This window comes from Streptomyces sp. WG5 (genome assembly GCF_049974565.1).
Classification (GTDB): Bacteria; Actinomycetota; Actinomycetes; order Streptomycetales; family Streptomycetaceae; genus Streptomyces.
On sequence record NZ_JBNGGC010000009.1, the window covers coordinates 1 to 56,362 of the forward strand.

The window sequence follows — 56,362 nt, forward strand, 5'->3', positions numbered from 1 at the left end:
GGGGCCGGAGCGGCCGGAGCCGGAGCGGCCTGTGCCGGAGCCGGAGCCGCCGGGGCCGCCGGGGCCGGGGTGGGCTCGGGCTGCGCCGGGGCCGCGGGGGCGGCCGGAGCGGCGGCGGGCGCGGCACCGGCGGCACCGATGACGGCCAGCTTGGCGCCGACCTCCGCGGTCTCGTCCTCGCCGACCACGATCTCCAGCAGGGTGCCGGAGGCGGGGGCGGGGATCTCGGTGTCGACCTTGTCGGTGGACACCTCGAGCAGCGGCTCGTCGGCCTCGACACTGTCACCGACCGACTTCAGCCAGCGGGTGACGGTGCCCTCGGTGACGGACTCGCCGAGCGCGGGCAGGACCACGTCCGTGCCCTCGGCGGAGCCGCCGGCGCCCTGACCGGCAGCGGCCTCGGCGGTGGGAGCGGGCGCCGGGGCGGCCTGCTCGGTGGAGGGGGCGGCCGGCGCCGGCTCGGGGGCCGGCTCGGCGACCTGCTCGGCCTGCGGGGCCTGCTCGGCCGCCGGGGCGCCGGTGCCGTCGTCGATCAGCGCCAGCTCGGCGCCGACCTCGACGGTCTCGTCCTCGGCCACCTTGATGGAGGACAGCACGCCGGAAGCGGGCGCCGGGATCTCGGTGTCGACCTTGTCGGTCGAGACCTCGAGCAACGGCTCGTCGGCCTCGACGCGCTCACCCTCGGCCTTCAGCCAACGGGTGACGGTGCCCTCGGTGACGCTCTCGCCGAGCGCCGGAAGGGTTACGGAAACCGCCATGGTTTCGGTTGCTCCTTACGAAATTGCGGAAGTCTGTGTCGTCGCGCCCAGTGACCGAGGGAGGTCAGTCGTGGGAGTGCAGGGGCTTGCCGGCCAGCGCCAGGTGGGCCTCACCGAGCGCCTCGTTCTGCGTCGGGTGGGCGTGGACGAGCTGGGCCACCTCGGCCGGCAGCGCCTCCCAGTTGTAGATCAGCTGGGCCTCGCCGACCTGCTCGCCCATGCGGTCGCCGACCATGTGGACGCCGACCACGGCACCGTCCTTGACCTGGACGAGCTTGATCTCGCCCGCGGTCTTCAGGATCTTGCTCTTGCCGTTGCCCGCCAGGTTGTACTTCAGGGCGACGACCTTGTCCGCACCGTAGATCTCCTTGGCCTTGGCCTCGGTGATACCGACGGAGGCGACCTCCGGGTGGCAGTACGTCACCCGCGGCACGCCGTCGTAGTCGACCGGGACGGTCTTCAGGCCGGCGAGCCGCTCCGCCACCAGCATGCCCTCGGCGAAGCCGACGTGCGCGAGCTGGAGGGTCGGGACGAGGTCACCGACGGCCGAGACGGTCGGGACGTTGGTCCGCATGTACTCGTCGACCAGGACGTAGCCGCGGTCCATCGCGACCCCGGCCTCCTCGTAGCCCAGGCCCTGCGAGACCGGGCCGCGGCCGATGGCGACGAGCAGGACCTCGGCCTCGAACTCCTTGCCGTCGGCGAGGGTGACCTTGACGCCGTCCTGGGTGTACTCGGCCTTCTGGAAGAAGGTGCCCAGGTTGAACTTGATGCCCCGCTTGCGGAAGGCGCGCTCCAGCAGCTTGGAGCTGTTCTCGTCCTCGACCGGCACGAGGTGCTTGAGGCCCTCGACGATCGTGACGTCGGTTCCGAAGGACTTCCACGCGGAGGCGAACTCGACGCCGATGACACCGCCGCCCAGGACGATCGCGGACTTCGGCACGCGGTCCAGGACGAGGGCGTGGTCGGAGGAGATGATCCGGTTGCCGTCGATCTCCAGACCCGGCAGCGACTTCGGCACGGAGCCGGTCGCCAGCAGGACGTGGCGGCCCTGTACCCGCCGGCCGTTCACGTCGACGGAGGTGGGGGAGGACAGCCGGCCCTCACCCTCGATGTAGGTCACCTTGCGCGAGGCGATCAGGCCCTGCAGGCCCTTGTACAGGCCCGCGATCACGTCGTCCTTGTACTTGTGGACGGCCGCCATGTCGATGCCCTCGAAGGTGGCCTTCACGCCGAACTGCTCGCTCTCGCGGGCCTGGTCGGCGATCTCGCCCGCGTGCAGCAGGGCCTTGGTGGGGATGCAGCCGTTGTGCAGGCAGGTACCGCCGACCTTGCCCTTCTCGATCAGGGCGACGTCCAGGCCCAGCTGTGCCCCGCGCAGCGCCGCGGCGTAACCACCGCTGCCACCGCCGAGGATCACTAGGTCGAAAACGGTGCTGGCGTCGTTCGCCACGTCACGTCCTCCATGCATGTGCGCCACGCCGGTCTCCAGTGACCGGTCGGCGGCTGGTGTCCGGCCGCTCATTGTTCTCGGCCCTTGGGTGGGCCCTGTCCTGCCGAGCCCCATCTTCGCACTTGTAGGGGGCCGACGAGACGCGGGGCCGGTGTGTGAGACGTCCCACGTTCGCTTGCGGCGAAGGAGGCGGAGACGTCCGCGGGGGCGCGGGAAACCGCGCGACAGGCCACGACGGACCTGTGGCCGCGCACGTCACCCGCACCCCCGAGCCGGTGGGCGCCCTAGCCGAGCTCGCCCGCAGCCGTCAGCTCGGCGACCCGCACCAGCGTCCGCACAGCCGTCCCGGTGCCGCCCTTCGGCGTGTACCCGAACGGTCCGCCCTCGTTGAAGGCCGGGCCCGCGATGTCCAGGTGCGCCCAGGTGATGCCCTCACCGACGAACTCGCGCAGGAACAGGCCGGCCACCAGCCCGCCGCCCATCCGCTCACCCATGTTCGCGATGTCGGCGGTCGCCGACTCCATCCCCTTGCGCAGGTGCTCCGGCAGCGGCATCGGCCACGCCGGCTCGCCGACCTCCTCCGCCGCCTCGTGCACTGCGGCGCGGAACGCGTCGTCGTTCGCCATGACCCCGTACGTCCGGTTGCCCAGCGCCAGCATCATCGCGCCGGTCAGCGTCGCCACGTCGATGATCGCGTCCGGCTTCTCCTGCGAGGCCGCCCACAGCGCGTCGGCGAGCACGAGCCGGCCCTCGGCGTCGGTGTTGAGCACCTCCACCGTCTTGCCGCTGTACATGCGCAGCACGTCACCCGGGCGGGTGGCGGAGCCCGACGGCATGTTCTCGGCCAGCGCCAGCCAGCCGGTCACGTTGACCTCCAGGCCGAGGCGCGCGGCGGCGACGACCGCGGCGAACACGGCGGCGGCACCGGCCATGTCGCACTTCATCGTCTCGTTGTGGCCGGCCGGCTTCAGCGAGATGCCGCCCGAGTCGTAGGTGATGCCCTTGCCGACGAAGGCGAGGGACTTCGTCGCCTTCGACGAGGTGTACGACAGCTTCACCAGGCGCGGACCGGCCGCCGAACCGGCGCCGACGCCGAGGATGCCGCCGTAGCCGCCCTTGGTGAGCGCCTTCTCGTCGAGCACCTGCACCTTGATGCCGTGCTCCTTGGCCGCGGCCTGCGCGACGGCCGCGAACGCCTCGGGGTCGAGGTCGTTCGGCGGGGTGTTGACCAGGTCGCGGGCGCGGTTCAGCTCCTCGGAGACGGCCGCGGCACGCTCGAGCGCCGCCTTGTACGCCTTGTCGCGGGGCTTGCCGCCGAGCAGCGCGGCCTCGGCCAGCGGGGCCTTGCCGTTCTTCGCCTTGCCGTTCTTGGCCTTGGCGTCCTTGGCGTTGTCCTTGTAGGCGTCGAAGGAGTACGCGCCGAGCAGCACGCCCTCACCGACGGCGCCGGCGTCGGCGGCCTCGGTGAGCGGGAGGGCGAAGGCGGCCTTCTTGACGCCGGCCAGGGCACGGGCGGCCACGCCGGCGGCCCTGCGCAGCGCCTCGGCGTCGAACCCGGCGTCCTTCTCGGGCTGGGAGCCGAGGCCCACCGCCACCACGAGGGGCGCCTTGAAGCCGGACGGCGCGGGCAGCTTCGTCACCTCGCCCTCGGCGCCGGTGGCACCGAGGGTCTCCAGGACGCCGGCGAGCCGGCCGTCGTACGCCTCGTCCACGGCCTCGGCACCCGGCGCGACGACCAGGCCCCCGGACTTGGCTGCCGCGTTCTTGGCGACACCGATCACGATCGCGTCGGCCCGCAGGCCGGGCGCCGCTGCGGTGGAGAGAGTGAGAGCAGTCACGGTGGTGAATTCTCGCTTCCGTATGAAGTCTTGGATGGCCGAATGCGGGTGGGTCGACCGGGCCCGACAACCGACCCTAGATCCCTCCTGCGATGCGGTCTTCGCCTGGGCGGGCGAACACCCGGCACGAGCCTACGCTCGCGCCCGCGTCCGCTCTCTCCCGCGGGGTCGCGGTTTCCCGCGCGCCACCCGCGATGGGAGATCATTCCTGGGGTACGCCACCGCGCCCCGCACCCCCTGGAGCACGCCCCGTGAGACGCCCGGTCCTGTCGATATCCCTTCTCCTGCTGCTCACGGGATGCACCTCGTCCCCCGGCGACGGTCCGGAAGCCCGCGGCCACTGGCAGCCCCGGCCCGGCACCGCCTGGCAGTGGCAGCTCAGCGGAAAGCTCGACACCTCCGTGGACGTGCCGGTCTACGACATCGACGGCTTCGACCACACCGCGTCCACGGTGGCCGCCCTGCACGACGACGGCCGCAAGGTCATCTGCTACCTGTCCACCGGCGCCTGGGAGGACTTCCGCCCCGACGCCGGGAAGTTCCCGAAGTCGGTGCTGGGCAAGGGCAACGGCTGGGAGGGCGAGCGCTGGCTGGACATCCGGGAGGCGGACGTCCTGAAGCCGCTGATGGCCGAGCGCATCGACATGTGCCGCGAGAAGGGCTTCGACGCCGTCGAGCCGGACAACATGGACGGCTACAAGAACGAGACGGGCTTCCCGCTCACCGCCGACGACCAGCTCCGCTACAACCGGCTGATCGCGGAACTCGCCCACGACCGGGGCCTGGCCGTCGGCCTGAAGAACGATCTGGACCAGATCCCCGAGCTGGTGGACGACTTCGACTTCGCGGTCAACGAGCAGTGCGCCCAGTACGGCGAGTGCGCCGACAACAAGCCGTTCATCGACGCGGACAAGGCGGTCTTCCACGTCGAGTACGAGCTGCCGGCCGACCGTTTCTGCGCCGGCTCCCGTGAGCTGCGGCTGAGTTCGATGCTGAAGAAGTACGAACTGGGAGCGTGGCGCGAGGCCTGCTGACCCCGGGACTCAGCCGAGGACCAGAACCACGAGGGCGGTGGTGGCCGCCGTCTCCGCGACCCCGCCGAAGACGTCACCGGTGACCCCGCCGAAGCGGCGGACGCAGTGCCGCAGCAGCAGTTCGGCGACGGCGACGGCGCACAGCACGGCGAGCGCCGCACGGGCCGCGTCGTACGGCCCGGAGCCCGCCGCCGCTCCGGCCGCGGTGGCGGCGGCGGTGACGACGGCGGTGACGGCCAGTGCGCCCCCCGCCGGTACCACTCCGGCGACCGCCGCGCCCAGTCCCTCCGGGCGGGCCGCGGGCACCCCGGCCCGGGCGGCGAGCGTGAGTGCCAGCCGGGCGGCGGTCGCCGAGACCACGGCGGCGAGCGCGCCCCGCGCCCAGGAACCGTCGTAGGCCTGGGCCAGCGCGGCCACCTGGGCGAGCAGCACGAACACGAGGGCGAGCACGCCGAACGGCCCGATGTCCGACTGCTTCATGATCCGCAGCGCGTCCTCGGCGGGCCTGCCGCTGCCGAGTCCGTCCGCCGTGTCGGCCAGCCCGTCCAGATGCAGCCCGCGGGTGAGGACGGCGGGTACGGCGGCCGTGGCGACCGCGGCGAGCAGGCTCCCCGCGCCCAGGGACAGCAGCAGGAGCCCGGCGGCCGCGGCGGCGGCGCCGACGGCCAGCCCGGCCAGCGGCGCGCACAGCATGCCGCCGCGCGCGGCATCACGGTCCCAGCGGGTCACCCCGACCGGGAACACGGTGAGGGTGCCGAACGCGAAACGGAGGCCGTCGGGGAAGGGGGTCCTGAGCACCGGCGCAGACTACCCGGCGGTCACCGGGGCACCCACGGGCGGCCGGGACAACGTGCGCCGGGCGACGTCGGTGGCAGCGTGCCACCGGACACCGGACACCGGAGGACCAGGGGACCGGAGGACGGGACACGGCGCCGGCGCCGTGTCACCCACCCGCCCCGCACGTCCGCCGGACGAACGGACGGCGCCGGTTCACCGGTCGTCGGCCGGGGCCTCGTCGGCGGTCTCGTCGGCGGTCTTGTCGGTGGCCTCCTCGGCGGGGACCTCCGGCAACTCCGCCGCCAGCGCCGCCGCCGCCTGCACCAGGGGAAGCGCCAGCAGGCCCCCCACGCCCTCGCCCACCGTCACGTCCTGGGAGAGCAGCGGCTCCAGGGCCATCCGGTCCAGCGCCTTGGCCTGGCCCGGCTCCCCGCTGTCGTGGGAGGCCAGCCACCAGTCCGGCGCGCGGAAGGCGACCCGCTGCCCGACCAGCGCGCACGCGGCCGTCACGACCCCGTCCAGGAGCACCGGCACCTTCCGCGCCGCGCTCTGCAGCAGGAAACCCGTCATCGCGGCGAGGTCGGCACCGCCCACCGTCGCGAGCAGCTGCAACTGGTCCCCGAGCACCGGCCGGGCCCGACGCAGCGCGTCGCGGATCGCCGCGCACTTGCGCATCCAGGCCAGGTCGTCGATCGCCAGCCCGCCCCGCCCGGTGACGACCGACGCGTCCGTCCCGCACAGCGCGGCGACCAGCACGCCCGCCGCCGTGGTGCCGCCCACGCTCACGTCGCCCAGCACCACGAGATCCGTACCGGAGTCGGCCTCCTCGTCGGCCACCGCCATCCCGGCCCGGAAGGCGGCCTCCGCCTCCTGAAGGGTCAGCGCGTCCTCGATGTCGATGCGCCCGCCGCCGCGCCGCACCCGGTACCCCGCGACCTCGGCCGGCAGCGTCTTCGGATCGCAGTCCAGGGCCATGTCGACGACCCGCACCGGCACGCCGAGGCGCCGGGCGAGCACGGACACCGGCCGGCCGCCCTCCAGCACCTCGCGCACCAGCTCGCCGGCGCCGCCCGCGGGCCGCGCCGAGACGCCCAGCTCGGCGACCTTGTGGTCACCCGCGAAGAGCACCACCCGGGGCCGTTCGACCGGCCGCACCGGTACCGCGGACTGCGCCGCGGCCAGCCATTCGCCCAGGTCGTCCAGGCGGCCCAGCGATCCGGGCGGGACGACCTGACGTTCCCGGCGCGCCTCGGCGTCGCGGCGCACTCCGCCGTCGGGGCGCTCGATCAGATCGGTGAAGTCGTCGAGATTCAGCGAGCTCATTCGCCGAACAGTACCGGCCCCGGCCGGACACGACGGAGGACCGGTGCGCACCGCGCCCACGCTGCGTCGTTGCGCCCCGGATCGCGATCACCTACGTAACGTTTTGGGTGGAATGCCGTATGCCGCCCTCCTGCTCCGCCCTCCTCCTCTCGTGCCGGGAGCCGCCCATGTCCGTACCCCCCGCACCCTCCGCCGCATCGGCGCGGCCCCCCGTACCCCCGGTGCCTCCCGTGCCCCGGTACGGGCCGTACCGCGACGACTGCCCCTGGTGCGGCTCGCGGCGGCTGCGCACCCGCCCGCGCCGCGAGGACCGGCGCCGGTCCGTCCCCGCCCGTTCCGTCCTCGAACGCTGCCTGGACTGCCGGCACGCCTTCCGCAACCCGCCGCTCACCCCCGGCCCGCAGCACCCGATGGTCCGGGCCGGAGTCCGCCTGAGACACGGCCTGGCCGCCCGCGCGATGCTCCGCCGCTGCCCCGAGCCGGAGAGCTGGCTGGACGTCGGCACCGGCGACGCCGACTTCCCCCGTACCGCGCGCGCCCTCTTCCCGTACACCTCCTTCGACGGCCTGGACCCCCACCACCGCGTCCTTCGCGCCCGTGCGGTCGAACGCGTCGAGGAGGCGTTCGTCGGCCGGCTGACGGACCCGCACATCGCGGCCCGCCTGCGCGCCCGTTACGACGTCGTCAGCCTCTTCCACCACCTGGAACGCGTCCCGGACCCGCGCGCCGAGCTGCGCGCCGCCCTCCACGCGCTCCGCCCCGGCGGCCACCTGCTCGTGGACGTGGCGGACCCGCGCCGCCTGCTCGCCCTCCCGCCCGGCGCCTCGCACCCGGTGGACCTGCGTGCCGAACTGGGGGCGCAGGGCTGCGCGGTGCTCACCGGTGCGCGGAGCCACCGCGTCATCGCCCGCAAGGACGCGTCGGCCCCGTGGTACCCGTCAGCCCCGTAGCACCAGCGCCTGCCCCGCCACCACCAGCAGGACCTGCTCGCACTCGGCCGCGAACGCCGCGTTCAGCCGCCCGAGTTCGTCGCGGTAGCGGCGGCCCGACGCCGTGGCCGGCACGATCCCCGACCCCACCTCGTTCGACACCGCGACGACGGTGCGCCGGGTGGCGCGCACCGCCTCCGTCAGCTCCCGCACCCGGTCCCGCAGGGCCCGCTCACCGCCGTCGGCCCACTCCGCGTCGTCCCACGCCCCGACGGCGTCCATCGCGTCCGTCAGCCACAGCGACAGACAGTCGACGAGCAGGGCCGGCCCGTCGTCCTTCAGCAGCGGCACCAGATCACACGTCTCCGCGGTGCGCCACGACCCCGGCCGCCGCTCCCGGTGCGCGCAGACCCGCGCCGCCCACTCGGTGTCCCCGTTGCGGGAGCCGCCCGTCGCGACGTACAGCACCTCGGGAAAGGCCTCCAGACGCCGCTCGGCCTCCACCGACTTGCCCGACCGGGCGCCGCCCAGGACCAGCGTGCGCCGCGGTACGTCGGGCACGTCCTCGTAGGAGCCCACCACCAGCGTCGTCCCGTCCGGCACCGCCCGTGCCCCCGCCGACGCGAGCCGCCGCGCCAGCTCCCGCCCCGGCGGCGCGTCGTGGCCGAGGTGGACGGCGACGACGTCCGTCGTCGGGCCCGCCGCGCGCACCGCCCGCAGCCTCGCCAGCGCGTCCGGCCGCCCCACGACGTCCGCGAGGACCAGGTCGTACGACTCGGCGGGCTCCTCCAGACCGGCCGGCGCGCCGCCCGGCGGCAGGTACAGCAGCCGCTGCCCGTCCGGACCGGTCACGGCGTACCCGGTGCCCGGCGCGTCCATCGCCACCGCCCGCACCCGGTGCCCGGTCAGCAGCGCCAGTTCCCGCCCGTCCGGCACCCGCCCCGGCTGCGGCAGCCCGGCCGGCACCTCCACCGCGGGCCCGTCGTGCGGGTGCGACAGCAGCACCTGCCGTACGCCGGTCAGGGAGCGCCCGGCGCGCGCGGCGGCGAACGCGGCGCCGGGCGTCAGGTCGAGCAGCAGCGCCCCGTCCACCAGCAGCGCGGTCGCCGCGCGCGCGTGCTCGCCCTGCGCCGCGGCACAGGCCGCGCAGGGACAGTCGGGGCGGGGGAGTCCCGCGGGGGCACCGGTGCCGAGCAGAGTCACGTCCACGCCCCGATTTTCCCCGGTCGCCCGGCGACGTGCGCGCCCGAGGCCCCCCGAGAGGGCCGTGGGTGGCTCCCTGTTGCGCCGGCCCTCCACGGCGCACCCGGCTCAGCGCATAGGCTGCGGTCGGAGGCCGGACCGGGGTCCGGCTTCCGCTCTGCACGTGCTGACATCTTGGAGGCGTACATGGCGGCATGGACGTGGCGGTTCGAGACGGCCGGCGGGACGGAGGTCCAGCCCGCGGTGGAGCCCGAGGAGTTCACCACGCAAGGGGACGCCGAGTCCTGGATCGGTGAGTACTGGAAGGACCTCAAGGAGGGCGGCACCGACCAGGTGCGGCTGTTCGAGGACGCCACCGAGATCTACGGTCCGATGAGCCTGCACGCCGAGGAGGCCGAGGCGGCCCGGGAGTCGGAGGCCTGACCGGCGGGCGGGGGCGGCCCCACCGGGCCGGCCCCGCCCCTCACTGTTCCCCGAGCGTCACCTCGGCGGTGCGCTCGTCGCCGTTGCGGGTGTACGTCACCTTCGTCCGGTCGCCCGGCTCCATCGACGCCAGCGCCTCGGCCAGTGCGGTGATCGTGGTGATGCCGGTGTCGCCCAGCCGTACGATGACGTCCCCGGGCCGCAGCCCCGCCCTGTCGGCCGCCCCGCCGTCACGGGCCTCGACGACGGCGACGCCCGCGGGCCGGTAGCCGTGGTCGACGACCGTACGGGCGGTGATGTCGAGCGCCGCCCGCCCCGAGTCGGTGACCCGGCCGTCCTCGACGATCTGGCCGGCGACCGTCCTCACCATCGACGCCGGGATCGCGAACCCGATACCGGGCGCCGCGCTGTCGCTCATGCCCGGGTCGGTCGCCGCCAGCGTCGGGATGCCGATCACCTCGCCGTCGAGGTTGACGAGGGCGCCACCGCTGTTGCCGGGGTTGATGGCCGCCGACGTCTGCACCATGTTGCCGATGGTCGCGCCCGTACCGCCCCCGCTGCTGCCCTCGGTGACGGTCCGTCCGGTCGCCGACACGATGCCCTGCGTCACGCTGGAGGACAGCCCCAGCGGCGAGCCCATGGCGAGCACGATCTGCCCGACCGCGACCTTCGAGGAGTCCGCGAAGCGGGCCGCCCTCATGCCGTCGGGCACCTTCTCCAGCTTGATGACGGCGAGGTCCTGCTCGGGGTAGGAGGAGACGAGTCCGGCGGCGAGGGCGTCCTCGTTTCGGGCGGTCGTGATCCGGAACGACTCGCTGTCCCCGACGACGTGCGCGTTGGTGACGACGTGCCCCTTGTCGTCGAACACCACCCCCGAGCCCAGGGAGTCGCCCGCCTGGATCTGTACGACCGACGGGAGTACGTCCTTGATCACCCGCTCGTAGTCGGCCTGCAGGTCATTGGCCGCGCGGGGCGCCGCGGCCCGTACCGTGCCGGCCTCCGGCTCGCTCCGGGCCCGTGTGCCGGACCCGGCGCCGGCGTCGGAGCAGCCGGCGACGAGCAGCAGGGAGCAGGCCAGCGCGGCGACCGGGCCGAGCAGCCGGCGCACACGGGTACGGCGGGCACGGGAAGCATCCATGCCCCGAGTCTCACCGCGCACCGGAACCCCGGCCCCCGGTGAGCACCCGAACGGGCGCCGCGGTACTACCCGCGCACCCCGCACAGGTGCAGCAGCGCCGCGACCCCGCGGTACGGGTCGGTCCGGCCGGCCCGCACCTCGGCGGCCAGCAGGGCTTCGAGGTCGTCCGGGACCGGGGCGCCGTCGGGCGCCGCGTCCGTGAAGACCCGGACGCCGTACCAGGTGTTCAGCGGGGCGCCGATGCCCGCGAGCTTCGCCGTCAGCGTCGCCAGCCGGTCCGCGCGGACGTCGGCGCCGAGACGGTCGCGGCAGGCGGTGGTGTCGAAGGCCGCCAGCGCGCCGGCCCACTCGCCGCACAGGGCCGGGCGCATCGCGAGCGCGTCGCCGTTGCGCACCAGGAGCGACAGCAGCCCACCCGGCGCGAGCATCCGGGCCAGCCCCGCGAGCAGCGGGTCGGGCTCCTCGACGTACATGAGCACGCCGTGGCACAGCACCACGTCGAAGCTGCCCGGCAGGAAGTGCACGCCGGTGTCCCGGCCGTCGCCCTCGATGATCCGCATCCGTTCCCGGATGCCCTCCGGCTGGCCGGCCAGGGCGTCGCGCGCGGCGGCGATCATGGCGACGTCCCGCTCCAGGCCGGTCACCTGGTGCCCGGCCCGTGCCAGCCGCAGCGCCTGGGTGCCCCGGCCCATGCCGACGTCGAGCACCCGCAGCCGCTTGCCGACCGGGAAGCGCCCGGCTATCTGCTCGTCCAGTTGCCGGGCCACCAGCTCCTGCCGGACGACGTCCCGCAGATCGCCCGGCCCGGCCGGCCGGTCCTCGGCCGCTTTCTGGGCGAACGGCGTGGTGCTCAGGGCCGCTCCCCGCGCTTGACCTGGGGCTTGGGCAGCCGGAGCCGGCGCATCTGCAGGGAGCGCATCAGCGCGTACGCGACCGCGCCCCGCCTGCGCTCGTCCGGGAAGCGCTCGGCGAGGCGCTTCTTCAGCCGGAAGCCGCTGACGACCGAGTCCAGCACGATCAGCACGATCACGAACAGCCACAGCAGCAGCGCGACGTTCTGCAGCACGGGCACCTGGATCATGCTCAGCACGAGGATGATCACGGCCATCGGCAGGAAGTACTCCGCGATGTTGAACCGGGAGTCGATGAAGTCGCGCGCGAACTTGCGGACCGGGCCCTTGTCGCGGGCCGGCAGGTACCGCTCGTCGCCCTTCGCCAGCGCCTCGCGCTGCCGCGCCATCGCGGTCCGGCGCTCCTCACGCTGGCGCTTGGCGGCGTCCTTGCGCGTCAGGGGCGTGTTGGCGACGCTGCGGCGCTGGGACTGGGCCGCACTGCGCTTGGGCGTCGGCCTTCCCTTCGGGGCCTGCGGATCACGGGGCTGCTTGGAGTCGGTCACCGGCGTCTTGACGAGGCTCGGTGCCTTCTCTTCCTTGGCACGGCTACGGAACACAAAACCCAAGGGTACGGGGTACCGGGGTGTGGACCCCAGTCCGGTGGGGAACGATCCGGCAACGCCGGTCGTCTGTAAGTGGACAGAGCGGACGTTGTGTACACCTCCGGGCGCCGGGCCATTACCGGACAACCCGGGAAGCACCTACTCCCTACGCCGGACCGGGGGCGTACGCAGTCGTCCTTGGGGATGAGCGCATCCGTCCCCGAACAGTGCGGTAATGGATGCAGGGCCCGTACTGTGGGTTCTGTCGCAGGTGCTGGAGCTGGAGTCGGTCAGAAGGGGGCGCGCGAAGCCCATGAGCGGTGTCATGAAGCGTATGGGGATGATCTTCCGCGCGAAGGCCAACAAGGCCCTTGACCGGGCCGAGGACCCGCGCGAGACCCTCGATTACTCGTACCAGAAACAGCTGGAACTGCTGCAGAAGGTGCGCCGCGGCGTCGCCGACGTGGCGACCAGCCGCAAGCGACTGGAGCTCCAGCTCAACCAGCTCCAGTCCCAGTCGTCCAAGCTGGAGGACCAGGGCCGCAAGGCGCTCGCGCTGGGCCGCGAGGACCTGGCCCGCGAGGCGCTCTCCCGCCGCGCCGCGCTCCAGCAGCAGGTCACCGACCTGGAGACGCAGCACGCCACGCTCCAGGGCGAGGAGGAGAAGCTCACCCTGGCGGCCCAGCGCCTCCAGGCCAAGGTGGACGCCTTCCGTACGAAGAAGGAGACCATCAAGGCCACCTACACGGCCGCCCAGGCGCAGACCCGCATCGGCGAGGCGTTCTCCGGCATCTCCGAGGAGATGGGCGACGTGGGCCTGGCCATCCAGCGGGCCGAGGACAAGACCGCCCAGCTCCAGGCCCGGGCCGGCGCCATCGACGAACTGCTCGCCTCCGGCGCCCTGGACGACCAGTCCGGCATGCACAAGGACGACATCCAGGCCGAGCTGGACCGGCTCTCCGGTGGTACGGATGTAGAGCTGGAACTGCAGCGCATGAAGGCCGAGCTGGCCGGGGGCAGCACCTCCGACCGGCAGGCCATCGAGGGCGGCCAGGGCCAGGGCCAGGCGCAGTCCCAGCAGCAGCCGCAGGACACCCCGCGCTTCGACAAGCAGTAAGCCCACGCCTAGGAGGGCGACGTGATCGTACGGATCATGGGGGAAGGCCAGCTGACGCTGGCCGACGGCCGTCTGGCCGAGCTGAACAAGCTGGACGACGAGCTCCAGGCCGAAATGGAGAACGGCGACGGCCCCGGTTTCCGCGCGACCCTCCAGGCCCTCCTGGCCAAGGTCCGCGAACTGGGCGAGCCGCTGCCCGACGACGCCCTGGAGCCGTCCGACCTCATCCTCCCGTCCCCGGACGCCACTCTGGAAGAGGTCCGGGAACTGCTGAGCGACGACGGCCTGATCCCGGGCAGTGCGTGAAGCGTTCGGCCCGTCGTGGGGGGCCTCCGCCCGAGCCGAGCCGGGAGCGGGGGGAGTGCGCGGACGAGGCCGTCGGGCCGGAGCGGGGGCCGGGAGGCGCAGCCCCCGGGCCGGCGGCCGCTGGACGCGGTCCGGCGAGAGGACGCGTCCACCGCGGCTACGGTGATCCGCCGTGAACACCATCGCCCGCGCGCGCTGCACCATCGGCGCCCACCCGCTGGCCCTGGACGCGGCCATCGCGGGATTCGTCCTGACGAGCATGGTCGTCGGCTCCTTCATGGACTCGCACGGTCCCGAGGGCGTCAACTGGACCGTGAGCACCCCCGATGCGCTCAGCCTGGCCCTCATGGCGGTCGGCGCCGCGGCGCTCGTCTTCCGCCGCCGCGCCCCACTGGTGGTCCTCGCGGTCACCGGCGGCGTCTCCGTCGTCGAATGCGTCACCGGCGACCCCCGCGCGCCCGTCGTCATGTCCGCCGTCATCGCCCTCTACACCGTCGCCGCCTCCACCGACCGCCCCACCACCTGGCGGGTCGGCCTGCTCACCATGACGGTGCTGACCGGTGCCGCCATGCTGGCCGGACCCCTGCCCTGGTACGCGCAGGAGAACCTCGCGGTCTTCGCCTGGACCGGCATCGGCGCCAGCGCCGGGGACGCCGTCCGCAGCCGGCGCGCCTTCGTCCAGGCCATCCGTGACCGGGCCGAGAAGGCCGAACGCACCCGCGAGGAGGAGGCCCGCCGCCGCGTCGCCGAGGAGCGGCTGCGCATCGCCCGCGACCTGCACGACGTGGTCGCCCACCACATCGCCCTGGTCAACGTCCAGGCCGGGGTCGCCGCCCACGTCATGGACAAGCAGCCGGACCAGGCCAAGGAGGCCCTCGCCCACGTACGGGAGGCCAGCCGTTCCGCGCTGGGCGAGCTGCGCGCCACCGTCGGTCTGCTCCGCCAGTCCGACGACCCGGAGGCCCCGACCGAACCCGCCCCCGGCCTGGATCGCCTCGATGAACTCGTCGCCGCCTTCCACCGCGCGGGACTGCACGTCGAGGTGGCCCGGGCCTACCAGGACACGGCCCTGCCCACCGCCGTCGACCTGGCCGCCTACCGCATCATCCAGGAGGCGCTGACCAATGTGCACAAGCACGCGGGGACCCGGGCGAAGGCCGAGGTCAGCGTCGTGAGGGTGGGCCCGGACATCGAGGTCACCGTGCTCGACGACGGCGGTGGCGAGGGCGACGCCGGCGTCGGGGTCCCCGGAGCCGGCAGCAGTGGCGGTCACGGACTGCTCGGCATGCGGGAGCGCGTCACCGCCGTCCGCGGCACCCTCACCACCGGTCCCCGCTACGGAGGCGGGTTCCGGGTCCATGCGATCCTTCCGGTCAGGAACCGCACCAACGCCGCGGAGGGCCCCGTATGACGATCCGTGTCCTGCTCGCCGACGATCAGGCGTTGCTGCGCAGCGCCTTCCGGGTGCTGGTCGACTCCGAGCCCGACATGGAGGTGGTGGGGGAGGCGTCCGACGGCGCGGAGGCGGTCCGGCTCGCCGCCGGACAGCGGGCCGACGTGGTGCTGATGGACATTCGGATGCCCGGCACCGACGGCCTCGCCGCCACCCGCCTGATCAGCGCGGACCCTGCCCTCGCCCATGTCCGCGTGGTCATCCTGACCACCTTCGAGGTCGACGACTACGTGGTGCAGTCGCTGCGCGCGGGTGCCTCCGGCTTCCTCGGCAAGGGCTCCGAACCCGAGGAACTGCTCAGCGCGATCCGGGTCGCGGCCGGCGGCGAGGCACTGCTGTCCCCGGCCGCCACCAAAGGGCTGATCGCCCGCTTCCTCGCGCAGGAGGGCACGGCCGGCAAGGACCGGGACCCGGCCCGCGCCGAGCGGCTGGAGACGCTCACCGTGCGCGAGCGCGAGGTGCTGGGCCAGGTCGCCGGCGGGTACTCCAACGACGAGATCGCCGAGCGGCTGGAGGTCAGCCCGCTCACCGTGAAGACACATGTCAACCGGGCCATGGCCAAGCTGGGTGCCCGCGACCGGGCCCAGCTGGTCGTCATCGCGTACGAGTCCGGACTGGTACGTCCAAGGGTGGAGTGACCTCGCTGCGGGTGTACTGCGGCGGGAGTATGCGCGGGATGAGGAACACCGCCGGCCGGTGCCACGGCCGAGACCGGCGGCGTCACCACCGACCGGGACGAGGCGTTCGTCAACCTGGGCCTGGCCATGCTCGCGGCGATCGCGATCGTGTTCATGCTGCTGGTCGGCACCTTCCGGTCGCCGGCCCAGCCGCTGATCCTGCTGGTCTCGATCCCGTTCGCGGCGACCGGCGCGATCGGCCTGCTGCCGGCGACGGGCACCCCGATGGGCGTCCCGGCGATGATCGGCATGCTGATGCTGATGCTGATGCTGATCGGCATCGTGGTCACCAACGCGATCGTGCTGACCGACCTGATCAACCAGTACCGCAAGCAGGGCTACGGCGTCGTCGAAGCGGTGATCGAGGGCGGCCGGCACCGACTGCGGCCCATCCTGATGGCGGCCCTGGCGACGATCTTCGCCCTGCCCCCGACCGTCCTCAGTGCTCACACGTCCTAGTGCTCACACAGGGAGAACTCCCGTTCGTAGAGCTGCTCGTTGTGTTCGTCGACGAAGAACTTGCGTTCCCGCATGAGTTCCTCGCGGTAGGTCCTGGCCTGTTCGAGCGTCATGGTCGAGGTGTCGGACCAGGGCTGCTGCGGTGGCACGTCGGACGTCGAGACGATCCTCTCCGACGGGTCGACCAGGAAGAACGCGAGGATCTTGCGGTGTCCCGGGCGGGTGGGGTCCGCGAGGCGGAACGAGCCGACGCGGTGCTGCAGGACGTTCGGGAACGCCAGGCAGCGGCCCGCCGGGGTCGACGCCGTTCCCAGCACCTGGTTCAGGGCGCCCTCGTTCTCCAAGCCGTAGACCTCGCGCATGCCCTTGTCGTCGTTCTGCTCGTAGCGCGGGTCGTCGAGCGCCGTCCGGAAGCTCAGTCCGCTCTCGGTGATGTTCTCGCTGTCCCAGTAGTAGATGCCGGTCGAGACGATCCGCTCGTTCAGCATGCCCTCGACATGCCAGGAGCCGCCGGCGTACTCGGGCTTGTCCGGGGTGAGGTGGATGGTGGCGAGCTTGACGACGACCTGGAGACGGCGGCCGCGCAGGTCGACGCGCGCCGTTTCGCCGGGCGTCTCGGGCGGGGTGAAGACCGGGGCGTCCGGGACGGCCGGACGGCGGTTCTCCCACCACTCGTCGCTGGCCTCTTCCCAGGCCTGCACGGCCTCTTCGTAGGCCTCTTCGTCGCTGAAGGAGGACTCGTCCGGTTCCTCCGGCTCCTGCGACTCGTCGTACCACCCGAAGGGGTCGGCCTCGATCCGCAGGGGCCGCGGATGACGCAGGTCGGTGAGCACGTTCTCCAGCAGCGGGCGCATGCGCGCGAACAGGTCCGGCAGGACGGAGGCCAGTGCGCGATGGTCCTCGGGGTGGACGTTGTTGACGTACGAACGGAAGGTGACGTCGCCGTCGTCACTGACGTCGACGTCCGTGGGAAGCCACTGGAACCGCTCCGAGAACTCGTAGCGCGAGTAGTGGGTCGTCGGGTTCTGCCAGGCCCGCTCGGGTGCGCCGCTCACCTCCCGCACCAGGCAGAAGAGGGAGGGGTGGACCAGGTCCAGTACCTGGGCGTCGGAGCCGGGATGCCAGTCCCGTTCCGCTTCGGGGACCTCTTCCAGGACCCGGACCGCCTCGCGCAGCCGGGAGCGGAGCTCGTCGTCGACCAGTGTGTCCGACTGCCACACCCCGTCGACGGCGGACACCTCGGCGCCGCTGTGCGCGTCCCGCAGCGCGGCGTAGTGCGGGAGTTCGGCGAGCACGTAACGGATCTGCGCCTCGGTGAGCCCCTGGGCGACCGCTTCCCGCGTCCACCTGGCGAGGATGCCGGGGTCGTGCATCTTGTCGGACCACCCCGGTTTCGACCGGATGTGGGCGCTGCACCGCATCATCTGGAGTTCCCGCAGTGTTCGGGGTTTCGCGGACGATATGGAGCGGGACGCGTTGAAGGGCAGCGGGAAAGCGGACAGGCCGGTCAATGCTCTGGATCCTCCCAGTCGGAGTGGCGGCGGGAAGCCTACGGCAGCGGACTGACACCGCGGCCGTGGGCTTCCGCCCGCCTCGGCCGGCCGGGTTACGGCAGCGCCAGCATCCGCTCCAGCGCCAGCTTCGCGAACGCCTCCGTCTCCTTGTCCACCTCGATCCGGTTGACCAGGGTGCCCTCGGCGAGCGACTCCAGCGCCCAGACGAGGTGCGGCAGGTCGATGCGGTTCATCGTCGAGCAGAAGCAGACCGTCTTGTCGAGGAAGACGATCTCCTTGTCCTCGGGAGCGAAACGGTTCGCCAGCCGCCGGACCAGGTTCAGCTCGGTCCCGATGGCCCACTTGGAACCGGCCGGGGCCGCCTCCAGGGTCTTGATGATGTACTCGGTCGAGCCGACCTGGTCCGCCGCCGCGACGACCTCGTGCCGGCACTCGGGGTGCACCAGGACGTTCACGCCCGGGATGCGTTCACGGACGTCGTTCACCGAGTCCAGACTGAAGCGGCCGTGCACCGAGCAGTGCCCCCGCCACAGGATCATCTTGGCGGCGCGCAGCTCCTCGGCGGTCAGTCCGCCGTTCGGCTTGTGCGGGTTGTAGAGGACGCAGTCCTCCAGGGACATGCCCATGTCCCGCACCGCGGTGTTGCGGCCCAGGTGCTGGTCGGGCAGGAACAGCACCTTCTCGCCCTGCTCGAAGGCCCAGTCCAGGGCGCGCTCGGCGTTGGACGAGGTGCAGATGGTGCCGCCGTGCCTGCCGGTGAACGCCTTGATGTCGGCGGAGGAGTTCATGTACGAGACGGGCACGACCTGCTCGGCGATCCCGGCCTCGGTCAGCACGTCCCAGCACTCGGCGACCTGCTCGGCCGTCGCCATGTCCGCCATGGAGCAGCCGGCGGCCAGGTCGGGCAGGACCACCTTCTGCTGGTCGGAGGTCAGGATGTCGGCCGACTCCGCCATGAAGTGCACACCGCAGAAGACGATGTACTCGGCCTCCGGGCGCGCGGCCGCGTCCCTCGCCAGCTTGAAGGAGTCGCCCGTGACGTCGGCGAACTGGATGACCTCGTCGCGCTGGTAGTGGTGACCGAGCACGAAGACCTTGTCCCCGAGCTTCTCCTTGGCCGCGCGGGCGCGCGCGACCAGGTCCGGGTCGGAGGGGGAGGGCAGGTCGCCGGGGCACTCCACACCACGCTCGCTCCTCGGGTCGGCCTCGCGGCCGAGGAGGAGCAGGGCGAGGGGCGTCGGCTGTACGTCGAGCTCCTGGGTTTGGGCGGTGGTCACGACACGCACCCTTTCTACTTTTCGTCGAACTGACGCTATATATCATAACCGGTTCACGTCAGTTTGACGATGCCCGACGTGTCGGTGTGACGTGGATCCCGGTGCCCGAGCCGCTGTCCGCTCCCCGGGGCGTGTGCGAGCATGAAGGGAAGGCCGAGGGACACGACACGGGTCCGACCCGGAATGAATCCGCGGCCCCGCCGGTTGGAACCGTCGGCAAGCAGTCTCCGTACAACCCGGGAGAGATGTAGATGTCCGTATCGGACGAGACCACCACCGTCACCGACGGCATCATCGTGACCGACGCCGCCGCGGCCAAGGTCAAGGCCCTGCTCGACCAGGAAGGCCGGGACGACCTGGCGCTGCGCGTCGCCGTCCAGCCCGGCGGCTGCTCCGGCCTGCGCTACCAGCTCTTCTTCGACGAGCGCTCGCTCGACGGCGACGTGGTGAAGGACTTCGACGGCGTCAAGGTCACCACCGACCGCATGAGCGCCCCGTACCTGGGCGGCGCCACCATCGACTTCGTGGACACGATCGAGAAGCAGGGCTTCACCATCGACAATCCGAACGCGACGGGCTCCTGCGCCTGCGGCGACTCCTTCAGCTGAGCCGCGCGGCACACGCACCGGTCGTACAGAGGGCGGGGGGGCCCGGGGGAACCCCCACCTCCCCCCCCCCGCCCCCCCCCCCCCTCCCCTTCTCCCTTTCTTCTCTATCCTCCCCCCCCCCCCCCCCCCCCGCCCGGGGGGGCCCCCCCCCCCCGGGGGGGGGGGGGGCCGGGCCCCGCGCCCCCCCCCCCCCCCCCCCCCCCCTCTCGCCTGCCTGACCGCGCGATCGCCGTCACCGGCTCCCGGACGGCGCCGGCAGCCGCGCGCCCGGCTTGTGCACCGGGATCTCCTTGCCGTCCGAGCCCACGACCTTCCGGTCGCCGAGCGGCTCGTCCAGCGGCACCGTCCGCTCGTACTCCTTGGCGACGAGGATGCAGACCTTCTCCGGATGCGGGGTCTCGGTCACCGTGACCGTCACCTTCCCCGCGCTCTCCTTCGCCGTCGCCCCGTAGTCGGAGCACACTCCGCCCGTGAAGTGCACGGTCAGCTCCCCGCCGGCGGCCGTGTAGCCGTTCACCCGCACGTCCCGCGGGTCCCCCGGCGCCGAGGACGGCTCGTCGGACGCGGACGCGGACGGGTGCGGTGCGGCGGGGCCGGTGGTGGTCACGTACTTCGGGTCGACCGCCGGATACGTGACGGTGGCGGCGTCCTCCGCGCCCGGCGCCCGCACCTCGAACAGCCAGGACGGCACCAGTGCCTGCCGGCCCCGCACCGGATGCGCGGCCAGCCCGAACACCGCGTCCTCGACCGTGGCCGTCTGCTTCCCGGGCTGCTCCGACGCGCCCGTCGGCGGCGCGCAGGGCATGTCCACGCGGTCCCGGTGCGGTACCGGGCTCGCGCAGCCGCCGATGCCGGCGCCCGAGGTGCCGCCCGGCGCGTTCAGCAGCGCCAGCGTCTCCTCGGCGCCCAGGACGGGGTACGTGTCCCCCTCGACCGGTGCCTTCACCTGACCGCTGCCGCCGACCACCTCGCCCCGCGCGCCGACGACGACACCGGTCGTCCAGCCGTACGTGGGCAGCCCGCCGACCTCGGGGTCGGCGTTCACGGCCCGCCGGGCGCCCATGACCTGGCTCGCGTCCAGCTTGGCGTCGTCCTGGCCCAGCGCCTTCAGCACCGGCGCCGCCGCCTTCTTCGCGACGGCCTCGCTCACCGGGCTCCCGTCGGCGGACGGGGCCTTGCACACGGCGCCCTTCTTGCAGTTGTCGGTGCCGGGTGTGTAGCGGTGGAAGGTCCACGTGCCGGGTGCCTGCCGGTTCACCGTGAGCAGCGGCCCGGAACCGTCCCCGGCGGTGCCCGCCTTCCACGCCCCGCCCTGCACGCGGGGGGCTCCGTCCACCCCGAGCGCCTTGGCCAGCCGGGCCACCTCCGCCTCGGTGACCTCGCCCTCCGCCCGGTAGACGGGCGCCGAGCCGGGCCCCTCGGGGAGGGCGCCGTCGGCGCGGTAGGTGACGCCGTAGGGGTTGGGCTCGCCGGGGGCGATGCCGTGCGTACCGCCCTGGCCGTTCTGGGACCCGTGGTCGTCCAGGACGAGCGGCGGGGGAGTGCCGTCGCCCGACGCCCCGGCCGCCGTACCGCCGTCCGGGCCGCCGCCCGAGGCGGACGCGGCCAGCCAGGCCCCGCCGGTCCCGACCAGCAGCACGGCGGTGGCGACGGAGGCGACGGCGACCGCCCGGGGACGCCGCCGCGCGGGACGCCCGGTGCCGGCCTCGTCGGCCGCGCCGGCGTCGTCGTTGTCGGGTCGCTCGGTGTTCACCGCATCGCTCCTTCGGCTGTTACTGGGGACAGCGGTGGGACGCGGTGGGGGAGGATCCGGTTCCCGGCGACGTCACACGTCGCCCGAACGGCCGCGGAGCGGCCGGCGGCGTCCCTCAGTCGCCGTAGTCCGACATCGCGTCCAGCAGCCGGGCCGACGTCCGCGGCACCCGCACGCCGTGGAGGAGCGAGACGGGGACGGGACGGGTGGAGACCCGCACCGGAGCCTCCCAGCGCGGGGCCATCCGGGCGCAGTCGCCACGCAGCGACGCCAGGTCGCCGTCGAGATCGGCCGGGGCGGGGTCGGCGGTCCTCAGGTTCGTCATAACAGAACCGTAGGCACGTCCCCGACCGCGAAGAAAGTTGTACTACCGGGTAGTTTTGCCTGCTTCGGACCAGGGGCACTCCCGGGTAGCGTGAACTGTCAACCCGCCTCCCCCCAGGAGAGAGTCCACGCCGTGCGCATCGCAGTCACCGGCTCCATCGCCACCGACCACCTCATGACCTTCCCCGGCCGCTTCTCCGACCAGCTCGTCGCGGACCAGCTGCACACGGTCTCGCTCTCCTTCCTGGTCGACCAGCTCGACGTACGCCGGGGCGGCGTCGCCGCGAACATCGCCTTCGGCATGGGCCAGCTCGGCACCCGGCCGATCCTGGTCGGCGCCGCCGGCTCCGACTTCGACGAGTACCGGGCCTGGCTGGACCGGCACGGCGTCGACACCGGCTCGGTGCGCATCTCCGAGACCCTGCACACCGCCCGCTTCGTCTGCACCACCGACGCCGACCACAACCAGATCGGCTCCTTCTACACCGGTGCGATGAGCGAGGCCCGCCTCATCGAGCTGAAGACCGTCGCCGACCGGGTGGGCGGCCTCGACCTGGTCTCCATCGGTGCCGACGACCCGGAGGCGATGCTCCGGCACACCGAGGAGTGCCGCACGCGGTCCATCCCGTTCGCCGCCGACTTCTCCCAGCAGATCGCCCGGATGAACGGCGACGAGATCCGGATACTGCTGGACGGGGCGACCTACCTCTTCTCCAACGAGTACGAGAAGGGGCTCATCGAGACCAAGACCGGCTGGACGGACGAGGAGATCCTCGGCCGCGTCGGCCACCGCGTCACCACCCTCGGCGCGCGCGGCGTGCGCATCGAGCGGGCCGGCGAGGAGACCATCGAGGTCGGTGTCCCGGACGAGGAGCGCAAGGCCGACCCCACGGGTGTCGGCGACGCCTTCCGCGCGGGGTTCCTGTCGGGACTGGCGTGGGGTGTGTCGCTGGAGCGGGCGGCGCAGGTCGGGTGCATGCTGGCGACCCTCGTCATCGAGACGGTGGGCACGCAGGAGTACCAGCTGAGGCGGGCGCACTTCATGGAGCGGTTCACCAAGGCGTACGGCGACGAGGCGGCCGCCGAGGTCCAGGGGCACCTGGGCTGAATCCGCCGCCGGGCGCGGGCGCGCGGGGCCTGCCGTGCTCACGCGCGCATCCGTGTACGGGCACGGTCCCGCGCCCCCGGCCGGCGTCGGCGTACGGGCCGGTCCCGCGCCCCGGCCGGCGTCAGCTCACCCGGCGGACCACGTAGGCCGCACCCGTCTCCGCCGGTTCCTCGCCCACGTACTCCTGCCCCCGCATCTCGCACCAGGCGGGGATGTCCAGACGGGCCGCCTCGTCGTCGGACAGGACGCGGACCGTGCCCCCCACGGGCACGTCGCCGATGACCTTGGCCAGCTCGATCACCGGGACGGGGCAGCGCCGGCCGGTCGCGTCCACGACGAGGTCGCCGCCGCCCTCCCGGACGGTGCCGGAGGCGGACGGCGCTCCCAGCTTCTCCCGCACGGCGGCCACCGTGCCCGGCAGTACCTCCAGGAACCGCTCGACGTCCCCGGCCGGTGTCCCCGGCGGCAGCGACACCCGGACGTTGCCCTCGCTGAGCACCCCCATCGCCTTCAGGACGTGGCTCGGCATCAGGGTGCTGCTCGTGCACGACGACCCGGACGAGACCGAGAAGCCCGCACGGTCCAGCTCGTGCAGCAGGGTCTCCCCGTCGACATAGAGACACGAGAAGGTGACGACGCCGGGCAGCCGGCGCACCGGGTCGCCGACCACCTCCACGTCCGGCACCAGAGCCGGCACCCGCGCCCGGATCCGCTCCGTCAGTTCCCGCAGCCGGGCCGCCTCCTCGGCAGCCTCGGCCCGCACCGCCCGGAGCGAGGCCGCCGCGGCCACGACGGCCGGGAGGTTCTCGAAACCGGGCGCCCGGCCCGACTCCCGCTCGTCCCCGGGCCCTTGCGGCGCGAACCGCACGCCCTTGCGCACGACGAGCAGTCCGACGCCCGACGGTCCGCCCCACTTGTGCGCGCTGCCCGCGAGCAACGACCAGTCGCCCGCCACCTTTCCCCAGCCCAGCGACTGGGCCGCGTCCACCAGCAGCGGCACGCCCGCCGCCCGGCAGACCTCGGCCACCTCCGCCACCGGCTGCTCGGTGCCCACCTCGTGGTTGGCCGACTGGAGACAGGCCAGCGCGGTGTCGCCCCGCAGGGCGGCCGCGTACGCCGCCGGGTCCACCGCCCCCGCCCGGTCCACGGCGACCCGCGTGAGCGTCCCACCGCCGGCCTCGTGCGCTTCGGCCGCGTGCAGTACGGAGGAATGTTCGACGGATGACACGATCAGGTGGGGTCCCACGCGGCGCCGCCCGGCCAGCGCCCCCGCGATCCCCGCGTGCACCGCCCGTGTCCCCGAAGGGGTGAACACCAGCTCGTCCGCCCGGCACCCCACCGCCTCGGCCGCCGCCTCCCGGGCCGCGTCGAGCAGCAACCGCGCCCGGCGGCCTTCCCGGTAGAGCCGCGCGGGATCGGCCCACCCTTCGTCGAGCGAGGCCTGAAGAGCCTGCCGGGCTACGGGGTGGAGAGGAACGGCGGAGGCGGCATCGAAGTAGGACACACCGCAACGCTATGACGTCCGGCGGGGGAGCGCCCCGGAGGGGCGGGCCGCGCCGGCGTGCGGCTCGGCCGCGTCGGTGCGAACGAGCACAACGGACCGTCAGCCGCCCGGCGACCTGCGGAACCGGCCCCCGTGAGGGCCCCGTCCCACCCTTCGGAGTGACCGACGGCGCGTATGCCACCCTCCCCGCGACCCCCCGGAGGACGTCGGCTAGGGTTTGGTCCGCATAAACATCAAACCCCTGCCCGACGCAGGGCGGCGACCGACCAGCGAGAAGGCCGCAGCCGAACAGCGCGGGCGAGACTCTCGGGAAGGCGCTACGTGAGTCCCAACGGCTCCGACCGCTCGCCGCGGCGCCCGATGCGGCGGAAGCTGCTGCAGGCACTGACCGCGGGCCTGGTCCTGGCGACCGCCACCGGTTGCACATACGAGGACTTCCCCCGCCTCGGCATGCCCACCCCAACCACGGAAGAGGCTCCGCGGATCCTCTCCCTGTGGCAGGGATCGTGGGCTGCCGCGCTGGCCACCGGCGTGCTGGTGTGGGGCCTGATCCTGTGGAGTGTCTTCTTCCACCGGCGCAGCCGGACCAAGGTCGAGGTTCCTCCGCAGAACAGGTACAACCTGCCCATCGAGGCGCTGTACACCATCGTTCCGCTCGTCATCGTCTCGGTGCTGTTCTACTTCACCGCCCGTGACGAGTCCGAACTCATGAGCCTGGAGAAGAAGCCCGACGTCACGGTCAACGTGGTCGGCTTCCAGTGGAGCTGGTGCTTCAACCACGTCGAGAACGTCGAAGGTTCCACCGGCGACGCCAAGACCTCCAAGGAACTGGCCGCCATCCCGGACCGGTTCAAGGACGACTTCCCGGCGAACGCCGGCGGCGTCTACGACTGCGGTGTCCCGGGCACGCGGAACCCGCAGAACAACAACCCGGGTCCGACCCTCTGGCTCCCCAAGGGCAAGAAGGTCCGCTTCGTCCTGACCTCGCGTGACGTCATCCACTCCTTCTGGGTGGTGCCGTTCCTCATGAAGCAGGACGTCATTCCGGGCCACACCAACGCCTTCGAGGTGACCCCCAACCGGGAGGGCACCTTCATGGGCAAGTGCGCCGAGCTGTGCGGCGTGGACCACTCCCGGATGCTGTTCAACGTGAAGGTCGTCTCCCCGGAGCGCTACGAGCAGCACCTCCAGGACCTCGCGAAGAAGGGGCAGACCGGTTACGTTCCCGCGGGCATCGCGCAGACGAGCCACGAGAAGAACCGGGAGACGAACAACCTGTGAGCATCCTCAACGAACCCCAGGGTGCCGCGGCAGCAGGGTCCCACTACCAGGACGAGCTGCCGGTCCGGCGCCAGAGGCGTGGCGAGATCGTGGTCAAGTGGCTGACGACCACCGACCACAAGACGATCGGCACGCTGTATCTGGTGACGTCGTTCGCGTTCTTCGTGATCGGCGGCGTGATGGCGCTGCTCATGCGCGCCGAGCTGGCCCGTCCGGGCCTGCAGATCATGTCGAACGAGCAGTTCAACCAGTCGTTCACGATGCACGGCACGATCATGCTGCTGATGTTCGCGACGCCGCTGTTCTCGGGCTTCGCGAACTGGATCATGCCGCTGCAGATCGGCGCGCCGGACGTGGCCTTCCCCCGGCTGAACATGTTCGCCTACTGGCTGTACCTGTTCGGCTCGCTCATCGCGGTGGGCGGCTTCCTGACCCCGCAGGGCGCGGCCGACTTCGGCTGGTTCGCCTACTCCCCGCTGTCCGACGCGGTGCACTCGCCGGGCATCGGCGGTGACCTGTGGATCATGGGTCTGGCCTTCTCCGGCTTCGGCACGATCCTCGGCTCGGTCAACTTCATCACCACGATCATCTGCATGCGCGCGCCCGGCATGACCATGTTCCGCATGCCGATCTTCACCTGGAACGTGCTGCTGACCGGTGTGCTGGTCCTGCTCGCCTTCCCGGTGCTGGCCGCGGCCCTGTTCGCCCTGGAGGCGGACCGCAAGTTCGGTGCGCACATCTTCGACTCGGCCAACGGCGGAGCGCTGCTGTGGCAACACCTGTTCTGGTTCTTCGGGCATCCAGAGGTGTACATCATCGCGTTGCCGTTCTTCGGCATCGTCAGTGAGATCATCCCGGTCTTCTCCCGCAAGCCGATCTTCGGCTACATGGGTCTGATCGCCGCGACGATCGCGATCGCCGGTCTGTCGGTGACGGTGTGGGCCCACCACATGTACGTCACGGGCGGCGTGCTGTTGCCGTTCTTCTCCTTCATGACCTTCCTGATCGCGGTCCCGACCGGTGTGAAGTTCTTCAACTGGATCGGCACCATGTGGAAGGGCTCGTTGTCCTTCGAGACACCGATGCTCTGGTCCACCGGCTTCCTGATCACCTTCCTCTTCGGTGGTCTGACCGGTGTCATCCTGGCCTCGCCGCCGCTGGACTTCCACGTCTCGGACTCGTACTTCGTGGTGGCGCACTTCCACTACGTGGTGTTCGGCACCGTGGTGTTCGCGATGTTCGCCGGCTTCCACTTCTGGTGGCCGAAGTTCACCGGCAAGCTGCTGGACGAGCGGCTGGGCAAGATCACCTTCTGGACGCTGTTCGTCGGCTTCCACGGCACCTTCCTGGTCCAGCACTGGCTGGGCGCCGAGGGCATGCCGCGCCGGTACGCCGACTACCTGGCGGCCGACGGCTTCACCGCCCTGAACACGATCTCGACGATCAGCTCGTTCCTGCTCGGCATGTCCCTGCTGCCGTTCTTCTACAACATCTGGAAGACGGCCAAGTACGGCAAGCCGGTCAACGTGGACGACCCGTGGGGCTACGGCCGTTCGCTGGAGTGGGCGACCTCCTGCCCGCCGCCGCGGCACAACTTCCTCACGCTGCCGCGCATCCGCAGTGAATCCCCCGCCTTCGACCTGCACCACCCCGAGGTCGCCGCGCTCGACCAGCTCGAGAACGTCGGTCACGGGGAGAAGGCCCTCGCCGGCGGCAAGGAGGCCGGGAAGTGAAGATCCAGGGCAAGCTCTTCATCTGGCTGAGCGTCTTCATCCTGGCCGTCGCGATCGTCTACGGCTACTGGTCGAAGGAGCCGGCCGGCACCACGGCCCTCTTCCTGGCCTTCGGCCTGGCCATCATGATCGGCTTCTACCTGGCCTTCACGGCCAGGCGGGTCGACGCCGGTGCCCAGGACAACAAGGAAGCGGACGTCGCGGACGACGCCGGCGAGGTCGGGTTCTTCAGCCCGCACAGCTGGCAGCCGCTGGCGCTCGGGATCGGCGGAGCGTTCGCCTTCCTGGGCATCGCGGTCGGCTGGTGGCTCGTGTACTTCTCCGCACCGATCCTCCTGATCGGCCTGTTCGGCTGGGTCTTCGAGTACTACCGCGGTGAGAACCGCACCCAGTAGCACGCGCCGAGCGCCGAGGGGCCCGGACACTCCGAAAGGAGCGTCCGGGCCCCTTCGTCTGCCGCACCGTCCTCACTCGTCCGGCTTACCCGCCGTGCCGCCGTTGACGTTGCTCCCTAGCGTGAGGACATGAGCAACACGGTTCACTTCCAGGCGCGGGGGCGTACGGTCGTCGGCTGCACCCTGCTGGTGATGGCCCTCGGCGCGGGCGTCACCGCCTGCACCGGCGGCGACGACAACCCGTTGTCCGCCGCGCCGTACGACGCGGCGGGCCAGATCTCCTTCAACGGCCCCACGGAGGCCGGGAAGAAGGCCGACCCGGACCAGCCCCTGGAGGTCGTCGCCGAGGGCGCCGACGGGCGCATCACGGACGTCACGGCCATGGACGCGGCGGGCCGCCACGTCGCGGGCGAACTCTCCGCCGACGGGGCCCGCTGGCACAGCACCTCACCGCTGGCCGCGGGCGCCCGCTACACGGTGCGGGTCAGCACCGAGGACGGCGACGGCGCGCCCGGCCGCAAGGTCCTCACCTTCGAGACCGGCCGGCCCAGCACCAAGAAGACCCTGGACATCTCCTTCGGGCCCGAGGCGGGCTCGTACGGCGTCGGCCAGCCCGTCACCGCGGAACTGAGCCGGCCGGTCGCGGACCCGGCCCAGCGGGCCATAGTGGAACGCGCCCTGAAGGTGCGGTCCACCCCCGCCGTGGAGGGCGCCTGGCACTGGGTGGACGACAAGAAGCTCCACTACCGGCCCGAGGAGTACTGGCCCGCCCACGCCACCGTCCAGGTCAGCAGCACCCTCGACGGCATCAAGGTCGGCGACCGGATGTGGGGCGGCACCGCCAAGCCCCTCACCATCACCACGGACGACCACGTCGTGGCCGTCACCGACGCCGCCGCGCACACGCTGACCGTCTACCGGGACGGCGAGGAGATCAGGCAGATCCCCGTCACCGCCGGCAAGCCCGGCTTCGAGACCCGCAACGGCGTCAAGGTGGTCCTGGGCAAGGAACCCTTCGTACGCATGCGCAGCAGCACCGTCGGCATCGCCGAGGGCTCCTCGGAGTCGTACGACCTGCCCGTGTACTTCGCCACCCGGGTCACCTGGAGCGGCGAGTACGTGCACGCCGCCCCCTGGTCCGTCGGCTCCCAGGGCTCCGCCAACGTCAGCCACGGCTGCGTGGGCATGAGCACCGCCAGCGCGGAGTGGTTCTTCGACACCGTCCAGAAGGGCGACCTCGTCGAGGTCGTCAACTCCGCCGGCGAGACGATGGAACCCTTCGGCAACGGCTTCGGCGACTGGAACCTGGACTGGACCGAATGGCGTACGGGCAGCGCCCTCACGGGTGGCAACCCGAACGCCACGGACGCCCAGGAGGCGGCGAGGCTGCGACCGACGGCGGTGTGACGCCCCGAGGGGCGCCCCAGGTGCCCTCAGACGCCCTGCAGCCTCTTCTGCCGCAGCAGCGAGGCCAGCGCGCCCGCGAACTCCACCGGCTCCACCGGAAGCGTCACAGCCGCCTCCGCGCGGCTCCACGTCGCCAGCCACGCGTCCTGCGGCCGCGCGATGAGCAGCAGCACCGGCGGACACCGGAAGATCTCGTCCTTGATCTGACGGCACAGGCCCATGCCCCCCATGGGCACCGCCTCGCCGTCGAAGACGCAGACGTCGATCCCGCCCTTGTCCAGCTCCTTGATCGCGGCGGCCGGGGTGGCGCACTCCACGAACTCGACGACGGGCACGTCCGGGGCGGGCCGGCGACCGGTCGCCAGCCGCACCTGTTCGCGGGTGTTGGAGTCGTCGCTGTAGACCAGCACCGTGGCGGTCGGCTGCATGCTTCCTCCGATACGCAGTGAAACAGTCGTAGCCCGTCGCGCCGGATGCTACTCCCTCGGACACGTCGTCAACACTGGTTCGGACACGGCTTCGAGGGGCCCTTCGATGGGCCATACGGGCAGTACAGACGGTGCGGACACTCCGAACGGCACCCCCCGGGGTGAGGGCGGGATAAGCGACCGACATAATGTCGGTCGTGGCGACAGCAACGACAGTAGAAACCGGGCACGCGCACCCGTCGGTCAACCGGCCGAACCTCACCAGCGTCGGAACCATCATCTGGTTGAGCTCCGAGCTGATGTTCTTCGCGGCCCTCTTCGCGATGTACTTCACCCTGCGATCGGTGACCGGCCCGGACTTCTGGTCCGAGAAGGCCGACGCGTTGAACTTCCCGTTCTCCGCGACGAACACCACGATCCTGGTGCTCTCCTCCCTCACCTGCCAGCTCGGCGTGTTCGCGGCCGAGCGCGGTGACGTGAAGAAGCTCCGGATGTGGTTCATCGTCACCTTCGTGATGGGTGCGATCTTCATCGGCGGTCAGGTGTTCGAGTACACCGAACTGGTCAAGCACGAGGGTCTCTCGCTCTCGTCGGACCCGTACGGCTCGGTGTTCTACCTGACCACCGGCTTCCACGGACTGCACGTGACGGGCGGACTCATCGCCTTCCTGCTGGTCCTCGGCCGCACCTACGCGGCCCGGAGGTTCACCCACGAGCAGGCGACCGCCGCCATCGTCGTGTCCTACTACTGGCACTTCGTCGATGTCGTCTGGATCGGCCTCTTCGCCACGATCTACATGATCAAGTAGTCGCGGCACGCACCCGCGCAATACCCGAAGCATCGACGCAGAAAATCCTGACACCGGGGTAATCCGTGAAAAAGCTCTCCGCACGACGACGCCATCCGCTGGCGGCGCTCGTCGTCCTACTCCTCGCGCTGGCATGCACAGGGGGGCTGTACGCCGCGTTCGCACCCGCGAGCAAGGCGCAGGCCGATGAAACCGCCCAGTCCCTCGCCATCGACGAGGGCAAGAAGCTCTACGCCGTCGGCTGTGCCAGTTGCCACGGCACCGGAGGTCAGGGCACCACCGACGGTCCGAGCCTGGTCGGAGTCGGCGCCGCCGCCGTCGACTTCCAGGTGGGCACCGGCCGTATGCCGGCCCAGCAGCCCGGCGCCCAGGTTCCGCGCAAGAAGGTGATCTACTCCCAGGCGGAGATCGACCAGCTGGCGGCCTACGTCGCCTCGCTGGGTGCCGGTCCGGCGGTCCCGTCGCAGGAGAAGTACGGCCCGGAGGGCGCGGACAGCGCCAAGGGCGGTGAGCTGTTCCGCAACAACTGCGCGCAGTGCCACAACTTCACCGGCAAGGGCGGCGCGCTGACGCACGGCAAGTACGCGCCGACCCTCGAGGACGTCGACCCGAAGCACATCTACGAGGCCATGCAGACCGGCCCGCAGAACATGCCTTCCTTCCCGGACAGCACGCTGACCGAGCAGAACAAGAAGGACATCATCGCCTACCTGCACGCGGTCAACTCGGACGAGACCGTGGACCCCGGCGGCCTCTCGCTGGGCGGCCTCGGGCCCGTCAGTGAGGGACTCTTCGGCTGGATCTTCGGCCTCGGCGGCTGCATCGCCGTCGCCGTGTGGGTCGCCGCCCGGACCGCAAAGGCCAAGAAGTCATGAGTAGCCAAGACATCCCAGAAGAGAACCTGCCGGCCGAGCAGGGCGGCGCGCACGGCGCGCCGAAGCCCGCGGACGAGAAGCACCCGTTCGCGGACCCGGGGCTGCCGCCCCACGAGCACCGGATCCAGGACATCGACGAGCGGGCCGCCAAGCGGTCCGAGCGCACGGTCGCCCTGCTGTTCACGCTGTCGATGCTGGCCACCATCGGCTTCATCGCCTCGTTCGTGGCGATCCCGCACGACAAGTCGATCTACGTCTGGCCGCTCGGGCACATCAACGCGATGAACCTCGCGCTGGGCCTGACCCTGGGCGTGGCGCTGTTCGCCATCGGCGCGGGCGCCGTCCACTGGGCGCGCACCCTGATGTCCGACGAGGAGGTCGCCGACGAGCGGCACCCGATCGAGGCCTCGCCCGAGGTCCGCGCGAAGGTCCACGCGGACTTCAAGCAGGGTGCCAAGGAGTCGGTGATCGGCCGGCGCAAGCTGATCCGCAACACGATGTTCGGGGCACTGACGCTGGTGCCGCTCTCCGGCGTCGTCCTGCTGCGCGACCTCGGCCCGCTGCCCGGGACGAAGCTCCGCCACACGCTGTGGTCCAAGGGCAAGCTGCTCGTCAACATGAACACGAACGAGCCGATGCGCCCGTCGGACATCGCGGTCGGTTCCCTCACCTTCGCCAAGCCCGAGGGCCTGGAGGAGCACGACCACGGTTTCCAGAACGAGATCGCCAAGGCCGCCCTGATGATCATCCGGCTGGAGCCGGAGGCCATCAAGGACAAGCGCGAGCTCGAGTGGTCGCACGAGGGCGTCGTGGCGTACTCGAAGATCTGCACCCACGTCGGGTGCCCGATCTCCCTGTACGAGCAGCAGACGCACCACGCGCTGTGCCCGTGCCACCAGTCCACCTTCGACCTTGCCGACGGTGCCCGGGTGATCTTCGGTCCCGCCGGCCACCCCCTGCCGCAGCTGCGGATCGGCGTGAACGACGAGGGCTATCTCGAAGCGCTCAGCGACTTCGAGGAGCCCGTCGGTCCTGCATTCTGGGAGCGCGGATGAGTACTGCAGCGAGCAACCCGAACCCGTCCGCCGGCGCCACGGCGGGCCGATCGCGCGGAAAGGCCCCGGCCGGCGAACGCGTCGCCGACTGGGCCGACGGCCGGCTCGGGATCTACTCCCTGGCCAAGGCCAACATGCGCAAGATCTTCCCGGACCACTGGTCCTTCATGCTCGGTGAGATCTGCCTCTACAGCTTCATCATCATCATCCTCACGGGTGTGTACCTGACGCTGTTCTTCCACCCGTCGATGAACGAGGTGGAGTACCACGGCGCGTACGTCCCGATGCAGGGACAGCTGATGAGCGAGGCGTACAAGTCGACGCTCGACATCAGCTTCGAGGTGCGCGGCGGTCTGCTGATCCGGCAGATCCACCACTGGGCGGCGATCATCTTCCTCGCCGGCATGTTCGTGCACATGATGCGCGTCTTCTTCACCGGCGCGTTCCGCAAGCCGCGCGAGATCAACTGGCTGTTCGGCTTCCTGCTGTTCGTCCTGGGCATGTTCACCGGTTTCACCGGCTACTCGCTCCCGGACGACCTGCTCTCCGGCACCGGTGTCCGCTTCACGCAGGGCGCGATCCTGTCCGTGCCGATCGTCGGCACGTACATCTCGATGTTCCTGTTCGGCGGGGAGTTCCCCGGGACCGACTTCGTCGCCCGGTTCTACTCGATCCACATCCTGCTGCTGCCGGGCATCATGCTCGGGCTCGTGGTCGGCCACCTGATCCTGGTCTTCTACCACAAGCACACGCAGTTCGCGGGTCCCGGCAAGACCAACAAGAACGTCGTCGGCATGCCGCTGCTGCCGGTGTACATGGCCAAGGCCGGAGGCTTCTTCTTCCTGGTCTTCGGTGTCATCGCGGCCATCGCGGGCATCGCGTCGGTCAACCCGATCTGGTCCATCGGCCCCTACCGGCCGGACATGGTCTCCACCGGCGCCCAGCCCGACTGGTACATGGGCTTCGCCGAGGGCCTGGTCCGCGCCATGCCGGGCTGGGAGATCAACTTCTGGGGTCACACGCTGGTCCTGGGCGTCTTCATCCCGCTCGTGATCTTCGGGATCTTCCTCGCGTTGATCGCGGTGTACCCGTTCATCGAGTCCTGGGTGACCGGGGACAAGCGCGAGCACCACATCCTGGACCGGCCGCGCAACGCCCCGACCCGGACGGCGTTCGGCGTGGCCTGGGTCACCGCCTACATGATCATGCTGATCGGCGGTGGCAACGACATCGTCGCCACCCACTTCCACCTGTCGATCAACGCGGTCACGTGGTTCGTGCGGATCGGGTTCTTCGTCGGACCGGTCATCGCGTTCGTCGTCACCAAGCGGATCTGCCTCGGCCTCCAGCGCCGGGACAAGGAGAAGGTGCTGCACGGCCGCGAGTCCGGCATCATCAAGCGCCTGCCGCACGGTGAGTTCATCGAGGTGCACGAGCCGCTCAGCCAGGAGCAGCTGCACACGCTCACGGCGCACGAGCAGTACAAGCCGGCCGAGATCGGCCCGACGGTCGACGAGAACGGTGTCGAGCGCAAGGTGAAGACCACCGAGAAGCTCCGCGCCAAGCTCAGCGAGGCCTACTACGGCGAGGAGTCGCAGATTCCGAAGCCGACCGTCGAGGAGTACAAGGAGATCACGAGCGGCCACGGCCACCACTGACCCTCCAGCGTCGCCACACCACCGCGAAGGGCCCCGTCCGTTCCTCGGACGGGGCCCTTCGCGGCGCCCGGGGCTGGATAGGGTGGGACCACACTCCCATTCCACGACACACACGATTCAGGAGCGGCTCATGAGCGCTGTGACTCCCGCTGGAGGCGACACCGCGGCGGGCCGCTCCTGGCCCGCCCTGCTGAACGGACTGCTGGACGGCCGCGACCTGTCCGCGGACGACACGGCCTGGGCGCTGGACGTGATCATGCGCGGCGAGGCGACCGACGCCCAGATCGCCGGCTTCGCGGTGGGCCTCAGGTTCAAGGGCGAGACCGTCGAGGAGATCTCCGGCCTGGTCCGCACCATGTACGCCCACGCCAACGTGATCGAGGTGCCGGGGGAGACCGTCGACATCGTCGGCACCGGCGGCGACGGCGCCAAGACCGTCAACATCTCCACCATGTCGGCGATCGTCGTGGCCGGCACGGGCGCCAAGGTCGTCAAGCACGGCAACCGGGCCGCCTCCTCGGCGTCCGGGGCCTCCGACGTCCTGGAGAAGCTCGGGGTCAACCTGGAGCTCACGCCGCAACGCGTCGCGGAGGTCGCCGAGGAGGCCGGCATCACCTTCTGCTTCGCCGTGAAGTTCCACCCGTCGCTGCGCCACGTGGCGTCGGCGCGCGGCCAGCTGGGCATCCGCACGGTGTTCAACTTCCTGGGCCCGCTGACCAACCCGGCCAGGGTGAAGTCCCAGGCGGTCGGGGTCGCCCACGCTCGGATGGCACCGATCATCGCCGGTGTCTTCGCCGAGCGCGGCCACTCGTCCCTGGTGTTCCGCGGCGACGACGGCCTCGACGAGCTGACCACGACCGCCACCTCCCGGGTCTGGGTCGTGCGGGACGGCCGGGTCACCGAGGAGGCCTTCGACCCGCGGGACGTCGGCCTCGAACTGGTGCCGGTCGAGGCGCTGCGCGGCGCCGACGCCTCCTACAACGCCGACGTCGCCCGCCGCCTGCTGGCCGGCGAGACGGGCCCGGTACGGGACGCGGTGCTGCTGAACTCGGCGGCGGCCCTGGTCGCCCTGGAGCCCGGCGAGGCGCCGCTCGCCGAGCAGCTCCGGGCCGGCATGGACCGGGCCGCCGAGGCGATCGACTCGGGTGCCGCCAAGCGCGCCCTGGACCGCTGGGTGGCCGCGAGCAACGCGTAACGGCCCTCCCGTGCGACGAGCGTCCCGCGATCCGGACCCGGGTTGCGGGACGCCGATCTTTTCCCGTACGTTCCTTGGCAGGTCATGAGTGACAGTCATCAGGCCCCGGCCGACTGTCCGGCAACCCTCCGTCCGTGGCGGGGTGCCCCGGGTGAAGACCAGGCCGTGGACAGCAGGGTTCACGGCAAGCGCGGACCCCTCGCACGCTCTCGGAAGTGTGGGGCCAGGGGTCCTGGGCCACTCGAGGGAGTCTCCCGTGAACCAGCGAATGCGATAGGGCCTGTCCTTCGGACCGGCCCGACACCCTGACGCGGTGCCTCGCCTCCGCACCCTCCTTTCCCCGCCTTCTCGGCTGCACCCACGCCCGGCCCCGCCCGGTCCGCGTGGTGACGCCGCCTGCCTTCACGCCACGGGAGTGCGCCCATGTCCGTCCCCACCCTTGCCGCCGACCAGTCCGTTTGTCCTCCGCTGCCCGTCCTGGGCGCAGATGTCACCGTCCCGCTCGTCACCGGCGGCGAGGTCACCTACGCCGCGCTCGACTACGCCGCCAGCGCGCCCGCGCTCCAGCGGGTCTGGGACGACGTGGCGGCCTACGCCCCCTACTACGGCAGCGTGCACCGGGGCGCCGGGTACCTGTCGCAGCTGTCGACCGACCTGTTCGAGAACGCCCGGAAGGCCGTCGCGGAGTTCCTCGGCTGCCGGGAGGGGGACCAGGTCGTGTTCACCCGGTCCACCACCGACTCGCTCAACCTGCTCGCCGCGGCGCTGCCCGCCGACTGCCGGGTCTTCGTCTTCGAGACCGAGCACCACGCCTCGCTGCTGCCCTGGAGGGACGCCGACGTGACCTTCCTCGACGCCCCGCGCACCCCCGCGCAGGCCGTCGAGACCCTGGAGCGCGCCCTCGTCGCCCGCGAGCCCTACGGGCCGGCCCTGGTCTGCGTCACCGGCGCCTCCAACGTCACCGGCGAGCTGTGGCCGGTGCGTGAACTGGCCGCCGCCGCGCACGCGCACGGCGCGCGGATCGTGCTCGACGCCGCCCAGCTCGCCCCGCACCGTCCCGTGTCCGTCGCCGACCTGGACGTGGACTGGGTCGCCTTCTCCGGGCACAAGCTGTACGCCCCGTTCGGTGCCGGCGTGCTGGCCGGCCGGGCCGACTGGCTGCGCGAGGCGGAGCCGTACCTCGCCGGCGGCGGCGCGAGCCGCAGGGTCACCCGGCGGGCCGACGGCGGCGTGGACGTGGAGTGGCACGACAGCGCCGCGCGGCACGAGGCCGGGTCGCCCAACGTCATCGGCGCCTACGCGGTCGCCTCCGCCTGCAAGGCGCTCACCGAGGCCGGGTTCGACACGCTGGTCGCCCGCGAGGAGTACCTCATCGGAAAGGTGCGCGAGGGGCTCGCCCGGGTGCCGCAGGTGCGCGTCCTCTCCCTCTTCGGTGACGACGCCCCCCGCGTCGGCGTGCTCTCCTTCGTCGTCGAAGGATGGAACAGCTCCCACTTCGCCGCCGCGCTCTCCGCCGAGTACGGCATCGGTGTGCGCGACGGCCTGTTCTGCGCCCACCCGCTGGTGCGCACCCTGCTCGGCAGCGACCCGCAGGCGCAGGGCGAGTGCGGCGCCCCCGAGGCGGCGCCCGGCGAGAAGTCCCTCAACGCCATCCGCGTCAGCTTCGGCGCGGGCACCCCGGACGAGCACGTCGAGCGGTTCGTGAACGCGGTCAGGGAGCTGGTGGACGACGGAGCCCGGTGGAACTACCGTACCGAGGAGGGGCGTTGCGTGCCCGACACGGCCTTTGCCGGCTGAGCCGTCCGGCCCGGCAGCCGTGACCCCAGCAGGATCATCCGCAGCGCCCGCTCCGTGGCGTCCGTGAGGAGTTCGGCGGCCCGCAGCAGGGCGTCGGCCAGGGCCATCGGCGCCGGCATGATGCCGTGGCAGGCGTCCACCCCCGGCACCTCGTGCGCGCCCTCGCCGAGGGTGCCGGCCAGGGCGAGGACGGGACGGCCGTAGAGCTTGGCGCGGCGGGCCACCTCGGCGGGGACCTTGCCGCGCGGCGTCTGGTGGTCCAGGGCGCCCTCGGCGGTCAGCACCAGGTCGGCGCGGGCGAGGCGGGCGTCCAGGTCGAGGTGGTCGAGGAGCACGTCGAAGCGGGGCAGCAGCCGGGCCCCGACGGCGGCCAGGCCCGCGCCGAGCCCGCCGGAGGCGCCGGTGCCCGGGCCGTTGCGCAGGTCGGTGCCGATGACACCGAGGTCGCGGGTGAGGACGCGCGCCCAGTTCTCCAGACCGGCCGACAACTCCTCGACCTGCGCGGGCGTCGCTCCCTTCTGCGGGCCGAACACCCGTGCCACGCCCCGCTCTCCGCACAGCACGTTGAACGGGTTGCAGGCGACGAGCAGTTCGGTGTCCTTCAGCCGGGTGTCGAGACCGGACGGGTCGATGCGGGCGAGGCGGACCAGCTCGCTCCCGCCGTGCGGGAGTTCGAAGCCGTCCGCGTCCAGCAGCCGGGCCCCGAGCGCCTGGAGCGCGCCGGCGCCCCCGTCCGAGGTGCCCGAGTCGCCGCAGCCGACCAGGACGCGCCGCACCCCGGTGTCGAGCGCGGCGCGGATCAGCTCGCCGACGCCGTACGTCGTCGTGGCGCCCGGGTCGCGCAGGGCGCGGGGGACCAGGGAGAGTCCCGCGACGGCGGCCATCTCCACCACCGCCGTGTCCTGCGCGCCGAGCAGCGCGAAGTGGGTGCCGACGGGTTCGCCGACCGGGCCGGTGGCGGCGAGCGCGACCAGCCGCCCGCCGGTCGCGGACGCCAGCGCGGTGGCCGTGCCCTCGCCGCCGTCGACGAGCGGGACGCGGTCGATCTCGGCGTCCGGCAGGACCCGGCGGACGCCCGCCGCGATGGCGTCGGCGGCGGCCTGGGCGGACAGGGACTCCTTGAAGCCGCTGGGGGCCACGACGACACGGTTCAGCACGGAGGGGGCCGGGGAGGCGGGCGGCGGGGAGGAGAGGACGGGCACGGGGGGCTCCTTCATCGGGTCACGGGTACGCCGAGCAGCGGCCAGACGGCGGCGGCGAAGAACAGCACGAGCGCGGCGGTCAGCGGTGCCAGGACGGCCGACAGCCGCAGCAGGTCGCGCGGGGTGTAGGTGGGGGTGCCGGGGATGTCGGAGAAGAGCGTGACCGGCTTGGCCGAGGCGGGGAGCGTGTGGCAGAAGCCCGCCGCGGCGGTGGAGGCGAGCGCGGCGGCGACCGGGTTGACCCCGGCGCCCAGGGCCGCGGCGATGACCAGCGGGACCAGGACGGAGGAGCGGGCCGAGCGGGACTGGAGGACCAGGTGGGCCGCGGTGCTCACCGCGACCACGATCCCGAGGAAGACGGCCGGCGCGACGTCGGCGGGCAGCCCCGACACCAGCCACTTCGCCGCACCGGAGTCGGCGAGCGCGACGCCCATCGCCATGGTGGCCGCCATGAACAGCAGCAGCGACCAGGGCACGGTCTTCAGGGCGTCCTTGAGCCGTACGGTGCCGAGCGCGGGGGAGGAGGCGACGACCGCGCCGATGAGCGCCACGACCGCGGGGGAGACGTGGTGCAGCGGCTCGCTGCACCACAGGGTCACCACCGTGGCCAGCAGCAGGGCGCAGCGCTTCTCCGCCTGCGTCCAGGGACCGGTGACCGGGCTCTCGCTGTGCCGCTGTATCTCCTCGGCGGTGATGTGGACGGGGCCCTTGCGGTCCGCCCGCCGAGTGGTCGTCAGCAGGACGGCCTCGGCGGCCAGATGGGAGGAGGCGACCGCCAGCGGCAGGCCGAGCAGCAGCCACTGGGTGAAGCCGATCCGGTCCCCGGTCGCCTCCCACAGCACCGACACGGTGATCAGATGCGCTCCCGCACCGATCAGGGTCGCCACCGCCGACAGAAGGATCACGGTCGGGAACAGCAGCGCGAGCATCACGACCAGTCGCTTCCGGTCGGCGAGGGCCTTGGCGAGGGCCAGGAACACCGGCAGCGCGAGCGCCGCCCGGCCCGACGTGGCCGGCACCGCGAACGCCGTCACCACCAGCGCGGCCGTCGTCAGGTGGACCAACTGCCGCACGCTGCGCGCCCCGCCGACCAGGAACGCCGCCGCCCGCCCGGCGAGCCCGGTCCGGGCCACCGCCGCCGCCAGCACGAAGGCGCAGATCAGCAGCCACACCGTGTCGTCGCCGAGGGTGCCGAAGAGGGTGTCGCTGCTGATCACGCCGGTCGCGGTCAGCGCGAGGCCGGCGCCCAGCGCGATGTACGTGTCGTCGATCGACGTGCCGATCCAGGCGCAGGTGGCCAGCGCGAACACGGCGAGGGTGAGGCGCGCGTCACCGCCGAGGGCCGGGAAGTTGCCGGGCACCGCCAGCAGCGCGCACAGGGACAGGGCCACGCAGAGGGCCGCCGCGAGGCGGAGGTTCAACGTCACGTCATCGAGGGTTCTCCCGGGCGGTGAGCCCTCAATGAGTCCGACATGAAGGAAACTTCACCCAATGCCGGCCGATGGGCCGATACGTCAGCCCGGCAGCCGGTACCCCATGCCCCGTACCGTCTGAACCCGGTGGGCGCCCAGCTTCTTGCGCAGTGCCCGCACGTACACGTCCACGATGTTGGAGCCGGGGTCGAAGTCGTAGCCCCACACGTGCGACAGGATCTGCTCCCGCGACAGGACCTGCCCCGGATGCCGCAGGAACAGTTCGAGGAGCACGAACTCACGGGCCGTCAGGTCCACCGTCCGCTCCGCGGCACGGGCCCGGCGGGTACGCAGGTCCAGGGAGAGGTCGCCGGACCTCAGCACCGTCACCTCCGGCGCCCTGGCCGCCGTACGCAGCCGCAGCCGTACCCGCGCGAGCAGTTCCTCGAAGCGGAACGGCTTGGTCATCCAGTCGTCGGCGCCGCCCTCCAGGCCGGCCACCGTGTCCCGTACGGAGTCCCGGGCGGTCAGCACGATCACCGGGGTCGTCACCCGGGACTCGCGCAGCTCGCGCAGGACCGTGAAGCCGTCCCGGCCGGGCAGCCCGATGTCCAGGACGACCAGGTCGAAGCCGCCGGTGAGGGCGTACTCGTAGGCGGCGTCGCCGTCGGCGACGGCGGTGGTGGTGAAGCCGTTGGCGCGCAGGCCCTTCTCGACGAAGGAGGCGATGCGCTCCTCGTCCTCGACGATGAGGATGCGGTTCATGGGCGAGCCTCTTCCGGAATCAGTCCAGTGTCAGTACGAAGGTGGCGCCGCCGCCCTCGGTGGTGCGCAGGCCGACCCGCCCGCCGTGGCCCTCCGCGATCGCCTTGACGATCGACAGCCCGAGCCCGGCACCGCTCCCGCGCACCCCGCGCCGCGCCGTGCCGCGCCGGAACCGCTCGAAGACGACCTCGGCGTCCTGCGGCTGGACCCCGGGCCCGGAGTCGGCGACGTACAGCTCGATCCGGGTGCCGTCGGCGCGGGAGCCGATGCGGATGGTCTGGCCGGCGGTGGTGTGCTGCACGGCGTTCTGCGCGAGCTGCACCATGGCCTGGGTGATCCGCTGGGGGTCCAGCTGGGCCTCGCGGTCGGCGACTTCGGCCAGTACCCACTCGCGGTCGCCGAGGGTGCGGGCCTTGACGTAGACGTCGGCGGTGAGCTCGGCGAGCTGGACCGGCTCGGGAGTGACGAAGTCGGGGCGTTCCGCCTTGGCGAGCAGCAGCAGGTCCTCGACGATGCGGCTCATCCGGTCCAGTTCGTCGGTGACGAGGCGGACCGTCTCCTCGCGTTCCGCCGGGTCGTCGCCCATCAGTTCCAGGTGGCCGCGCACGATGGTGATCGGGGTGCGCAGTTCGTGGCTCGCGTCGTCGACGAACCGGCGCTGGGTGGCGAAGGCGCGTTCCAGCCGGTCGAGCATGGCGTTGAACGTCTCGGCGAGCGCGGCCACGTCGTCGTGTCCGTGCACCGGGATGCGCCGGGTCAGGTCCTGCTCGGTGAGCTGCGCGGCCGTGGTCCGCACCAGCCGCACCGGTTTGAGGATCCGGCCCGCGACCACCCAGGCGATGCCGGTCGTCATCAGCAGGGCGACGCCGGAGATGGCGAGCAGGACGCGGAACACCTCGTCCGCGCGAGCCTGTTCCCGCCCGGGGTGGAAGGCGACCACGAACGCGGCGGCCGGTTCGCCGCCGTACCGGGCGACGGTGACCTTGGCCCAGCGGATCTCGCCCTGAGGCCGGTGCAGGGTGCCGGTGGAGTCGGACGAGGCGTGGATGCGGCGCCTGGCGTCGGCGTCCTTGTGCAGGGGCAGGGCGACCGGGATCTCGCGCTGCTGGATGATCTGGGTGGGCCTGCTGTTCTTCTCGCCCACCAGGCCGATCAGCTCCTCGTCCAGGTCGGCGTACTGCCTCTCCAGGAAGACCCGCAGCAGCCGCCCCGGGTCGGTGAACGGGCGGCCGGTGGCCGGGTCGAAGCCCTGCTCCTCGAAGTTGGCGAACTCGCCGGCCTCCTGCGCGAGCAGGGCGTTGATCCGCTGGTCGGTGTCGTGCAGCAGGATCGAGCGGGTGGTCGCGGCCACCGAGGCGAGGGCGACCGCCATCACGAGCAGCAGCCAGAGCAGGATGCGGACGCGGGCCGAGATCCGGCGGCGCTCGCGGTCAGCCGTCGTCGGTGGATCCGTCGTCGGCGGACGAGTCGTCCCCGGTGTCCCCGGTGTCCTGGCCTCGGTCGTCGTCATCGTCGTCATCCGGAGGGCTGTCGGTCACCGGCGGCCGGGTCACCACCTGGTCGCTGGGCTTCGGTTCGGGCGAGGAGGAGGTGGGCGTGGGCGTCGGGGAGCCGCTCTCCAGCTCCACCTTGGCCGGGACCTTGGGTTCCTGCGGGCTGTCGGTGAGGGCGAAACTGGTCGCGGCGATGCCGAGCGGGATCAGGACCACGGCCGCCAGGGCCGCCATCCGGCGAGAGAAGACCATGTCCCTGATCCTGCGCGCGGAACCCGGCGTCCCGGATGAGTCCGGGATGAAGAACTCTTCATCGACTGCCGGTATCCGCCGGAGTCAGTTGTCGAGCCCGATGGCGAAGGCCGCCTCCAGGTCGTGCTGCGAGTACGTCCGGAACGCCACGTGCGTGTCCGTGCCCTCCACGCCCGGGATCTTGCTGATCCGGCCGGGGATGACCTCGGCCAGGTCCTCGTGCCGGCTCACCCGCACCATGGCGATCAGGTCGTAGGTGCCGGTGACGGAGAAGACCTCGCTGACGTTCTCCAGCGCGGCGATCTGCTCCGCGATCTCGGGGATCCGGTCCACGCTGGTCTTGATGAGGACGATCGCGCTGATCACGGTTGTTTCTCTCCCTCGGGGGCCGCCACTGGAACGCTTCTCACTCTAGTCGTACGCCCGAACCGCACCCAGGCGAAGGCGAAGCCCAGCCCGAAGCCCACCAGGTGCGCGAGGTACGCCACCCCGGGGCCGTCGCCGGCCCGCCCCGCCGCCATCCACTGCAGGGCCGCCCAGAACGGCAGCACCAGCCAGGCGGGGAAGCGCAGCGGGAGGAAGAAGAGGAAGGGCAGGAGGCTGGTCACCCGGGCGTGCGGGAAGAGGAAGAGGAACGCGCCGAGGACCGCGGAGATCGCCCCCGAGGCGCCGACCAGGGACTGCGGGGAGTGGGCGTTGGCCCCCGCGTAACCGAGCAGGGCCAGGTAGCCGCAGCCGAGGTAGAACAGGGCGAACTGGAGCCGGCCCATCCGCTCCTCGGCCATCGCGCCGAAGACGTGGAGGAAGAGCATGTTGCCCAGCAGGTGCACCCAGCTGCCGTGGACGAACAGCGCCGTGGCGGGGGTGAGGGCGGATCCGGGGGAGTCCTCGAACAGCTCAGCGGGGATCACACCCCAGCGCCGGAAGTGGGCGTGCTGCGCGGCGAGCAGCTCGTCCCCGGTGCCGTACGCGGGATTCAGGCCCGCCGCCGGGCTGACCAGGAACAGCAGACAGCACAGGGTGATCAGCCCGTACGTCACCGGCGCCGTCCGGCCTCGGGCGGTGCGGGCCGTCCGGGCCGTCCGGGCCGTGCCGAGCGTCCTGACCTTCCTGAGGGCCGCCGTGCGCCAGTTGCGGATCATGGACACAGAGCATGACGTAACGGGACGCAACCGCCCGGACCGCCTCGCCGCCGTGGACACGCGGGCGTCGGGTACCCGCCAGGCCGTAGGGTTACGAGCCACACGCGCCGGGGGAACCCGGCGGGTCACCGACACTGGAAGAGAGCGAACAGCCACGATGACGGTTCCCCTGCCGACCGACACGACGCGGTGGCGCTGCACCCTCTGCGGCAACCTCACCCGCTTCGACGTGACCCGGGCCTCGAAGGTCGTCGAGTACGTACACCTCGATCTGGCCGGTGAGCCGCAGGTCGAGGAGCGCGAGGTGCTCAGTGAGACCATCGAGTCGGTGCGGTGTCGCTGGTGCAACGCCGTGGACCAGGTGGAACTCGTGGACAGGCCGGGTGCCGCCTCCTGATGACGGGAGCGGCCCCCGCATGAGGTGATCCCGCACGGGATCACGCAGAGGCATTGGGGTGACGGATGGTGGAGACACAGGGCGGGGAGCCGGGCGACGGCGCCGCCGAGGTGCTCGACCGGCCGCTGCCCGACGGCGTGCGCCGCAGGGTCGTGCAGATCGTGTCCGACGGCTTCGGCGGACTCACCCTCGCTGAACTGCCCGCACAGCTGAGACAGTACGCCCGGTTCGCCCCGAACCGCCGGGCCAAGTTCGCCGGCAACGCCATGGCCGCCGCCGTGGAGACGGCCCCGCTGTTCCGCCGGCGCATCGGCGAGAAGCTCAGGGAGGCCCAGCCGGAACTGGCCGACGCCCTGGACGCCGGCTCCCCGCCGCCCGCCGCCGACCCGCTCGACGTGGCGGCCGCGGCCTACGTCCTGCGACCGCACGGCTGGGTCAAGCTGGTGACCGCCGCCGGCGAGGAGGCGCAGCGCGCGGACGCCGAGCGCGCCGACGAGGAGAGCCGCGCCGAACTGGAGCGGCTGCGCGAGGAACTGGCCCGGGCCCGGGAGCACACCAGGACCGAGACCGAGCGGCTGCGCGCGGAGCTGGACGCGGCGAAGCGGGAGGCCGAGTCGCTGCACCGCAAGCTGCGCTCCGCCCTCAGCGACGTCAAGCGCGGCGAGGCCGCGCTGCGCAAGATCCGGGCCGAGATCGACGCCGTACGCGCCGAGGGGCACGCCCAGGTGTCCGCCGCCGAGAGCGAGACCCGGCGGCTCAGGACCCGGCTGGGGGAGGCCGAGGCCGCCCTGGAGGCCGCCCGCAGGGCGGCCCGCGAGGGACGCAGCGTCGAGGACATGAGGGTGCGGCTGCTGCTGGACACCCTGCTGGACGCGACGCAGGGGCTGCGCAGGGAACTCGCGCTGCCCCCGGTGTCGGTGCGGCCCGCCGAGACGGTGGACGCGGTCGAGCCGGGCCGGATGACCCCCAAGGACATCGCCGCCCGCGCGCTGTCCGAGAACGACCCGGCCATCCTCGACCAGTTGCTCGCGCTGCCCCAGGCGCACCTGGTCGTCGACGGCTACAACGTCACCAAGACCGGTTATCCCCAGATGCCGCTGGAGAAGCAGCGGCTCAGACTGCTCGGCCAGCTCTCCCAGCTCGCCGCGCAGACCGGCGCCGAGATGACCTGTGTCTTCGACGGCGCCGAACTGGTGGCACCGGTGCTGCTCGCGCCGCCGCGCGGGGTGCGGGTGCTGTTCTCCAAGCCCGGCGTCACCGCCGACGAGCTGATCCGCCAGCTGGTGCGGGCCGAGCCGCCGGGCCGGCCGGTCATCGTCGTCTCCACCGACCGCGAGGTCGCCGACGGCGTGGCCCGCGCCGGCGCACGCCCGGTGGCGTCCGCGGTGCTCCTCAAGCGCCTTTCCTGACTCCGGTCACACTTTCGTACCAACCGTAACGTAGGCCGACTATGCCTGAATTGACGGAACCGTCACGCAACGTAGCGTCAAGTAGAGGTTACTGCTGGTGAGTTGTGGCAAAGAATGCGGTGCGTAACCGGGATTTTTCGGCGGAGGATTTGAACTGATCACGAGTGGGTCACTAGGGTCAGCCATCGAACCCTCGCACGGGTGATCCCTCTCAAGAAGGAGCTCGTCTCCGTGGCGTCCCACCGTCGTCCCAAGCAGCCGAGCCGCACGCGCGTGACCGTGCTCACCACCGCTGCCGCCGCCGCCGTCGCTCTCAGCTCGCAGGCCGCCAACGCCGCCCCGAGCGAGAAGCCGAGCAAGGACGAGGTCAAGGCCAAGGTCGACAAGCTCTACGAAGAGGCGGAGAAGGCCACCGAGAAGTACAACGGCGCCAAGGAGAAGCAGGAGAAGCTCCAGAAGGAGATCTCCACGATCCAGGACAACGTCGCCCGCGGCCAGAAGGAGCTCAACGAGCTGCGCGACGGCCTCGGTTCGATGGCCAGCGCCCAGTACCGCACCGGCGGCATAGACCCCTCCCTCCAGCTCTTCCTCTCGGCCGACCCGGACGACTACCTGGACAAGGCCTCCACGCTCGACCAGCTGAGCGGTCAGCAGGTCGAGGCGCTGAAGAAGATCCAGGTGAAGCAGCGCGACCTCGCCCAGCAGCGCTCCGAGGCCGGCGGGAAGCTCAAGGACCTCGCCTCCACCCGCACCGAACTGGGCAATAAGAAGAAGGAAGTCCAGGGCAAGCTCGCCTCCGCGCAGAAGCTGCTCAACACGCTCACCGCACAGGAGAAGGCCGCCCTCCAGGACGAGGAGCAGCGCTCCACCCGCAGCAGCGAGCGCCAGGCCCTCTCCGGCACCGGGGCCCCCTCCGGGAAGCCCGCCTCCGGCCGGGCCGCCGCCGCCTTCGCCGCCGCCCAGAGCAAGATCGGCTCGCCCTACGTCTGGGGCGCCACCGGCCCGTCCTCCTTCGACTGCTCCGGCCTGACCTCCTGGGCCTACGCCCAGGCCGGCGTCGCCATCCCGCGTACCTCCGAGGCGCAGACCGGCGCGGGCACGCGGATCTCCTCGATGAGCCAGCTGCAGGTCGGCGACCTCGTCTTCTTCTTCAACGACCTGCACCACGTCGGCCTCTACGCCGGCAACGGCCAGGTCCTGCACGCACCGCGCAGCGGCACGCTCGTGCGCTACGAGTCGATGAACACCATCGGCGGCCCCTTCATGTTCGGCGTCCGGGTCTGAGCTGAGCCGCGCCCCGCGCACACCTGAAATCGCCCTGGCAGTGCCGCCCGTTCGGGCGAATCACAGCACGGCCGTGTGACTCCCGCCCCGCCGGTGACCTGCGTCAGCGGCGGGGCGCCGTGCTGAGCGACCCCGGAGGTCGTTGGCCGGTGCCCCGCCGCGGGGTTACTGTCTGCCGCGTTTCCCCGTCCGCCAGCGGAAGGAGTGCGGCTTCCCGTGGGGTCCCATCGCCGCCTTGCACCAACCGGGCTCGACCGCGGCACCGCCGCTGCCGTCGGCCTGCTGTCCGTCGCCGCCGCAGTGCTGGGCGCCGTACCGGCCACGGCCACCCCGCACGACGACAGGCGGGCGGAGGTGGACCGTCTCCACAGGGAGGCGGAGCAGGCGACCGAGGCGTACAACAAGGCCGACGCGCGCACCGAGGCCCTGCGCGCGGAGGTCGACGCCTCCCAGGACTCGATCGCCCGGCAGCAGGCGCGGATCAACACCATGCGGGACGCGCTCGGTTCGATGGCGGGTGCCCAGTACCGCTCCGGCGGCGTGGACCCGTCGCTGGCGCTGCTGCTCTCCGCCGATCCGGACGACTACCTGGACAAGGCCTCCGTGCTCGACCGGATCAGCACCCACCAGGCCGGTGAGCTGAGGGAGCTCCAGGGAGCCATGCGCGACCTCGCCCAGGACCGCGCCGAGGCCGGCCACCAGCTCACCGAGCTGGAGAAGAGCCGCAAGGCGGTCGCCGCCCACAAGAAGACCGTGGAGCGCAAGCTCGCCGAAGCCCGCGAGCTGCTCAACTCCCTGCCGGACGACGAACGAGCCGCCTACGACCGCGGTTCCCGCTCCGGCCGCACCGGCCTGGCCGACGGCACCGGCCGGGCCGTCCCGGGCGACGCCGCTCCCGCCTCCGGCCGCGCGGCGGCCGCCGTCGCCGCCGCCCGCTCCGCCCTCGGCAAGCCCTACGTCTGGGGCGCCAACGGGCCGACCGGTTTCGACTGTTCGGGCCTGACCCAGTGGTCGTACGCACAGGCCGGGATCGGCCTGCCGCGCACCTCGCAGGCGCAGTCCGGCGCCGGGCAGCGGGTGCCGCTGGCCCAGGCACAACCCGGCGACCTCGTCGCCTACCGGGACGACGCCAGCCACATCGGCATGTACGTCGGCAACGGCCAGGTGATCCACGCGCCGTACCCCGGCGCCCCCGTGCGCTACGACCCGGTCGGCATGATGCCGGTCTCGTCGGTCACCCGGGTCTGACCTCCACGCCCCGCGCCCTCCCCGCGGGCCGGCGCCCGTACGATCGGGAGGATGGCTGGTCGAAGGCGGGTGTCGGGTTCCTCCGTGGTGGCGCTGTGCCTGCTGCTCGTCTCCCTCGTGGCCTGCGGCGGCCGGACCGCCGCCGACCCGGCCCGCGCCGAGGTGCAGCGGGTGCTGGACCGGCGGGCGGCGGCCGTCCTCGACCACGACCGGGCCGCCTACGCGCGCACCGGCACCGGGGCCGGCTTCGACAACCTGAGCGCGGTGCCGCTGGCCGCGTGGTCGTACCGGGTGCGGGACGTGGACCGCACCGGCGACACCGCCACCGCCGACGTCGAGCTCCGCTACCGCGTCGAGGGCCACGACCGGGGGCCGGTCGCCGCCGCCCGCACGGTGCGGCTGAGCCGGGACGGTGCGGACGGGCGGTGGTCCGTCGTCTCCGACCGGCCCGCCGAGCGGTCCGGCCAGCAGCCGTGGGACCAGGGAGCGGTCCGGGTCGTGCGGGGCGAGCACAGCCTCGTGCTCGGCGTCGGGCAGTCCACCGGGGCGCTGCGCGGCTACGCGGACCTGGCCGACCGGGCGGTGCCGGCCGTGGCGGACGCCTGGGACGGAGACTGGGCCCGGCGGGTTGTCGTCATCGTGCCCGCGTCGCTGGAGGGGATGGCGGGGCTGCTCGGCTCCCCCGCCTCGTCCTACCGGGGCATCGCGGCGGTCACCACCGGCGAGACGGGCGGCCGGGAACAGGCCCCGGCGGACCGGATCATCGTCAACCCCGACGCGTACGGGCTGCTCGGCACCCTCGGCAAGCAGGTCGTGCTCACCCACGAGACCACCCATGTCGCCACCCGTGCCGACACCACCGCCGCCACCCCGCTGTGGCTGTCCGAGGGCTACGCCGACTGGGTCGGCTACCGCGGCAGCGGCCGCGCCCCCGCCCAGGCCGCCCCCGAGACGGCCGGCGCCGTCGCCGAGGGCCGGGTCCCCGCCGGGCTGCCGGCCGACGAGGACTTCGGCTTCACCGCCGACGCGGACGGACTGGCCCGCGCCTACGAGGGCGGCTGGCTGGCCTGCCGGATGATCGCCGACCAGTGGGGCGAGGACCGCCTGGACGCCTTCTACCGCGCCGTGGGCGCGCACGACGGCCGCGCGGGCGCGGTCGAGGACGCGATGGACGAGGTGCTCGGAACGGTGCCGGAGGAGTTCACGGCGCGGTGGCGGGAGTATCTGCGGGCGGAGTTCGACTGAGCCGGCCGCGCCGGTCCCCGGCCCGGTGCGGCACCGTGTCGCGCCACAGGGCGCGGGCCGCGACGAGCACCGCGGCGACCAGCAGGCCGTTGCGGACGAACAGCAGCGCGACGCCGAGCGGATCACTGGCGACGACCTGGGCGAAGAAGACCGGGAACTCCAGCACCGTCACCGGGCTCGCCGCCAGCACCAGAGCGGCCGGCACCCGCATCCGGCTCGCCCCGAAGCACCGGCAGGCCGCCGCGAGACCGATCAGCCACACCATGTACTGCGGGCTGATCACCCGGCTCGTGACCGTGAACATCAGCACCGCCACGAACGCGGCGTCCGCCGCCGTGTGCGCCGCGAAGCGCGGGGCGGCCGACCGCCACAGCAGCAGCCAGCCGAACGCCACGGCGGAGAGCGCGAGGGCGACGGCGCTCACCGTGCCCACGTACGGGCCGAGGAACTCGACCGAGCCGTAGTTGAGCAGCACCTCGCCGTCCCAGCCGAAGTGCCGGGCGACGTGGAAGACCAGCGAGCCCAGCGACTCCACCTCGGTGCCCCGCTCGCGCTGGAACGTCAGGAACGCGAACGCCCCCGGCATGGCCACCGCGAACAGCGCCGCCAGCCCCGCGCCGCTCAGCACGGCGGCGGCCCACGGCGCGCGCCCGCGCATCCCGAGGAGCACCAGCGCCGGCCACACCTTCAGCAGCGCCCCGAGGGCCGCCAGGGCCCCCGCCGCGCGCGGATGCCGTCCGGCGGCGAGCACCGCCGCCACCGCGACGGCGGTGACCATCACGTCGTAGCGGGCGTACACCGTCGGACCGAGCAGAGGCACGCCCGCCACCCACACCCACGCACCGCGCGGCGAGCGCCCGGGACCCCGGCCCGAGCGCCACAGCAGGGCGAGGACGGCCAGGTCCGCGGCACAGGCCAGGACGGTGAACGCCGTCGGGTACGACAGGAAGGGCAGCAGCGCGGGGGAGAGGACCGCGAGGGCCGCGGCGGGCGGGTACTGCCAGGTGACGTCGTCCAGCGGAAACGTTCCGGTGCGCAGGACCTCGTACCAGTCCCGGTAGATGACGGACACGTCACTGGTGACGTCCGGCCCGGGGAAGACCAGCACTTTCAGTACGAACAGCAGCAGCACCAGCCGGGTGACGCCCCAGGCCGCCACCAGCCACGCCGATGACCGCCTCGCCTCCGTCGTCTCCACGTGCTCCCTGCCCGTCCGCGTGCCGTGCTGTGCTGGGCCGTGCGGCCATGATGACCCGGACACCTGTGCGTGTGCCACAGGAGGCGGCCGGGCCCCGGCCCGGACGGCGGGTTCGGTAGGGTCGGCGGCGATGCGCAAGACCTTGATCGTGACCAACGACTTCCCGCCCCGCCCGGGCGGCATCCAGGCCTTCCTGCACAACATGGCGCTGCGACTGGATCCCGAGCGGCTGGTCGTCTACGCCTCCACCTGGAAGCGCGGCCGGGAGGGCACGGAGGCCACCGCCGCCTTCGACGCCGAGCAGCCCTTCACCGTCGTACGGGACCGTACGACGATGCTGCTGCCGACGCCGGGCGCGACCCGGCGGGCCGTCGGGCTGCTGCGCGAGCACGGGTGCACGTCGGTGTGGTTCGGGGCGGCCGCGCCGCTCGGCCTGATGGCACCGGCGCTGCGGAGGGCGGGGGCCGAGCGGATCGTCGCCACCACCCACGGGCACGAGGCCGGCTGGGCGCAGCTGCCCGCCGCCCGGCAACTGCTGCGCCGGATCGGGGAGTCCACGGACACGATCACCTACCTCGGCGAGTACACGCGCTCCCGGATAGCGGGCGCGCTCACCCCGCGGGCCGCCGCCCGGATGACGCAGCTGCCGCCCGGCGTCGACGAGAAGACCTTCCACCCGGGCAGCGGCGGCGACGAGGTGCGGGCCCGGCTCGGACTGACCGGGCGGCCCGTGGTGGTGTGCGTCTCACGGCTGGTGCCGCGCAAGGGCCAGGACACCCTGATCCGGGCCATGCCGCGCATCCTCGCCGCCGAGCCGGACGCCGTCCTGCTGATCGTCGGCGGCGGCCCCTACGAGAAGGAACTGCGCCGCCTCGCCGCCGGGACCGGCGTCGCCGCGTCCGTCCACTTCACCGGTGCCGTCCCCTGGTCCGAGCTGCCCGCGCACTACGGCGCCGGCGACGTCTTCGCCATGCCGTGCCGGACCCGCCGGGGCGGCCTCGACGTCGAGGGCCTCGGCATCGTCTACCTGGAGGCGTCCGCGACCGGCCTGCCCGTCGTCGCCGGGGACTCGGGCGGCGCGCCGGACGCGGTGCTCGACGGGGAGACGGGCTGGGTCGTACGCGGCGACTCCGAGGAGCAGACCGCCGACCGCGTCGTCACGCTCCTCGCAGACGCGGAACTGCGCCGCCGCATGGGGGAGCGGGGCCGGGCCTGGGTCGAGGAGAAGTGGCGCTGGGACCTGCTGGCGGAGCACTTGAGGGCGCTGCTCTGACACCGCGCCGCCGGAAGGCGCCCGACACCGGGTCGCGTTCCCCGGCCACCGCGCCCCCGACACCGCCACCGGCTGTCACCGGCGCCGCCGATCCACGGAGGGCAAGAGGGATGACCGAGCAGGCGCCCGAGATCATCGGACGTGAGATTCTGCGGCTGGACGCCGCGTTCGAGCGGGACGGACACCGCATGGGCAAGGAGTGGCGCAAGCGCACCGAGGCCCGCCGGGAAGCCCTCGGGTGGGCGCTGCACGTCGTGCTGACGAACGACCCGACCACGCCTGCCGGGGGTGTCGCCAAGAGGTTCCTGGAGGCCCTCCAGGGCCGGTGAGGGGCAGCTCACCGCGCCGACGAACGGGCGAGTGAGGCACCTCCCCGAGTCGGCCCCCGCCCCCTACTTCGCGTAGATCGCCTCGATCTCGTCCGCGTAGTCCTTCGCCACCACGTTCCGCTTCAGCTTCAGCGACGGCGTCAGGTGCCCCGAGTCCTCGGTGAACTGGGCGGACAGCACCCGGAACTTCCGCACCGACTCCGCCTTGGAGACCGCCGAGTTGCCGTCGTCGACGGCCGACTGGACGGCGGCGAGCAGATCCGGGTCCTCCCGCAGCGACGCCGCCGTCGAACCGGCGGGCTTGCCGTGGTCCGCGCACCAGCGGCCGAGGAACTCCTCGTCGATGGTGACCAGCGCGCCCACGAACGGCCGCCCGTCGCCGACCACCATGCACTCCGCGACCAGCGCGTGCGCGCGGATGCGGTCCTCGATCACGGCCGGGGCCACGTTCTTGCCGCCGGCGGTGACGATGATCTCCTTCTTGCGGCCGGTGATGGAGAGGAAGCCGTCCTCGTCCAGGGTGCCGATGTCACCGGTGTGGAACCAGCCGTCGGCCAGTGCCTCGGCCGTCGCGTCCGGGTTGTTCCAGTACTCCTTGAACAGGTGCTCGCCGTGCAGCAGCACCTCCCCGTCGTCCGCGATGCGCACCACGGAACCGGGCAGCGGCTGGCCGACCGTGCCGATCTTCTGCCGGTCCCAGGGGTTGAAGGCGGTGGCCGCGCAGGACTCGGTCAGGCCGTAGCCCTCCAGGACCGTGAAGCCGATGCCGCGGAAGAAGTGGCCGAGGCGCTCGCCCAGCGGGGCGCCGCCGGAGATGGCGTACTCGCCGCGTCCGCCGAGGACCGTGCGGAGCTTGCCGTAGACGAGCTTGTCGAAGATCTTGTGCTTGATCCTCAGACCGAGGGACGGGCCGGACGGGGTTTCCAGGGCCCTGCTGTACGCGATCGCCGTGTCGGCGGCCTTGTCGAAGATCCTGCCCTTGCCGTCGGCCTGCGCCTTGGCGCGCGCCGAGTTGTACACCTTCTCGAAGACGCGCGGCACGCCGAGGATCAGCGTGGGCCGGAACGCGGCCAGCTCGTCGGTGAGGTTCTTGATGTCCGGGACGCAGCCCAGCTTGATCGGCGCGATCATCGGCGCCACCTGCACCAGCCGCCCGAAGACGTGCGCGAGGGGGAGGAAGAGGAGGACGGAGCACTCGCCCGTGCGGAACAGCGGGCGCAGCCGCTCGACGACGTTGCCGCACTCGGCGAAGAAGCTGCGGTGGGTGAGGACGCAGCCCTTGGGGCGGCCGGTGGTGCCGGAGGTGTAGACGATGGTCGCCGGGTCGTCGGCCTTCGCGATCGAGCCGCGCTCCTCGACGGCCTGGTCCGTCACGTCCTGGCCCAGGCGCCCCAGCTCCTCCACGGCCCCGGCGTCGATCTGCCAGACGTGCTTGAGGGCGGGCAGCTGCTCGCGCACCGACTCGACGGCGGCGGCGTGCCCGGCGGACTCCACGACGCACGCCGTGGCGCCCGAGTCGCCGAGGATCCACTGGACCTGCTCGGGCGAGCTGGTCTCGTACACCGGCACGGTGACCGCGCCCGCGCTCCAGATCGCGAAGTCCAGCAGGGTCCACTCGTAGCGCGTACGGGACATCAGTCCGACCCGGTCGCCCGGCTGGACACCGGAGGCGATGAGGCCCTTGGCGGCGGAGCGCACCTCGGCGAGGAAGTCACGGGCGGTCACGTCCTGCCACACGCCTGACGCCTTGCGGGAGATGACGGCGACATCCGGGTGCTGCGCGGCGTTTCTGCGGACGATGTCGGTCAGGTTTCCGTCCGCGGGGACCTCGTACAAAGCCGGAAGGCTGAACTCGCGCAAGACTGCTGCTCCTCATAAGGCGCCGGCGCCACGACGTTGTGCGATGCGACGGTGCGGTCCAAGGCTCGGGCAAGTGCTCGGGATGATCACACGCTGATCACATGCTGAACCACATGTCGATTCACATGTCGAAATCCAGAGCACGACTGGACTGCCCGGACGTTACCCGCCGGTATGGCTTCTCCGACAGGGGGTCCCCGCGAGATGTTCGCTGCGTCACACGGATGGGGTTTGCTTTGCGCACAGTAGTCGAATCATCAGCCGACCAGCCAGTAACCGCAGGTCCGACCGCCCCTGTTCACAGCGGGTGCGCGCTGCTTACGCTTGATCGCCATGGCACCCACACCGGCCCGCAACACGACGACCCGCGTCCATGTGATCAGCGACGTCCACGGCAACGCCCGCGACCTGGCCCGGGCCGGCGAGGGCGCCGACGCCCTGGTCTGCCTCGGCGACCTGGTCCTCTTCCTCGACTACGCCGACCACTCGCGCGGCATCTTCCCCGACCTGTTCGGCGCCGCCAACGCCGACCGCATCGTCGAACTGCGCACCGCCCGCCGCTTCGCGGAGGCGCGGGAGTTCCAGGCGCGGCTGTGGGCGGGCGCCGGCGGGGACCGCAGGGAGCTGATCGAGGGCGCGGTGCGCAGGCAGTACGCCGAGATGTTCGCCGCCTTCCCCACCCCGACGTACGCCACCTACGGCAACGTCGACATGCCGCCCCTGTGGCGCGAGTACGCCGGCCCCGGCACCACCGTGCTCGACGGGGAACGCGTGGAGATCGGCGGCCGGGTCTTCGGCTTCGTCGGCGGCGGCCTGCGCACCCCGATGCGCACGCCGTACGAGATCGGTGACGAGGAGTACGCCGCCAAGATCGAGGCCGTCGGCGAGGTCGACGTGCTCTGCACCCACATCCCGCCGGAGGTGCCGGAGCTGGTCTACGACACGGTGGCGCGGCGCTTCGAGCGGGGCAGCCGCGCGCTGCTGGACGCGATCCGCCGCACCCGTCCCCGCTACGCCCTGTTCGGGCACGTGCACCAGCCGCTGGCGCGACGGATGCGGATCGGGGCGACCGAGTGCGTGAACGTCGGGCACTTCGCGTCGACGGGGCGGCCGTGGGTGCTGGAGTGGTGAACCGGAACGGGCCCGGGCGGCGGCCGGACTTGCGCAGGTAGGTGGTGACATCCGCCCCGCCCGTGCGCGATAGCCTGCACCCGGCACACGTGCGCACGACGGCGCACGACGACCTCAGTACCGGCCCGCATCTGGAGGAGCCACGGCGATGGCGGAACACACCAGCTCGAGCATCACGATCGAGGCGGCACCGGCCGACGTCATGGCGGTGATCGCCGACTTCGCCCGCTACCCGGACTGGACCGGAGAGGTGAAGGAGGCGGAGGTCCTCGCGACCGACGCGCAGGGGCGTGCCGAGCAGGTCCGGCTGGTCATGGACGCCGGGGCGATCAAGGACGACCAGACGCTGGGGTACACCTGGACCGGCGAGCACGAGGTGTCCTGGACACTGGTGAAGTCCCAGATGCTGCGCTCCCTCGACGGCTCCTACCTGCTCCGGCCGGCGGGCGCGGGCACGGAGGTCACCTACCGGCTCACGGTCGACGTCAAGATCCCGATGCTCGGCATGATCAAGCGCAAGGCCGAGAAGGTCATCATCGACCGGGCGCTGGCGGGGCTGAAGAAGCGGGTGGAGTCGGGGGAGAAGTAGCCCCGCGGCAGCCGCGGGCAGTCTGCCTCCCCGCGCCCAGAGGCTGAGGCGGCCCGGGAGACATCCCCCGGGGCACGCCCGGGAGGCACCAGGCATCACGCACCAGGCATCCGGCCCCGGCGACCCGGCATCCGGCCTCGGCACCCGGCATCCGGCACCCCCGGGGCGACGGGCCGGCCGCCCGCTCGGGCGAAGCCGGGTGCGGCGGAGGTCCCCGCAGCGCCGGGTGCGTGCACGCCGTGCGGTCTCCGAGGCGCCGGGCGCGTACCCGCCGTACGGGGGCCAGGGCGCCGGGCGACCCCGCAACGCCGGGACACCGCGCGCCGGGAACCGTGCCCCGGACACGGCCGGCGGCTCACCGACCGCCCACGCGGGTACCGTTCAGCCTCATGCGCACCCTCCTGATCACCGGCCCCGGCGGCAGTGGCCGTACCACCGTCGCCGCCGCCACCGCGCTCGCCGCCGCCCGGCAGGGCACCCGCACCCTGCTCCTCGGCGCCGACCGCGACGACACCCTCGGCGCCGTGCTCGGGGTGCGCACGGGCCCCGCACCGATCACCGTCGAACCCCGCCTCACCGCCTGGCGGCCCGACCCCGCGCAGGGCTTCCGGGACGGCCTCGCCGCCCTCCAGGACCGCGCCGCCTCCGCCCTCGACCTGCTCGGCGCCACCCGGCTCGACCCCGAGGAGCTCACCCCCCTGCCCGGCGCCGACGAACTCGCCCTGCTGCGCGGCCTGCGCGACGCCGCCCTCGCCGAGCCCGGTGACCACCACGAACTCCTCGTCGTCGACCTGCCGCCCGCGCCCCGGGCCCTCGCCCTGCTCGCCCTGCCCGAGGAACTGCGCCGCTACCTGCGCCGCCTGCTCCCGCCCGAGCGGCAGGCCGCCCGCGCCCTGCGCCCCGTCCTCGGCCGGCTCGCCGGCGTCCCCATGCCCGCCGAGGCGCTCTACGAGGCCGCCGCCCGCTGGGACCTGGAACTCGCCGCCACCGAGGCCGTCCTCGCCGACCGGAACACCGTCGTACGGCTGGTCGCCGAGCCCGGCCCGGCCGGCGCGGACGCCGTCCGCTCGGCCACCCTCGGCCTCGCCC

Annotated in this window: 53 protein-coding genes, 1 pseudogene and 1 riboswitch (1 of these 55 cut by a window edge); of the genes and pseudogenes, 30 read left to right on the forward strand and 24 right to left on the reverse strand. The window is 72.3% G+C overall.

Features of this window, described 5'->3' with window-relative positions:
• The 3 genes from ACP4IX_RS11100 to ACP4IX_RS11110 form a co-directional block, all read right to left on the reverse strand.
• A partial coding sequence (locus ACP4IX_RS11100; RefSeq protein WP_426555404.1) for a biotin/lipoyl-containing protein occupies positions 1-758 on the reverse strand: 758 nt, incomplete at its 3' end.
• A 64-nt stretch (positions 759-822) separates the two neighbouring features.
• A complete protein-coding gene (lpdA, locus tag ACP4IX_RS11105; RefSeq protein WP_426526659.1) occupies positions 823-2,211 on the reverse strand; it encodes a dihydrolipoyl dehydrogenase in 1,389 nt (462 codons plus the stop codon).
• Between the two features lie 284 nt (positions 2,212-2,495).
• Positions 2,496-4,049: a leucyl aminopeptidase gene (locus tag ACP4IX_RS11110; RefSeq protein ID WP_426526657.1), complete on the reverse strand. Its 1,554-nt coding sequence runs from the start codon at positions 4,047-4,049 to the stop codon at positions 2,496-2,498.
• A gap of 251 nt (positions 4,050-4,300) precedes the next feature.
• Between ACP4IX_RS11110 and ACP4IX_RS11115 the strand changes: the two genes are divergently transcribed.
• Positions 4,301-5,083: an endo alpha-1,4 polygalactosaminidase gene (locus tag ACP4IX_RS11115; protein ID WP_426526655.1), complete on the forward strand. Its 783-nt coding sequence runs from the start codon at positions 4,301-4,303 to the stop codon at positions 5,081-5,083.
• Between the two features lie 9 nt (positions 5,084-5,092).
• Here the strand turns inward: ACP4IX_RS11115 and ACP4IX_RS11120 are convergent, their stop codons facing one another.
• Both ACP4IX_RS11120 and cobT read right to left on the reverse strand, forming a co-directional pair.
• Positions 5,093-5,881 (reverse strand): adenosylcobinamide-GDP ribazoletransferase, encoded by a 789-nt coding sequence (locus ACP4IX_RS11120; protein WP_426526653.1) that lies wholly within the window; start codon positions 5,879-5,881, stop codon positions 5,093-5,095.
• A gap of 192 nt (positions 5,882-6,073) precedes the next feature.
• Positions 6,074-7,183, reverse strand: a complete 1,110-nt coding sequence (cobT, locus tag ACP4IX_RS11125; protein ID WP_426526651.1) for a nicotinate-nucleotide--dimethylbenzimidazole phosphoribosyltransferase — start codon at positions 7,181-7,183, stop codon at positions 6,074-6,076.
• A 167-nt stretch (positions 7,184-7,350) separates the two neighbouring features.
• Here cobT and ACP4IX_RS11130 point away from each other — a divergent pair, with 167 nt between their 5' ends.
• Positions 7,351-8,133, forward strand: a complete 783-nt coding sequence (locus tag ACP4IX_RS11130) for a class I SAM-dependent methyltransferase (protein WP_426555405.1) — start codon at positions 7,351-7,353, stop codon at positions 8,131-8,133.
• Here ACP4IX_RS11130 and ACP4IX_RS11135 read toward each other — a convergent pair.
• Positions 8,122-9,321, reverse strand: a complete 1,200-nt coding sequence (locus ACP4IX_RS11135; protein ID WP_426555406.1) for a bifunctional adenosylcobinamide kinase/adenosylcobinamide-phosphate guanylyltransferase — start codon at positions 9,319-9,321, stop codon at positions 8,122-8,124. The two genes, ACP4IX_RS11130 and ACP4IX_RS11135, sit on opposite strands and share 12 nt — an antisense overlap.
• 180 nt (positions 9,322-9,501) lie before the next feature.
• Here ACP4IX_RS11135 and ACP4IX_RS11140 point away from each other — a divergent pair, with 180 nt between their 5' ends.
• A complete protein-coding gene (locus ACP4IX_RS11140) occupies positions 9,502-9,738 on the forward strand; it encodes a hypothetical protein (RefSeq protein ID WP_426526645.1) in 237 nt (78 codons plus the stop codon).
• A 40-nt stretch (positions 9,739-9,778) separates the two neighbouring features.
• Here the strand turns inward: ACP4IX_RS11140 and ACP4IX_RS11145 are convergent, their stop codons facing one another.
• The 3 genes from ACP4IX_RS11145 to ACP4IX_RS11155 form a co-directional block, all read right to left on the reverse strand.
• Positions 9,779-10,876, reverse strand: a complete 1,098-nt coding sequence (locus ACP4IX_RS11145) for a S1C family serine protease (RefSeq protein ID WP_426526642.1) — start codon at positions 10,874-10,876, stop codon at positions 9,779-9,781.
• 65 nt (positions 10,877-10,941) lie between these two features.
• Entirely contained in the window at positions 10,942-11,643 is a 702-nt protein-coding gene (locus ACP4IX_RS11150) for a class I SAM-dependent methyltransferase (protein WP_426555407.1), read from the reverse strand.
• 83 nt (positions 11,644-11,726) lie between these two features.
• A complete protein-coding gene (locus ACP4IX_RS11155) occupies positions 11,727-12,365 on the reverse strand; it encodes a DUF3043 domain-containing protein (RefSeq protein ID WP_426555481.1) in 639 nt (212 codons plus the stop codon).
• Between the two features lie 271 nt (positions 12,366-12,636).
• Here ACP4IX_RS11155 and ACP4IX_RS11160 point away from each other — a divergent pair, with 271 nt between their 5' ends.
• The 5 genes and pseudogenes from ACP4IX_RS11160 to ACP4IX_RS11180 all read left to right on the forward strand — a co-directional run.
• Positions 12,637-13,428: a PspA/IM30 family protein gene (locus ACP4IX_RS11160; RefSeq protein ID WP_426526663.1), complete on the forward strand. Its 792-nt coding sequence runs from the start codon at positions 12,637-12,639 to the stop codon at positions 13,426-13,428.
• A 21-nt stretch (positions 13,429-13,449) separates the two neighbouring features.
• Complete coding sequence (pspAA, locus tag ACP4IX_RS11165) at positions 13,450-13,734, forward strand: PspA-associated protein PspAA (RefSeq protein ID WP_426526638.1); 285 nt, start codon at positions 13,450-13,452, stop codon at positions 13,732-13,734.
• A 172-nt stretch (positions 13,735-13,906) separates the two neighbouring features.
• Positions 13,907-15,145, forward strand: coding sequence for a sensor histidine kinase (locus tag ACP4IX_RS11170; RefSeq protein ID WP_426555408.1), 1,239 nt, complete (start codon positions 13,907-13,909; stop codon positions 15,143-15,145).
• Positions 15,142-15,825 carry a response regulator gene (locus ACP4IX_RS11175; protein WP_426526634.1) on the forward strand — a complete coding sequence of 228 codons (684 nt, stop codon included), beginning with the start codon at positions 15,142-15,144 and terminating at the stop codon, positions 15,823-15,825. The genes ACP4IX_RS11170 and ACP4IX_RS11175 overlap by 4 nt, the downstream gene beginning before the upstream one ends.
• A gap of 51 nt (positions 15,826-15,876) precedes the next feature.
• Positions 15,877-16,305: pseudogene (locus tag ACP4IX_RS11180) on the forward strand (efflux RND transporter permease subunit); the annotation flags it as partial.
• A gap of 14 nt (positions 16,306-16,319) precedes the next feature.
• Here the strand turns inward: ACP4IX_RS11180 and ACP4IX_RS11185 are convergent.
• Positions 16,320-17,834, reverse strand: coding sequence for a DUF4246 domain-containing protein (locus ACP4IX_RS11185; protein WP_426555409.1), 1,515 nt, complete (start codon positions 17,832-17,834; stop codon positions 16,320-16,322).
• A 95-nt stretch (positions 17,835-17,929) separates the two neighbouring features.
• Complete coding sequence (nadA, locus tag ACP4IX_RS11190; protein ID WP_426526630.1) at positions 17,930-19,114, reverse strand: quinolinate synthase NadA; 1,185 nt, start codon at positions 19,112-19,114, stop codon at positions 17,930-17,932.
• A 251-nt stretch (positions 19,115-19,365) separates the two neighbouring features.
• On the opposite strand from nadA, the gene ACP4IX_RS11195 reads away from it, so the two are divergent.
• The gene (locus tag ACP4IX_RS11195; protein ID WP_279566575.1) at positions 19,366-19,722 is read left to right on the forward strand and encodes an iron-sulfur cluster assembly accessory protein; all 357 of its coding nucleotides are present in this window, start codon (positions 19,366-19,368) and stop codon (positions 19,720-19,722) included.
• Between the two features lie 232 nt (positions 19,723-19,954).
• Here ACP4IX_RS11195 and ACP4IX_RS11200 read toward each other — a convergent pair whose 3' ends face one another.
• Both ACP4IX_RS11200 and ACP4IX_RS11205 read right to left on the reverse strand, forming a co-directional pair.
• Positions 19,955-21,475 carry a hypothetical protein gene (locus tag ACP4IX_RS11200; protein ID WP_426555410.1) on the reverse strand — a complete coding sequence of 507 codons (1,521 nt, stop codon included), beginning with the start codon at positions 21,473-21,475 and terminating at the stop codon, positions 19,955-19,957.
• 115 nt (positions 21,476-21,590) lie between these two features.
• Entirely contained in the window at positions 21,591-21,800 is a 210-nt protein-coding gene (locus ACP4IX_RS11205) for a hypothetical protein (RefSeq protein WP_426526132.1), read from the reverse strand.
• A 132-nt stretch (positions 21,801-21,932) separates the two neighbouring features.
• On the opposite strand from ACP4IX_RS11205, the gene ACP4IX_RS11210 reads away from it, so the two are divergent.
• Complete coding sequence (locus tag ACP4IX_RS11210) at positions 21,933-22,907, forward strand: carbohydrate kinase family protein (protein WP_426526130.1); 975 nt, start codon at positions 21,933-21,935, stop codon at positions 22,905-22,907.
• Between the two features lie 121 nt (positions 22,908-23,028).
• Here the strand turns inward: ACP4IX_RS11210 and ACP4IX_RS11215 are convergent, their stop codons facing one another.
• Positions 23,029-24,411: a cysteine desulfurase/sulfurtransferase TusA family protein gene (locus tag ACP4IX_RS11215; RefSeq protein WP_426555411.1), complete on the reverse strand. Its 1,383-nt coding sequence runs from the start codon at positions 24,409-24,411 to the stop codon at positions 23,029-23,031.
• Positions 24,412-24,732: 321 nt separating this feature from the next.
• Here ACP4IX_RS11215 and coxB point away from each other — a divergent pair, with 321 nt between their 5' ends.
• From coxB to ACP4IX_RS11235, 4 genes are all read left to right on the forward strand, one after another.
• Positions 24,733-25,692: a cytochrome c oxidase subunit II gene (gene coxB, locus ACP4IX_RS11220; RefSeq protein ID WP_426526128.1), complete on the forward strand. Its 960-nt coding sequence runs from the start codon at positions 24,733-24,735 to the stop codon at positions 25,690-25,692.
• Positions 25,689-27,425: a cytochrome c oxidase subunit I gene (gene ctaD / locus ACP4IX_RS11225; protein ID WP_426526126.1), complete on the forward strand. Its 1,737-nt coding sequence runs from the start codon at positions 25,689-25,691 to the stop codon at positions 27,423-27,425. The genes coxB and ctaD overlap by 4 nt, the downstream gene beginning before the upstream one ends.
• Entirely contained in the window at positions 27,422-27,820 is a 399-nt protein-coding gene (locus tag ACP4IX_RS11230) for a cytochrome c oxidase subunit 4 (RefSeq protein WP_426526124.1), read from the forward strand. Before ctaD ends, ACP4IX_RS11230 begins: the two co-directional genes overlap by 4 nt.
• A 129-nt stretch (positions 27,821-27,949) precedes the next feature.
• Positions 27,950-29,227 (forward strand): Ig-like domain-containing protein, encoded by a 1,278-nt coding sequence (locus tag ACP4IX_RS11235; RefSeq protein ID WP_426526122.1) that lies wholly within the window; start codon positions 27,950-27,952, stop codon positions 29,225-29,227.
• Between the two features lie 26 nt (positions 29,228-29,253).
• On the opposite strand, the gene ACP4IX_RS11240 is transcribed toward ACP4IX_RS11235, so the two are convergent.
• The gene (locus ACP4IX_RS11240; RefSeq protein ID WP_426526120.1) at positions 29,254-29,655 is read right to left on the reverse strand and encodes a hypothetical protein; all 402 of its coding nucleotides are present in this window, start codon (positions 29,653-29,655) and stop codon (positions 29,254-29,256) included.
• Between the two features lie 188 nt (positions 29,656-29,843).
• Here ACP4IX_RS11240 and ACP4IX_RS11245 point away from each other — a divergent pair, with 188 nt between their 5' ends.
• From ACP4IX_RS11245 to ACP4IX_RS11270, 6 genes are all read left to right on the forward strand, one after another.
• Positions 29,844-30,464 carry an aa3-type cytochrome oxidase subunit III gene (locus ACP4IX_RS11245; RefSeq protein WP_029393865.1) on the forward strand — a complete coding sequence of 207 codons (621 nt, stop codon included), beginning with the start codon at positions 29,844-29,846 and terminating at the stop codon, positions 30,462-30,464.
• Positions 30,465-30,529: 65 nt separating this feature from the next.
• Positions 30,530-31,339, forward strand: a complete 810-nt coding sequence (locus ACP4IX_RS11250) for a c-type cytochrome (protein ID WP_426526117.1) — start codon at positions 30,530-30,532, stop codon at positions 31,337-31,339.
• A complete protein-coding gene (locus ACP4IX_RS11255; protein WP_426526115.1) occupies positions 31,336-32,394 on the forward strand; it encodes a Rieske 2Fe-2S domain-containing protein in 1,059 nt (352 codons plus the stop codon). Before ACP4IX_RS11250 ends, ACP4IX_RS11255 begins: the two co-directional genes overlap by 4 nt.
• Positions 32,391-34,052 (forward strand): cytochrome b, encoded by a 1,662-nt coding sequence (locus ACP4IX_RS11260; protein ID WP_426526113.1) that lies wholly within the window; start codon positions 32,391-32,393, stop codon positions 34,050-34,052. Before ACP4IX_RS11255 ends, ACP4IX_RS11260 begins: the two co-directional genes overlap by 4 nt.
• Positions 34,053-34,182: 130 nt before the next feature.
• Positions 34,183-35,247 (forward strand): anthranilate phosphoribosyltransferase, encoded by a 1,065-nt coding sequence (gene trpD / locus ACP4IX_RS11265; protein WP_426526111.1) that lies wholly within the window; start codon positions 34,183-34,185, stop codon positions 35,245-35,247.
• A gap of 80 nt (positions 35,248-35,327) precedes the next feature.
• Positions 35,328-35,444: riboswitch (SAM riboswitch) on the forward strand.
• A gap of 226 nt (positions 35,445-35,670) precedes the next feature.
• Complete coding sequence (locus tag ACP4IX_RS11270) at positions 35,671-37,044, forward strand: aminotransferase class V-fold PLP-dependent enzyme (protein WP_426555412.1); 1,374 nt, start codon at positions 35,671-35,673, stop codon at positions 37,042-37,044.
• On the opposite strand, the gene ACP4IX_RS11275 is transcribed toward ACP4IX_RS11270, so the two are convergent.
• From ACP4IX_RS11275 to ACP4IX_RS11305, 7 genes are all read right to left on the reverse strand, one after another.
• Positions 36,993-38,201: a glycerate kinase gene (locus tag ACP4IX_RS11275; RefSeq protein WP_426555482.1), complete on the reverse strand. Its 1,209-nt coding sequence runs from the start codon at positions 38,199-38,201 to the stop codon at positions 36,993-36,995. The genes ACP4IX_RS11270 and ACP4IX_RS11275 overlap by 52 nt on opposite strands.
• 56 nt (positions 38,202-38,257) lie before the next feature.
• Positions 38,258-39,673, reverse strand: a complete 1,416-nt coding sequence (locus ACP4IX_RS11280; RefSeq protein ID WP_426526107.1) for an SLC13 family permease — start codon at positions 39,671-39,673, stop codon at positions 38,258-38,260.
• Positions 39,674-39,760: 87 nt separating this feature from the next.
• Positions 39,761-40,423, reverse strand: coding sequence for a response regulator transcription factor (locus ACP4IX_RS11285; RefSeq protein ID WP_426526105.1), 663 nt, complete (start codon positions 40,421-40,423; stop codon positions 39,761-39,763).
• Between the two features lie 19 nt (positions 40,424-40,442).
• Entirely contained in the window at positions 40,443-41,933 is a 1,491-nt protein-coding gene (locus ACP4IX_RS11290) for an ATP-binding protein (RefSeq protein ID WP_426555413.1), read from the reverse strand.
• Entirely contained in the window at positions 41,854-42,168 is a 315-nt protein-coding gene (locus ACP4IX_RS11295) for a small secreted hydrophilic protein (protein ID WP_426526101.1), read from the reverse strand. Before ACP4IX_RS11295 ends, ACP4IX_RS11290 begins: the two co-directional genes overlap by 80 nt.
• Before the next feature lie 84 nt (positions 42,169-42,252).
• The gene (locus ACP4IX_RS11300; protein ID WP_426526099.1) at positions 42,253-42,534 is read right to left on the reverse strand and encodes an Lrp/AsnC family transcriptional regulator; all 282 of its coding nucleotides are present in this window, start codon (positions 42,532-42,534) and stop codon (positions 42,253-42,255) included.
• On the reverse strand, positions 42,531-43,310 hold the full coding sequence (locus tag ACP4IX_RS11305; protein WP_426555414.1) for a rhomboid family intramembrane serine protease: 780 nt from the start codon (positions 43,308-43,310) through the stop codon (positions 42,531-42,533). Before ACP4IX_RS11305 ends, ACP4IX_RS11300 begins: the two co-directional genes overlap by 4 nt.
• 157 nt (positions 43,311-43,467) lie before the next feature.
• Between ACP4IX_RS11305 and ACP4IX_RS11310 the strand changes: the two genes are divergently transcribed.
• From ACP4IX_RS11310 to ACP4IX_RS11330, 5 genes are all read left to right on the forward strand, one after another.
• Positions 43,468-43,707 (forward strand): hypothetical protein, encoded by a 240-nt coding sequence (locus ACP4IX_RS11310; protein ID WP_395573676.1) that lies wholly within the window; start codon positions 43,468-43,470, stop codon positions 43,705-43,707.
• Between the two features lie 65 nt (positions 43,708-43,772).
• The gene (locus tag ACP4IX_RS11315) at positions 43,773-45,116 is read left to right on the forward strand and encodes an NYN domain-containing protein (protein ID WP_426526095.1); all 1,344 of its coding nucleotides are present in this window, start codon (positions 43,773-43,775) and stop codon (positions 45,114-45,116) included.
• Positions 45,117-45,347: 231 nt separating this feature from the next.
• Complete coding sequence (locus tag ACP4IX_RS11320; RefSeq protein ID WP_426526136.1) at positions 45,348-46,400, forward strand: NlpC/P60 family protein; 1,053 nt, start codon at positions 45,348-45,350, stop codon at positions 46,398-46,400.
• A 216-nt stretch (positions 46,401-46,616) separates the two neighbouring features.
• Positions 46,617-47,648, forward strand: coding sequence for an NlpC/P60 family protein (locus ACP4IX_RS11325; protein ID WP_426526093.1), 1,032 nt, complete (start codon positions 46,617-46,619; stop codon positions 47,646-47,648).
• Positions 47,649-47,699: 51 nt separating this feature from the next.
• Positions 47,700-48,893 carry a hypothetical protein gene (locus ACP4IX_RS11330; RefSeq protein WP_426555415.1) on the forward strand — a complete coding sequence of 398 codons (1,194 nt, stop codon included), beginning with the start codon at positions 47,700-47,702 and terminating at the stop codon, positions 48,891-48,893.
• On the opposite strand, the gene ACP4IX_RS11335 is transcribed toward ACP4IX_RS11330, so the two are convergent.
• Entirely contained in the window at positions 48,850-50,091 is a 1,242-nt protein-coding gene (locus tag ACP4IX_RS11335) for a glycosyltransferase 87 family protein (protein ID WP_426555416.1), read from the reverse strand. The genes ACP4IX_RS11330 and ACP4IX_RS11335 overlap by 44 nt on opposite strands.
• A 130-nt stretch (positions 50,092-50,221) precedes the next feature.
• Between ACP4IX_RS11335 and ACP4IX_RS11340 the strand changes: the two genes are divergently transcribed.
• Entirely contained in the window at positions 50,222-51,364 is a 1,143-nt protein-coding gene (locus ACP4IX_RS11340) for a glycosyltransferase family 4 protein (protein ID WP_426555417.1), read from the forward strand.
• Positions 51,365-51,474: 110 nt separating this feature from the next.
• Positions 51,475-51,693: a hypothetical protein gene (locus ACP4IX_RS11345; RefSeq protein ID WP_426526085.1), complete on the forward strand. Its 219-nt coding sequence runs from the start codon at positions 51,475-51,477 to the stop codon at positions 51,691-51,693.
• Between the two features lie 63 nt (positions 51,694-51,756).
• Here the strand turns inward: ACP4IX_RS11345 and ACP4IX_RS11350 are convergent, their stop codons facing one another.
• On the reverse strand, positions 51,757-53,553 hold the full coding sequence (locus tag ACP4IX_RS11350; RefSeq protein WP_426555418.1) for an AMP-dependent synthetase/ligase: 1,797 nt from the start codon (positions 53,551-53,553) through the stop codon (positions 51,757-51,759).
• A gap of 333 nt (positions 53,554-53,886) precedes the next feature.
• Here ACP4IX_RS11350 and ACP4IX_RS11355 point away from each other — a divergent pair, with 333 nt between their 5' ends.
• The 3 genes from ACP4IX_RS11355 to ACP4IX_RS11365 form a co-directional block, all read left to right on the forward strand.
• Positions 53,887-54,684: a metallophosphoesterase family protein gene (locus ACP4IX_RS11355; protein WP_426555419.1), complete on the forward strand. Its 798-nt coding sequence runs from the start codon at positions 53,887-53,889 to the stop codon at positions 54,682-54,684.
• Positions 54,685-54,832: 148 nt separating this feature from the next.
• Complete coding sequence (locus tag ACP4IX_RS11360) at positions 54,833-55,273, forward strand: SRPBCC family protein (protein WP_426526080.1); 441 nt, start codon at positions 54,833-54,835, stop codon at positions 55,271-55,273.
• Positions 55,274-55,662: 389 nt separating this feature from the next.
• A protein-coding gene (locus ACP4IX_RS11365) for an ArsA family ATPase (RefSeq protein ID WP_426526078.1) crosses the window boundary here: on the forward strand, positions 55,663-56,362 show its 5' portion. Its footprint extends 482 nt past the window's final position; the window shows 700 of its 1,182 coding nt (coding positions 1-700); the start codon lies at positions 55,663-55,665; its stop codon lies off the right edge, out of view.

Bases quoted from the DNA above. Each gene is read 5' to 3' on its own strand.
- cobT (WP_426526651.1), bottom strand. From the start codon at position 7,183: ATGAGCTCGCTGAATCTCGACGACTTCACCGATCTGATCGAGCGCCCC.
- ACP4IX_RS11130 (WP_426555405.1), top strand. From the start codon at position 7,351: ATGTCCGTACCCCCCGCACCCTCCGCCGCATCGGCGCGGCCCCCCGTA.
- ACP4IX_RS11140 (WP_426526645.1), top strand. From the start codon at position 9,502: ATGGCGGCATGGACGTGGCGGTTCGAGACGGCCGGCGGGACGGAGGTC.
- ACP4IX_RS11145 (WP_426526642.1), bottom strand. From the start codon at position 10,876: ATGGATGCTTCCCGTGCCCGCCGTACCCGTGTGCGCCGGCTGCTCGGC.
- ACP4IX_RS11160 (WP_426526663.1), top strand. From the start codon at position 12,637: ATGAAGCGTATGGGGATGATCTTCCGCGCGAAGGCCAACAAGGCCCTT.
- ACP4IX_RS11175 (WP_426526634.1), top strand. From the start codon at position 15,142: ATGACGATCCGTGTCCTGCTCGCCGACGATCAGGCGTTGCTGCGCAGC.
- ACP4IX_RS11195 (WP_279566575.1), top strand. From the start codon at position 19,366: ATGTCCGTATCGGACGAGACCACCACCGTCACCGACGGCATCATCGTG.
- ACP4IX_RS11205 (WP_426526132.1), bottom strand. From the start codon at position 21,800: ATGACGAACCTGAGGACCGCCGACCCCGCCCCGGCCGATCTCGACGGC.
- ACP4IX_RS11235 (WP_426526122.1), top strand. From the start codon at position 27,950: ATGAGCAACACGGTTCACTTCCAGGCGCGGGGGCGTACGGTCGTCGGC.
- ACP4IX_RS11240 (WP_426526120.1), bottom strand. From the start codon at position 29,655: ATGCAGCCGACCGCCACGGTGCTGGTCTACAGCGACGACTCCAACACC.
- ACP4IX_RS11245 (WP_029393865.1), top strand. From the start codon at position 29,844: ATGTCGGTCGTGGCGACAGCAACGACAGTAGAAACCGGGCACGCGCAC.
- ACP4IX_RS11255 (WP_426526115.1), top strand. From the start codon at position 31,336: ATGAGTAGCCAAGACATCCCAGAAGAGAACCTGCCGGCCGAGCAGGGC.
- ACP4IX_RS11260 (WP_426526113.1), top strand. From the start codon at position 32,391: ATGAGTACTGCAGCGAGCAACCCGAACCCGTCCGCCGGCGCCACGGCG.
- trpD (WP_426526111.1), top strand. From the start codon at position 34,183: ATGAGCGCTGTGACTCCCGCTGGAGGCGACACCGCGGCGGGCCGCTCC.
- ACP4IX_RS11270 (WP_426555412.1), top strand. From the start codon at position 35,671: ATGTCCGTCCCCACCCTTGCCGCCGACCAGTCCGTTTGTCCTCCGCTG.
- ACP4IX_RS11285 (WP_426526105.1), bottom strand. From the start codon at position 40,423: ATGAACCGCATCCTCATCGTCGAGGACGAGGAGCGCATCGCCTCCTTC.
- ACP4IX_RS11290 (WP_426555413.1), bottom strand. From the start codon at position 41,933: ATGACGACGACCGAGGCCAGGACACCGGGGACACCGGGGACGACTCGT.
- ACP4IX_RS11295 (WP_426526101.1), bottom strand. From the start codon at position 42,168: ATGGTCTTCTCTCGCCGGATGGCGGCCCTGGCGGCCGTGGTCCTGATC.
- ACP4IX_RS11305 (WP_426555414.1), bottom strand. From the start codon at position 43,310: ATGATCCGCAACTGGCGCACGGCGGCCCTCAGGAAGGTCAGGACGCTC.
- ACP4IX_RS11310 (WP_395573676.1), top strand. From the start codon at position 43,468: ATGACGGTTCCCCTGCCGACCGACACGACGCGGTGGCGCTGCACCCTC.
- ACP4IX_RS11315 (WP_426526095.1), top strand. From the start codon at position 43,773: ATGGTGGAGACACAGGGCGGGGAGCCGGGCGACGGCGCCGCCGAGGTG.
- ACP4IX_RS11330 (WP_426555415.1), top strand. From the start codon at position 47,700: ATGGCTGGTCGAAGGCGGGTGTCGGGTTCCTCCGTGGTGGCGCTGTGC.
- ACP4IX_RS11340 (WP_426555417.1), top strand. From the start codon at position 50,222: ATGCGCAAGACCTTGATCGTGACCAACGACTTCCCGCCCCGCCCGGGC.
- ACP4IX_RS11345 (WP_426526085.1), top strand. From the start codon at position 51,475: ATGACCGAGCAGGCGCCCGAGATCATCGGACGTGAGATTCTGCGGCTG.
- ACP4IX_RS11355 (WP_426555419.1), top strand. From the start codon at position 53,887: ATGGCACCCACACCGGCCCGCAACACGACGACCCGCGTCCATGTGATC.
- ACP4IX_RS11360 (WP_426526080.1), top strand. From the start codon at position 54,833: ATGGCGGAACACACCAGCTCGAGCATCACGATCGAGGCGGCACCGGCC.